This is a genomic window from Agrobacterium deltaense RV3, from assembly GCF_900013505.1.
GTDB classification, from domain to species: Bacteria; Pseudomonadota; Alphaproteobacteria; order Rhizobiales; family Rhizobiaceae; genus Agrobacterium; species Agrobacterium leguminum.
Genome location: NZ_LT009746.1, coordinates 1,032,637 through 1,075,726 on the forward strand (window position 1 = coordinate 1,032,637; position 43,090 = coordinate 1,075,726).

Annotated in this window: 35 protein-coding genes, 1 tRNA gene, 2 rRNA genes and 7 pseudogenes; 28 read left to right on the forward strand and 17 right to left on the reverse strand. The window is 57.8% G+C overall.

Annotated features, from left to right (window positions below; translation table 11 throughout):
* The first annotated feature begins 22 nt into the window (after window positions 1-22).
* The 5 genes from AGR7B_RS19080 (at window position 23) to AGR7B_RS19095 (ending at window position 4,270) form a co-directional block, all read left to right on the forward strand.
* Window positions 23-2,956 (forward strand): 23S ribosomal RNA (locus AGR7B_RS19080).
* A 396-nt stretch (window positions 2,957-3,352) separates the two neighbouring features.
* A 5S ribosomal RNA gene (rrf, locus tag AGR7B_RS19085) occupies window positions 3,353-3,467 on the forward strand.
* 101 nt (window positions 3,468-3,568) lie between these two features.
* Window positions 3,569-3,645: transfer RNA gene (locus AGR7B_RS19090), tRNA-Met, on the forward strand.
* A gap of 133 nt (window positions 3,646-3,778) precedes the next feature.
* Entirely contained in the window at window positions 3,779-3,919 is a 141-nt protein-coding gene (locus AGR7B_RS26000) for a hypothetical protein (RefSeq protein WP_162934201.1), read from the forward strand.
* A 66-nt stretch (window positions 3,920-3,985) separates the two neighbouring features.
* Entirely contained in the window at window positions 3,986-4,270 is a 285-nt protein-coding gene (locus AGR7B_RS19095) for a hypothetical protein (protein ID WP_078053820.1), read from the forward strand.
* A gap of 676 nt (window positions 4,271-4,946) precedes the next feature.
* Here AGR7B_RS19095 and AGR7B_RS19100 read toward each other — a convergent pair.
* The 7 genes and pseudogenes from AGR7B_RS19100 to AGR7B_RS19130 all read right to left on the reverse strand — a co-directional run bounded on the left by AGR7B_RS19100 (window position 4,947) and on the right by AGR7B_RS19130 (window position 11,293).
* On the reverse strand, window positions 4,947-5,714 hold the full coding sequence (locus AGR7B_RS19100; protein WP_080857595.1) for an SDR family NAD(P)-dependent oxidoreductase: 768 nt from the start codon (window positions 5,712-5,714) through the stop codon (window positions 4,947-4,949).
* Window positions 5,715-5,776: 62 nt separating this feature from the next.
* Window positions 5,777-6,475 (reverse strand): NADPH-dependent F420 reductase, encoded by a 699-nt coding sequence (locus AGR7B_RS19105; RefSeq protein ID WP_078053818.1) that lies wholly within the window; start codon window positions 6,473-6,475, stop codon window positions 5,777-5,779.
* Between the two features lie 186 nt (window positions 6,476-6,661).
* Entirely contained in the window at window positions 6,662-7,573 is a 912-nt protein-coding gene (locus AGR7B_RS19110) for a LysR family transcriptional regulator (protein WP_162934202.1), read from the reverse strand.
* A 144-nt stretch (window positions 7,574-7,717) separates the two neighbouring features.
* Window positions 7,718-8,089, reverse strand: a pseudogene (locus AGR7B_RS19115) (DUF427 domain-containing protein).
* Between the two features lie 95 nt (window positions 8,090-8,184).
* Window positions 8,185-8,982, reverse strand: coding sequence for an NADPH-dependent F420 reductase (locus AGR7B_RS19120; protein WP_078053817.1), 798 nt, complete (start codon window positions 8,980-8,982; stop codon window positions 8,185-8,187).
* A gap of 325 nt (window positions 8,983-9,307) precedes the next feature.
* A complete protein-coding gene (locus tag AGR7B_RS19125; RefSeq protein WP_080857596.1) occupies window positions 9,308-10,216 on the reverse strand; it encodes a LysR family transcriptional regulator in 909 nt (302 codons plus the stop codon).
* Between the two features lie 337 nt (window positions 10,217-10,553).
* A pseudogene (locus AGR7B_RS19130) lies at window positions 10,554-11,293 on the reverse strand (SDR family NAD(P)-dependent oxidoreductase).
* 303 nt (window positions 11,294-11,596) lie between these two features.
* Here AGR7B_RS19130 and AGR7B_RS19135 point away from each other — a divergent pair.
* From AGR7B_RS19135 to AGR7B_RS26540, 3 genes are all read left to right on the forward strand, one after another.
* Window positions 11,597-12,514 carry a quinone oxidoreductase family protein gene (locus tag AGR7B_RS19135; RefSeq protein WP_078053815.1) on the forward strand — a complete coding sequence of 306 codons (918 nt, stop codon included), beginning with the start codon at window positions 11,597-11,599 and terminating at the stop codon, window positions 12,512-12,514.
* A gap of 22 nt (window positions 12,515-12,536) precedes the next feature.
* The gene (locus tag AGR7B_RS26535) at window positions 12,537-12,716 is read left to right on the forward strand and encodes a hypothetical protein (protein ID WP_245317722.1); all 180 of its coding nucleotides are present in this window, start codon (window positions 12,537-12,539) and stop codon (window positions 12,714-12,716) included.
* A gap of 63 nt (window positions 12,717-12,779) precedes the next feature.
* The gene (locus tag AGR7B_RS26540) at window positions 12,780-13,019 is read left to right on the forward strand and encodes an alpha/beta hydrolase family protein (protein WP_236775061.1); all 240 of its coding nucleotides are present in this window, start codon (window positions 12,780-12,782) and stop codon (window positions 13,017-13,019) included.
* Window positions 13,020-13,033: 14 nt separating this feature from the next.
* Here AGR7B_RS26540 and AGR7B_RS19145 read toward each other — a convergent pair.
* Window positions 13,034-13,910, reverse strand: a pseudogene (locus AGR7B_RS19145) (LysR family transcriptional regulator).
* A 136-nt stretch (window positions 13,911-14,046) separates the two neighbouring features.
* On the opposite strand from AGR7B_RS19145, the gene AGR7B_RS19150 reads away from it, so the two are divergent.
* Both AGR7B_RS19150 and AGR7B_RS19155 read left to right on the forward strand, forming a co-directional pair.
* A complete protein-coding gene (locus AGR7B_RS19150) occupies window positions 14,047-14,706 on the forward strand; it encodes a hydrolase (protein ID WP_078053814.1) in 660 nt (219 codons plus the stop codon).
* A 103-nt stretch (window positions 14,707-14,809) separates the two neighbouring features.
* Window positions 14,810-15,042 (forward strand): annotated as a pseudogene (locus AGR7B_RS19155) (pirin family protein); the annotation flags it as partial.
* Window positions 15,043-15,173: 131 nt separating this feature from the next.
* On the opposite strand, the gene AGR7B_RS19160 reads toward AGR7B_RS19155, so the two are convergent.
* Window positions 15,174-16,070, reverse strand: a complete 897-nt coding sequence (locus AGR7B_RS19160; protein ID WP_078053813.1) for a LysR family transcriptional regulator — start codon at window positions 16,068-16,070, stop codon at window positions 15,174-15,176.
* Window positions 16,071-16,193: 123 nt separating this feature from the next.
* Between AGR7B_RS19160 and AGR7B_RS19165 the strand changes: the two genes are divergently transcribed.
* Together AGR7B_RS19165 and AGR7B_RS19170 are read left to right on the forward strand one after the other, a co-directional pair.
* Complete coding sequence (locus AGR7B_RS19165) at window positions 16,194-17,114, forward strand: arginase family protein (RefSeq protein WP_078053812.1); 921 nt, start codon at window positions 16,194-16,196, stop codon at window positions 17,112-17,114.
* Window positions 17,115-17,131: 17 nt separating this feature from the next.
* Window positions 17,132-17,863: pseudogene (locus tag AGR7B_RS19170) on the forward strand (L,D-transpeptidase).
* A gap of 85 nt (window positions 17,864-17,948) precedes the next feature.
* On the opposite strand, the gene AGR7B_RS26235 reads toward AGR7B_RS19170, so the two are convergent.
* Window positions 17,949-18,602 carry a TetR family transcriptional regulator gene (locus tag AGR7B_RS26235; RefSeq protein ID WP_158080276.1) on the reverse strand — a complete coding sequence of 218 codons (654 nt, stop codon included), beginning with the start codon at window positions 18,600-18,602 and terminating at the stop codon, window positions 17,949-17,951.
* 178 nt (window positions 18,603-18,780) lie between these two features.
* Here AGR7B_RS26235 and AGR7B_RS19185 point away from each other — a divergent pair, with 178 nt between their 5' ends.
* Together AGR7B_RS19185 and AGR7B_RS19190 are read left to right on the forward strand one after the other, a co-directional pair.
* Window positions 18,781-20,946, forward strand: coding sequence for a prolyl oligopeptidase family serine peptidase (locus AGR7B_RS19185; protein WP_245317723.1), 2,166 nt, complete (start codon window positions 18,781-18,783; stop codon window positions 20,944-20,946).
* Between the two features lie 5 nt (window positions 20,947-20,951).
* Window positions 20,952-21,233 (forward strand): hypothetical protein, encoded by a 282-nt coding sequence (locus AGR7B_RS19190; protein ID WP_162934203.1) that lies wholly within the window; start codon window positions 20,952-20,954, stop codon window positions 21,231-21,233.
* 81 nt (window positions 21,234-21,314) lie between these two features.
* On the opposite strand, the gene AGR7B_RS19195 is transcribed toward AGR7B_RS19190, so the two are convergent.
* Complete coding sequence (locus AGR7B_RS19195; RefSeq protein WP_078053809.1) at window positions 21,315-21,668, reverse strand: cupin domain-containing protein; 354 nt, start codon at window positions 21,666-21,668, stop codon at window positions 21,315-21,317.
* A 74-nt stretch (window positions 21,669-21,742) separates the two neighbouring features.
* On the opposite strand from AGR7B_RS19195, the gene AGR7B_RS19200 reads away from it, so the two are divergent.
* Both AGR7B_RS19200 and AGR7B_RS19210 read left to right on the forward strand, forming a co-directional pair.
* Window positions 21,743-22,078 carry a hypothetical protein gene (locus AGR7B_RS19200; protein WP_078053808.1) on the forward strand — a complete coding sequence of 112 codons (336 nt, stop codon included), beginning with the start codon at window positions 21,743-21,745 and terminating at the stop codon, window positions 22,076-22,078.
* A 176-nt stretch (window positions 22,079-22,254) separates the two neighbouring features.
* Window positions 22,255-22,865: pseudogene (locus tag AGR7B_RS19210) on the forward strand (MOFRL family protein); the annotation flags it as partial.
* Between the two features lie 498 nt (window positions 22,866-23,363).
* Here the strand turns inward: AGR7B_RS19210 and AGR7B_RS19220 are convergent.
* Window positions 23,364-24,359, reverse strand: a complete 996-nt coding sequence (locus AGR7B_RS19220; RefSeq protein ID WP_078053754.1) for a LacI family DNA-binding transcriptional regulator — start codon at window positions 24,357-24,359, stop codon at window positions 23,364-23,366.
* Between the two features lie 176 nt (window positions 24,360-24,535).
* Here AGR7B_RS19220 and AGR7B_RS19225 point away from each other — a divergent pair, with 176 nt between their 5' ends.
* The 6 genes from AGR7B_RS19225 (at window position 24,536) to AGR7B_RS19250 (ending at window position 29,826) form a co-directional block, all read left to right on the forward strand.
* Window positions 24,536-25,489 (forward strand): sugar ABC transporter substrate-binding protein, encoded by a 954-nt coding sequence (locus AGR7B_RS19225; RefSeq protein ID WP_080857599.1) that lies wholly within the window; start codon window positions 24,536-24,538, stop codon window positions 25,487-25,489.
* A 127-nt stretch (window positions 25,490-25,616) separates the two neighbouring features.
* Complete coding sequence (locus AGR7B_RS19230) at window positions 25,617-26,738, forward strand: ABC transporter permease (RefSeq protein ID WP_065656731.1); 1,122 nt, start codon at window positions 25,617-25,619, stop codon at window positions 26,736-26,738.
* Window positions 26,738-27,526 (forward strand): ATP-binding cassette domain-containing protein, encoded by a 789-nt coding sequence (locus AGR7B_RS19235; protein ID WP_078053751.1) that lies wholly within the window; start codon window positions 26,738-26,740, stop codon window positions 27,524-27,526. The genes AGR7B_RS19230 and AGR7B_RS19235 overlap by 1 nt, the downstream gene beginning before the upstream one ends.
* A gap of 83 nt (window positions 27,527-27,609) precedes the next feature.
* Window positions 27,610-28,404 (forward strand): TIM barrel protein, encoded by a 795-nt coding sequence (locus AGR7B_RS19240; RefSeq protein WP_080857600.1) that lies wholly within the window; start codon window positions 27,610-27,612, stop codon window positions 28,402-28,404.
* A gap of 23 nt (window positions 28,405-28,427) precedes the next feature.
* Window positions 28,428-29,447: a Gfo/Idh/MocA family oxidoreductase gene (locus AGR7B_RS19245; protein WP_078053749.1), complete on the forward strand. Its 1,020-nt coding sequence runs from the start codon at window positions 28,428-28,430 to the stop codon at window positions 29,445-29,447.
* Between the two features lie 97 nt (window positions 29,448-29,544).
* Window positions 29,545-29,826 (forward strand): MurR/RpiR family transcriptional regulator, encoded by a 282-nt coding sequence (locus AGR7B_RS19250; RefSeq protein ID WP_078053748.1) that lies wholly within the window; start codon window positions 29,545-29,547, stop codon window positions 29,824-29,826.
* Window positions 29,827-30,421: 595 nt separating this feature from the next.
* Here the strand turns inward: AGR7B_RS19250 and AGR7B_RS19255 are convergent.
* Window positions 30,422-31,837, reverse strand: a complete 1,416-nt coding sequence (locus tag AGR7B_RS19255) for an MATE family efflux transporter (RefSeq protein WP_078053747.1) — start codon at window positions 31,835-31,837, stop codon at window positions 30,422-30,424.
* A 165-nt stretch (window positions 31,838-32,002) separates the two neighbouring features.
* Here AGR7B_RS19255 and AGR7B_RS19260 point away from each other — a divergent pair, with 165 nt between their 5' ends.
* The gene (locus tag AGR7B_RS19260; protein WP_142844999.1) at window positions 32,003-32,479 is read left to right on the forward strand and encodes a MarR family winged helix-turn-helix transcriptional regulator; all 477 of its coding nucleotides are present in this window, start codon (window positions 32,003-32,005) and stop codon (window positions 32,477-32,479) included.
* Between the two features lie 46 nt (window positions 32,480-32,525).
* Here AGR7B_RS19260 and AGR7B_RS19265 read toward each other — a convergent pair whose 3' ends face one another.
* The 4 genes from AGR7B_RS19265 to AGR7B_RS19280 form a co-directional block, all read right to left on the reverse strand.
* Window positions 32,526-32,714, reverse strand: a complete 189-nt coding sequence (locus AGR7B_RS19265) for a hypothetical protein (RefSeq protein WP_078053745.1) — start codon at window positions 32,712-32,714, stop codon at window positions 32,526-32,528.
* A gap of 65 nt (window positions 32,715-32,779) precedes the next feature.
* Window positions 32,780-33,787: a cell division protein FtsZ gene (gene ftsZ, locus AGR7B_RS19270; RefSeq protein ID WP_080857601.1), complete on the reverse strand. Its 1,008-nt coding sequence runs from the start codon at window positions 33,785-33,787 to the stop codon at window positions 32,780-32,782.
* A gap of 59 nt (window positions 33,788-33,846) precedes the next feature.
* Window positions 33,847-35,127 carry a beta-ketoacyl-ACP synthase II gene (fabF, locus tag AGR7B_RS19275; RefSeq protein ID WP_080857602.1) on the reverse strand — a complete coding sequence of 427 codons (1,281 nt, stop codon included), beginning with the start codon at window positions 35,125-35,127 and terminating at the stop codon, window positions 33,847-33,849.
* Window positions 35,128-35,293: 166 nt separating this feature from the next.
* The gene (locus AGR7B_RS19280) at window positions 35,294-35,881 is read right to left on the reverse strand and encodes a TetR/AcrR family transcriptional regulator (protein ID WP_044460126.1); all 588 of its coding nucleotides are present in this window, start codon (window positions 35,879-35,881) and stop codon (window positions 35,294-35,296) included.
* Window positions 35,882-35,979: 98 nt separating this feature from the next.
* On the opposite strand from AGR7B_RS19280, the gene AGR7B_RS19285 reads away from it, so the two are divergent.
* From AGR7B_RS19285 to AGR7B_RS25615, 5 genes and pseudogenes are all read left to right on the forward strand, one after another.
* Window positions 35,980-37,089 (forward strand): efflux RND transporter periplasmic adaptor subunit, encoded by a 1,110-nt coding sequence (locus AGR7B_RS19285; protein ID WP_078053742.1) that lies wholly within the window; start codon window positions 35,980-35,982, stop codon window positions 37,087-37,089.
* Complete coding sequence (locus AGR7B_RS19290; RefSeq protein WP_078053741.1) at window positions 37,089-40,202, forward strand: efflux RND transporter permease subunit; 3,114 nt, start codon at window positions 37,089-37,091, stop codon at window positions 40,200-40,202. Before AGR7B_RS19285 ends, AGR7B_RS19290 begins: the two co-directional genes overlap by 1 nt.
* A 138-nt stretch (window positions 40,203-40,340) precedes the next feature.
* The gene (locus tag AGR7B_RS19295; protein ID WP_078053740.1) at window positions 40,341-40,928 is read left to right on the forward strand and encodes a glutathione S-transferase family protein; all 588 of its coding nucleotides are present in this window, start codon (window positions 40,341-40,343) and stop codon (window positions 40,926-40,928) included.
* A gap of 237 nt (window positions 40,929-41,165) precedes the next feature.
* Window positions 41,166-41,981 carry an SDR family NAD(P)-dependent oxidoreductase gene (locus AGR7B_RS19300; protein WP_078053739.1) on the forward strand — a complete coding sequence of 272 codons (816 nt, stop codon included), beginning with the start codon at window positions 41,166-41,168 and terminating at the stop codon, window positions 41,979-41,981.
* 434 nt (window positions 41,982-42,415) lie between these two features.
* A pseudogene (locus tag AGR7B_RS25615) lies at window positions 42,416-43,090 on the forward strand (IS3 family transposase); the annotation flags it as partial.

Here is a 43,090-nt window from a genome sequence, read left to right on the forward strand (position 1 = left end):
GATGAGCATAGACAATGAGAACGAAGAAGTGAATTAAGGGCATTTGGTGGATGCCTTGGCATGCACAGGCGAAGAAGGACGTGATACGCTGCGAAAAGCCGTGGGGAGCTGCGAATAAGCTTTGATCCATGGATCTCCGAATGGGGCAACCCACCTCAGATATCTAGAAAATCTGTTTTGCTAAACACCTTGATTGTTTTGAACGGTCTGATGGGCTTCCCATACAGACCGCTAGGTCGTCGCCGATCGTTCGGCGCGCCGTCCGCAGGCCTTCGGCCGTGAGGACAGAACAAAACCCGGTATGTCCGGGTTCGAGGGTTCAGCGAAAGAGGTTTCTAGATATCGCAATGAGGTATCTGCACCTGAATACATAGGGTGTAAGAAGCGAACGCAGGGAACTGAAACATCTAAGTACCTGCAGGAAAGGACATCAACCGAGACTCCGCAAGTAGTGGCGAGCGAACGCGGACCAGGCCAGTGGCAATGATGAATAAAGCGGAACGATCTGGAAAGGTCGGCCATAGAGGGTGATAGCCCCTTACGCGTAGAACAGTCATTGTCCTTGAGTAGGGCGGGACACGTGAAATCCTGTCTGAACATGGGGAGACCACTCTCCAAGCCTAAGTACTCGTGCATGACCGATAGCGAACAAGTACCGTGAGGGAAAGGTGAAAAGCACCCCGACGAGGGGAGTGAAATAGAACCTGAAACCGGATGCCTACAAACAGTCGGAGCCCGCAAGGGTGACGGCGTACCTTTTGTATAATGGGTCAACGACTTAGTGTAACTAGCAAGCTTAAGCCGGTAGGTGTAGGCGCAGCGAAAGCGAGTCTGAATAGGGCGATTGAGTTAGTTGCATTAGACCCGAAACCGAGTGATCTAGCCATGAGCAGGCTGAAGGTTGGGTAACACCAACTGGAGGGCCGAACCCATAACTGTTGCAATAGTTCGGGATGACTTGTGGCTAGGGGTGAAAGGCCAATCAAACTCGGAAATAGCTGGTTCTCCGCGAAATCTATTTAGGTAGAGCGTCGACCGAATACCCTCGGGGGTAGAGCACTGGATGGGCTATGGGGACTCACCGTCTTACTGATCCTAACCAAACTCCGAATACCGAGGAGTACTAGTCGGCAGACACACGGCGGGTGCTAACGTCCGTCGTGAAAAGGGCAACAACCCTGACCTCCAGCTAAGGTCCCCAAGTCATGGCTAAGTGGGAAAGGATGTGAGGATCCCAAAACAACCAGGATGTTGGCTTAGAAGCAGCCATCATTTAAAGAAAGCGTAACAGCTCACTGGTCTAAATAAGGGTCTTTGCGCCGAAAATGTAACGGGGCTAAAGCCATGCACCGAAGCTGAGGATTTGCGAGTAATCGCAAGTGGTAGCGGAGCGTTCCGTAAGTCTGTGAAGGCGGACCCGTGAGGGCTGCTGGAGATATCGGAAGTGCGAATGTTGACATGAGTAACGATAAAGGGAGTGAGAGACTCCCTCGCCGAAAGACCAAGGGTTCCTGCTTAAAGTTAATCTGAGCAGGGTTAGCCGGCCCCTAAGACGAGGCGGACACGCGTAGTCGATGGGAACCACGTTAATATTCGTGGGCCTGGTGGTAGTGACGGATCTCGTGTGTTGTTCAACCTTACTGGATTGGTTGGGCGGCGAAGAGGTTCCAGGAAATAGCTCCACCGTATAGACCGTACCCGAAACCGACACAGGTGGTCAGGTAGAGTATACCAAGGCGCTTGAGAGAACTATGTTGAAGGAACTCGGCAAATTGCACGCGTAACTTCGGAAGAAGCGTGACCCTTTTGTACGCAAGTATGATGGGGTGGCACAGACCAGGGGGTAGCGACTGTTTATCAAAAACACAGGGCTCTGCGAAGTAGCAATACGACGTATAGGGTCTGACGCCTGCCCGGTGCTGGAAGGTTAAAGGGAGGGGTGCAAGCTCTGAACTGAAGCCCCAGTAAACGGCGGCCGTAACTATAACGGTCCTAAGGTAGCGAAATTCCTTGTCGGGTAAGTTCCGACCTGCACGAATGGCGTAACGACTTCCCCGCTGTCTCCAACATAGACTCAGTGAAATTGAATTCCCCGTGAAGATGCGGGGTTCCTGCGGTCAGACGGAAAGACCCCGTGCACCTTTACTATAGCTTTACACTGGCATTCGCCAAGGCATGTGTAGGATAGGTGGTAGGCTTTGAAGCAGGGACGCCAGTTTCTGTGGAGCCATCCTTGAAATACCACCCTTATCTTCGTGGATGTCTAACCGCGGTCCGTTATCCGGATCCGGGACAGTGTATGGTGGGTAGTTTGACTGGGGCGGTCGCCTCCGAAAGAGTAACGGAGGCGCGCGATGGTTAGCTCAGACCGGTCGGAAATCGGTCGTCGAGTGCAATGGCATAAGCTAGCCTGACTGCGAGACTGACAAGTCGAGCAGAGACGAAAGTCGGTCATAGTGATCCGGTGGTCCCGTGTGGAAGGGCCATCGCTCAACGGATAAAAGGTACGCCGGGGATAACAGGCTGATGACCCCCAAGAGTCCATATCGACGGGGTTGTTTGGCACCTCGATGTCGACTCATCGCATCCTGGGGCTGGAGCAGGTCCCAAGGGTATGGCTGTTCGCCATTTAAAGCGGTACGTGAGTTGGGTTCAGAACGTCGTGAGACAGTTCGGTCCCTATCTGCCGTGGGTGTAGGAATATTGACAGGATCTGTCCCTAGTACGAGAGGACCGGGATGGACGTATCTCTGGTGGATCTGTTGTCCTGCCAAGGGCATAGCAGAGTAGCTATATACGGAATGGATAACCGCTGAAGGCATCTAAGCGGGAAACCAACCTGAAAACGAGTGTTCCCTATCAGAGCCGTGGAAGACGACCACGTTGATAGGACGGGTGTGGAAGCACAGCAATGTGTGAAGCTTACCGTTACTAATAGCTCGATCGACTTCTTCGTTCCCATTGAATATGTTCATCGAACAAAGTTCGATGACATCATCTTCTGTCCTCACGGGCCAAAGGCCCTGCGGACGGCGCGCGCCATAAGGCGCGACGGACTAGCGTCCTGTATGGCTGCCTCGCTCGGTCTCGAGCAAAGGTGGAATGCGGATCGGTCACAGAAAGACGTGTAAATTAAAACGAAGCGCAAGCTTCCCAGCTTCTCGAAAACAACAGTTTCCATGTGAAAACATGGTCTGTGATCGCTTGGATCAGACGTTGCCTCATATGCGAGGTGACCGTATGGCCAATTGGTGTCCCCTGTGAGCGAAAGCGAACAGGATAAGGTACACCAATCAACAAGCAATCATATGATCCATGCGAAACGCATGGATCATATGTTGCGTTTTGCCGACCTGGTGGTTATCGCGGGGCGGCTGCACCCGTTCCCATTCCGAACACGGCCGTGAAACGCCCCAGCGCCAATGGTACTTCGTCTCAAGACGCGGGAGAGTAGGTCGCTGCCAGGTCTGCAAAACGCAACTCAAAATCTTCTCAATCACTAAAGGGCAAAAATGCCCAAATCAAAAGGCCGCAAATGCGGCCTTTATGCTATAATAAAACAAGTCAACGCGGGGTGGAGCAGCCCGGTAGCTCGTCAGGCTCATAACCTGAAGGCCGCAGGTTCAAATCCTGCCCCCGCAACCACTGAAACTTGTAAATTCTCCCACTCGGGGTATTTGCGACGAAGCTCGTCCTCATATGAGTCGAGGAGCTTTTTTGTTTCTGCTCCGTCTCGATCTCCCCAGCTTCCAGCTTCCAGCTTCTCGATGAAGTCCGCATGCACTTCGGCGACGAAGCGTCGTTCCATCAAGTCGAGAACGTCCATCTGCGCGAGGATGGAAGCGATCAGACCATGCACCTGCAGAGTTGCCGGCTGGTGGCCTGGAGTCTTGCCGATCACCACTTTCTGCACCAGTGAGCGCACAATCGGCATCACCTGACGTTTGGCATCCTCGTTCTTACCGCGGCGCGCCTGCAGGAAGAAGTGGCGCATGCGCAGTTCCGTCTGGGCGGGATTGTGACGCTGCTTCAATTCCTCGATCTTCGCCCGCATGTTCGGCTCGGACGTGGTGAAGGCGTCGATCTCCCTTGCCAGGGCGACACGCTGGAGCTCGATCTGATCGAGCGTATCGTCGAGCGCAGCGAGAGGAGGGCGGCCTTGCATGGCGCGGTCCGAGATCTGCTGGATGATGCTCTTCTGCTTGCGCTCCAACTCGTTCAGTTCGCGCGTCATCTGCTCGCGCTCGACTTTCGGGCGGCGAAGCTTTGATGTTTCCTGTTCGATCACCTTTGCCGACATGGTGTCGAACATCCCCAGGGAGAAGAAAGCGGCCGGCAGGCAATCGAGAACGCGGCTCTCCAGCTCCTGGCGGGTAATGGTCTTGCTGTTACCGCAGCAGGCTCCGCCGAGCTCGTCGATCGGCAGGCGCTTCTTGCGGTTGGTGCAGCTATAGCGATCTTTGCCGCTAATGGCGTAAGGGCCGCCACATTCCGTGCATTCGAGGAGGTGACTGAGCAGGTATCCAGGGCGGTGCGTTGCATTTAGCCGGTTGCTCTGCCCGAAATCGAACAGCTCGCCGATCTCTTTCTGACGCTCCTTCACCCCGCTGCCAGAGGTCGTCGGAAACGATGCGCATTTCTGGCACTGCCGTCAGCACCCATTCGCTTGCGTCGTTGACGCGCGCCGTACGGCGCTCGGTCGGCCATTGCCACAATGCCCATTGCGGTCGCCGGTTCGATTCCATCCAACTGCGTTGATAGCGGAACAACCGGTCGATGGTTTGTATTCCATCAAATGATTGCTCTGCGGCCCGTCAGGGCAGATTCTTTCACCGGTCGATCAGGCACACTTCTGGGATATGCTTCATAGATTTCGAGGGTGAGATCAGCACCGGCATTGTCGTGGGATATCCTCGTAATTCTGCAGGACTGATCTCACCCTTGAATTAGAGCCGGTAGCCGCCACTCGCTTCGATAACCTGGCCGGTCACCCACCGGCCTTCATCCGAGGCCAGGAAGGCCACCACCGCGGCGATGTCCGACGGTTCGCCGAAGCGGCCAAGGGCGGTATCTGTTTCGATGGCGGTCACCATTTCGGCGCTTTCGCGGACAGCCGCGTTCATATCGGTTCGCGTCCAGCCCGGCGCAACGGCATTCGCCGTGATGCCACGGGGACCCAGTTCAATGGCGAGCGAATGCGTGAAGACGTTGAGGCTTCCCTTGGCCATCGAATATATAGCCGCCATCGGCGAGGGTCGTGTGGCGAAACCGGAAGACACGTTTACCACCCGTCCGCCATCACTCAGGCGGCTGAGTGCGGCCTGCACGACGAAAAACGGCGCACGGACGAAGACGTTGAACATGGCGTCAAAGCTCTCAGTGGTCGCATTGTTCAGCCCGCCAAAACCGCTGCCGCCGGCATTGTTCACGACGATGTCCAGCGTTTTGCTGCCGTTGCGGCTCTCAAGTTCAGCATCAAGCGCCTCAAACAAGGGCGCTATGGAACCCGCGTCCACCAATTCTGCCTTCAGAGCGAAGGCGCTGCCACCGGCTTGCTGAATCGCGGCGATGGCCTCGTCGGCGCCAGCCTTGCTGGAGTTGTAAGTCAGTGCGACGGTCGCGCCGTCTGCGGCGAGACGCTCTGCGATAGCGCGACCGATGCCCCGTGACCCTCCCGTCACGAGAGCCGTTTTTCCATTGAGAGACTGCGACATAGAATTTTCCTTCGTTAGCCAAATGCGATTTCAGTTATTTGCGGACGAGCTCGCGCGCCGGTTCACGCGATCCGTTCGCGCGCGATCGGGCCGGGATTTGCCTCGACGACCGTGAGGGCCAAGCGCACGAGATCGGCGTCGCCGCCAAATTCGTGATCTGCGATGTGATGCAAAAGCACGCCGACCTGTTCGAGCTGCCTCGCACCGGCGAGTGGACCGGCGTTGACGGGCTTGAACCCGGCGTCGGCGACCAGACCCCTGGTGACCCTCCCGGCTGCGTCGTCGTCGCTTACGTAGAAGATGCTGGGCTGCGCCGGCGATGCTGACCACGCATCCGCCTCAAGCACCGGAGCCGCCATGAGATTGAACGCCTTGACGATGCGTGCCTTCGGCAGCCGTCGTTGCAGGTCTTCCGAAGTCGAGCTGTCGCGCATGAACTCCAGATCATGGAAGTGCACGAAATCGGCGGTAACGCCGAGCGGGTTCATGGTCTCGATAACGACCTTGCCGTCGAGCGCGCCGCCGACCTCGGCAACGATTGCTTCGACCCGCGGCCAATAGATGGAGAAAAGAACGGCGTCGCCGAACTCCGCAGCCTCGCGGATCGTGCCGAGCCGAGCCTTATCGCCCAGTTCCGCAAGTAATGGCGCGATTTTCCGATCCTCACCGTCCTTCGCAATAACGAGTTCGTGACCTGCCGCGGCCCAGGCTCTTGCCAGTCGACTGCCGAGATTGCCGGCGTTTAAGATTCCGATCTTCATTAGATATCCTATTCACTTCAACGTTCACGCTTCCTCGCGGAGCGGTTCGGTTGGAAGTTAGGATATCGCTCAGGAATAGATTAGATGCCCGACGAACCCCAGTCTGTTGTTCGTGCGAGCAACAATGGTGAACCTGCGCTCGGTCGGCGGGCGGTCTGGCGCGCAATTCCGAGCTTCAGCGAGGCCTCAGCTTCGGCTGGAATCACTACCATCCCCGAATGCATCGCGGCAAAGATCAACGAAGCCACGTACCTTAGGATCCATGTAGCGCGTGGAGGCAAAAACGGCGTGAACCGGCATCGGTATGCTTGCCCAGCCAGGCAAAATCCGAACCAAACGTCCCTCCGCCACATGTGGCTCAGCCATGAACTGCGGAAGTTGCGCCACTCCCAAACCCGATACGGTTAGGTTCTTGGCCGCAACGATGTTATCGAGCGCGCAGCGTGGCGCCTGCGAAACCTTCTCTGTTGCTGGGCCATTGACAAGGGTCCAGCTTGCACGGCCGCTGGACGTTTTCATGATGAGGTCGTGGCGCTTCAAATCGTCGACGGTACGGAGCGCCGGAGCGTCCTTCAGATATCCGGGCGCGGCATAGAGACCGTAAGTTATCTCTCCGAGCTTCCGAGCCGACAAATCCGAATCTTGCAGGGTGCCAATACGAATCGCGACATCGATTCCCTCGTGAATGACATCGACGAAGCGAATTGAATATACCGCTTCCACCGTAACCTTCGGCCACTTGGACAAATATGCGGCGATCCAATTGTCGACCCGCGTTGTGCCGAACTCCGGTGTCGCTGTGATCTTAAGCCGGCCCTTGGGCTCCTGGCTGTGCTGGGCGACCGCGGCTTGGGCCGCCTCCGCGGCCGCAAGGATCGAGGACGCGCGTTCGAAATAGTCCCTTCCGACTTCTGTCACGCTGAGCCGGCGCGTCGACCTGTTCAGCAGCCTCGCGCCTAGCTTTTCCTCGATCCGCTGCACGATGCGGCTCACCCGAGCCTTGTCAGTCTCGAGGCGATCGGCCGCAGCGGTAAAGGACTCCTCCATTACCACTGCGACGAAGACCTGCATTTCGGAAAAGCCGATTGTTGATGTCATGGGCAACATTCTGTCACGCGCCGCTTGAACCATCAATCAGCGGGAGCCCCATATCTCCGACATTAAAGAGCTAAACTCGGATGCGCTGTTGCCGTCGAAACAACAATAGAATCGGCCGATTTTGCTCGGCGCATATTCCAGCATTTAATCGCGAACCGTCGTTTCGATAGCATCGACGCGGTCAGGGTAAAACGCGAGGTATCCCTTAATCATCAGCATGTGGTCGAAAGGATCCTCGTAAGACCAGGCGACATCTCTGGCGGCGCCACCTCGCGCGCTGAAATAGCTGGCATCACCCTTGTAGGGGCAGTGGGTGCTGGTGTCGCTCCGGCTGAGTTCATGCATCGCCACGTCAGTGCGCGGGATGTAGTAGACTGGATTGAGGCTCGCCTCTTTTAGGATGAGGGCGTCACGGCTGTCGGCGAGGACGGACTCATCCAGGTTGACGATAACCCTCTAGCCCGCAGGAGCGACCGTGATCGGATGGTCAGGACCTGGCTTTCTTCCACCTTCCATGTCGTATCCCTTTCTTTTGCTCGCGGCGGTCCGCAGCGCTCGAGGCCTCTCTCAACCGACAGCCGGACGCCCTTGGAGGGGCGTCCGGCAGGAGGTCAATTCGCGACGGTCGCGGCGCTTGCCTGGGCCATGAAGAGGTCGACGTGGACCTGCGGCATGCCCTCGAACGTGCCGCCGATCGGCGACGGGCGCTTTGCCTCGTCGATCAGGCGCCGAGCATGTTCACGCGACACTGGCGTGCCTGGCTGCGTGTAGGCGCGCTCGGCTTCCGGACCCGTCGCCTGCAGGTCAACCGTCGGAGCGTAGGCCCAGAAGTAGATCGGCGTGCTCGGTTCGATGCGCCAGCTGTCCGCGAGCGGGCCCGCGTCGATTGCATCAAAGCCGATCTTATCGAAGAACTCGGTCACCGCCTGCTTCGCTCCGGCGTCGTCACCCGCGATCGGCAGCGTCGTGCGGTTCGCCGAACCCTGCGGCGTCGCGTTGGCCTTCATGTGGAGCCAGCTGAGGTTGTGCATGCCCTTGACGACCTTCGCCCCCGGCAGACGCCGCTGGATCAGCTCGCTGGAAGTCAGCTCGGCCTTGTCGAGGACGTCATTGTTGCCGAATGCGGGATAGTAGTTCGTCTGGTCGAGTACGACCTTGCCCGCGAACTTGTCGGCGGGCAACTGCTCGGTAGCGGCGATCGGGATCGAGAGCGTGACGATGTCACCCGCCGCGATGGCCTCCTCGGTGGTGCCGGCGCGCGCCAGCGGACCAAGCTCCTCTATCAGGTCCTTGATGCTGTCCGCGCCGCGGGAGTTGCTGACCACCACCTTGTAGCCAGCCGCGGTCGCGAGGCGCGCGACTGCCTTACCTACGAGGCCGGAGCCGATGATTCCGATTGTTTGTGTCATGTACGATGTCTTTCTTCATAGGGGCGGTAGCCGCCGACGGGATTCATGCGGCCGCACTGTCCCGCGCGCCCTTCGACGGCGAGCGCTCCAGCAAGCGACAGGAGCGAAGTTATGAATTTGATGGAGGAGTTAACAGTCGGGCCGCAGGCAACACATTGTTGTCCCTCGAACCGACAATAAATCGCCAGCCGTGCAGGCGCACTCAACCCGCGAACGACAAGGTCGCTCGAAACGCAAGCGTGATGATCGGATCGCTACGATACCCGGTGACACCGAATGGCTTCACGCCGTTTAGAATCGAACGCCTAGGGCGCAGCAGATCGTCTCAACTGAAGCCTTCGACATTACTCCTGAAGCCATCGCGGCAGACGTCGACAAACCCCCGCACCTTCGGATCCATGTATCGCGTCGAAGCAAAGACGGCATGGACCGGTACAGGGATACGCGCCCAACCCGGCAGGACTCTAGCAAGGCCGCCTTCCTCTACATGCGGCTCGGCCATGTATCTTGGGAGCTGAACGATCCCCAGACCCGACAGCGCCAGGTTCCTGGCGGCCATGGTGTTATCGAGGGCGCACCGTGGTGCGTGCCACACCTTCTCCGTCTTTTCACCATTCACCAAGGTCCAGCTCGGACGGTCGCGCGGCGCATGCATGATGAGGTCGTGCCGCTTCAGATCATCAACCTTGCGGATAGACGCTGCGCCCCTCAGATAATCGGGGGAAGCATACAAGCCGTAGGTCAACTCTCCCAGCCTGCGGGCCGAAAGCTCCGAGTCATCCAACGGACCTATGCGAATCGCCACATCGACACCTTCATGAATGATATCGACGAGACGGTTCGTGTACTCCGTTTCGACGGTGACCTTCGGCCACTTGCGCAAGAATTCAGCGATCCAGCCATCGACCCGCGTCGTTCCAAATTCAGCCCCCGCCGTAACTCTCAGGCGGCCCTTCGGTTCTTGCGTCCGTTGTGCCACTGCGGCTTCTGCGGCTTCAGCAGCCGCTACGATGGAAGAGGCGCGTTCGAAATAATCGCGCCCGACCTCCGTCACGCTGAGGTGCCGGGTCGATCGGTTCAAAAGCCGCGCGCCGAGCTTTGCTTCCATTCGGCTGATGATGCGGCTCACCCGCGCCTTGTCCGTTTCGAGGCGTTCCGCCGCTGCAGTGAAGGATCCTTCCGTCACCACAGCGATAAACGCCTGCATCTCTAAAAAATCTATTGTTGCTGTCATAGCAACAGTCTGGAACGATTGGACGGAATTATCAATCTTTGAACAACGGAAATCGCCCTTTGGACACGACCGGATTAAGACTCGCGTGTCTTTGAAATGTGAGTGTCTTCAAACGACAGATGGGCTAGTTCGCAGTTTCCCCCAGTTTAGCATGTTGGGGGGAGAGGCCGAAGGTTTGCTTCCTTTCATGAGCGTAGTGCGAGTTTAAAGGTGGGGCATCCTGGATTACAGCCGGGCGGTGATCGAAAGCCAATATCAGTCGCCTGTTATTGTCGACAGAGCCGTCATGTACCGGAGGGAGAGGCGCCGCCTTCCGATGGCGCCTGGCGGATACCGGTCAGGCGATCGCGCCGCCGTCTGCGGTGATCGTCGCGCCCGTGATGACGCTCGCGGCGGAGCTTGCCAGGAATACAACGGCGTTTGCGATCTCCTTTGGCTCGCCGAAGCGCCCGAGCGATGTCAGGCTTCGCTGGAAGTCTGCTGCCGCGCCGTTTGCGGGGTTGGCATCTGTATCCGTCGCCCCAGGCTGGACCAGGTTCACAGTGATGCCCGACGGCCCCAGCTCACGCGAGAGGCCGCGCGTGAAGGACGTCAGTGCCGCCTTCTACATGGCGTAAGGAGTTATGCCAGGAAAAGGTACCCGCTCGCCGAGGGCGGAACCGATCGTGATGATACGGCTGCCGTCTCGCAGATGCGGGATGACCGCCTTTGCAAAAAGCACCGGCGCCCGAACGTTGACGTCCATGAGGGTTTGATATTCGTCAAGGTTCAGATCGGCGATGTTTCCCGAATGGCCGATCGCCGCGCTGTTCACGAGGATGTCCAGCCTGCCGAGCGCGGTCACGGCGTCTTCGACAGCCCGCGCGATCGCCTGCGGATCGGCGCTGTCGGCTCGGATGGCCACGGCACGGCGGCCGTGGCTTTCGACGGACCGGGCAACCGCCGCAGCTTTTTCGCTCGAATTTTGATAGGTGAACGCCACATCGGCGCCATTCTCCGCAAGTGCTTCGACAATAGCCGCGCCGATGCCGCGAGAGCCGCCCTAACCAAGGCGCGCTTTCCACTCAAATCAATCATAGGATTCGATTCCTTTTTCGAATTCGTGAAGTCGGGAGAGCCTCAGCCTTTGCTCCCGACGGATGACCGCCTATTTTGTGGCCCCGGCGCAGCGATTTAAGTGGCGATGAATGCGACAGCTTGTTGCGCGGTGGGGAACAGCGACCGTTTTCCATCCCGTCCGTTGCAAGTCGCGCAACATCGCGTTCCCGACAGGGGGCCCTTTCTCACGACCGTGGACCACCTACATGTCTACACACGTTTCCTCTGAAAATGGAGTGAAGATGAAAGGCCGCCATATATGACAATCCGGGACCACCGTCTGTGCTTAAATATGTCGATGTGCCTGATCCGGTCTGCGGGCCGGACGAAGTCCTCATCAGGGTGGAAGCAATTTCCATCGAAGGCGGAGATCTGATCAATCGCAGATCGACGTCCCAGGCACCTCGGTACGTGGTAGGCTACGCAGCGGCTGGAACGGTCGTGCGTGTGGGCAAAGACGTGACCACTCGTGCCGTCGGCGACAAGGTCGCTGCTTTTAGTCTGCAGGGATCGCACGCTGAACTTTGGGCTGTCGCTGCTTCGCGAACGTGGCTAGTGCCCACGGGCCTGGACATCGCAAAGGCGGCCGCGCTGCCGATCTCCTTTGGCTCCGCCTATCACAGCTTGATCACCCGAGGCGGCCTACGGGAGGATGAAACGGTCCTCATACAAGGCGCGGCTGGAGGCGTTGGGCTTGCGGCGGTACAGCTTGCCAGACAGGCAGGAGCAACCGTCATTGCCGTCGCGAGTGGAAGTGAAAGGCAAGCTCGTCTGACCGAACTTGGAGCCGCCTTCGTCGTCGACCGCCTTGAGCACGACATCGTGGAAGAAGCGCGCCGGCTGACCACCGGGAAGGGCGTCGATCTGGTCATCGACCCGGTCGGTTCCACTTTGCAAGCTTCGCTTTGCGCACTCGCGCCGGAAGGGCGTCTCGTCTTTCTCGGCAATGCCGGCGGCGGAAAGCTCGATGTCGATCTATGGCAGCCGATGCAGAGCAATCAGACGCTCCACGGGGTATTCATGGGATCCGTCCTCGAACGGCCTTCGGTGCACGGCACGGTCGACGAGCTTCTTGCCGCCGCCGCAGCCGGCAAGATCGACGCCGTGATCGACCGATCCTTCGCGCTTCAAGATGCTGCGAAGGCGCATCACTACGCAGAGACGGCCAAGCCCCTCGGGCGTGTCGTGATGACGCCGTGACTAGGAAAAGGAGGACCGCCGTATGATCAAGCGGGTTTCGTTCAAGAACAAAGATATCGAGGTCGTCGGCAATATCCACCTGCCGCTGGATTTTGACCAAACCAGTTCATATCCTGCGATTGTCCTTGCGACGCCGGGCAGCAGCGTGAGGAGCAGATCGGAGCGATCTACGCCGAACGGCTCTCCGCATACGGGTTCATAGCGCTGACCTTCGACCCGTCATACCAGGGCGAGAGCGCGGGCGAGCCGCGCGATCTCGAAGACGATGCCGCCTTATGTCGACGAGGCGCGGATAGGGCTTCTCGGGATTTGCGCAGGCGGGCGTCGGGGACCGACCGGTCAGTATGAGGCGGGTAGGCGTCTGTTCGACCATTCTCCGTCGAACGCAAAGCACTTCTTCGAAGTCGAAGGCGCGGGTCACTATGACATGTACTACAAGCCGGAATATGTCGGCCCGGCGGTCGCAAAGCTGGCCGAGTTCTTTTCAGAGCATCTTGCACCATAGGACTCGGCAGGCTCCTAGGACGAGCCGGAGTCGTAGCACTCGATCAGCATCTCGGTCAGCACGCGAACCTTCTTGGCAGGATGCTGTCCAGGTGGCCTGACCACGAAGATGCCGGCGGTTGGAGGCGGATACTTCGGCATCACTTCGACGAGGGCGCCGGAAGCGATATGCTGGTCCGTGAGGCCATTCGGAAGTCTGGCGATGCCAAGCCCTTCCAGAGCGGCGGCAAGCAATGCTACCCCGTTGTCGGCCTTAAAACCGGCCTTGCGGCCGGATGTTGAACACCTGGTCGCCGTCGGTGACCTGCCAGCTCTCCGTTCCCTGCATAAGCGCCTCATGCTTGAGAAGTTCATCCGGCGTTTCTGGCAGACCATTCCGGGCGACGTAGTCGGGACTCGCAACGAACCTTCCGTAGAGAGGTCCGACGCGCCTGGCTATGAGGTTGGAATCCGGCAGATAGCCGATCCGGATGGCGCAGTCGAAACCTTCGGTGATAAGATCGACGAAGCGGTCGGTGTAGCACGAAGTGACCTGGAGGTGCGGGTGTCGGCGCGCCATCTGAGACAGGACAGGGGCGAGGTGGGTCGGCCCAAACGACAGAGGGGCGGCGATCCTGATCCGCCCGCGCAGCTCGCCCGCTGGCAGGATCGTTTCGCGGGCCACGTCGATCTCCGCCGAGATTCTCGCCGCGTAATCGCGAAACGTCGCGCCTTCCTCTGTCAAAGCGATTCCGCGTGTCGTGCGTGCGAGGAGCTGGACGCCCAGTTCCGCCTCCAGGCGCGCGATGCGTCGGCTCACCATGGACTTTGAGACGCCGAGCCGTTGCGCGGCGGGCGTGACACCTCCTGTGTCGGCGACTTCCACGAAGGTCCTGAGATCGTCGATTTCCATTTCGCGTTCCCCTTTCTGCAACACAGCTCGCGTTTCCGAGGGCTACCGCATCAGGGCTGGCGCTGACAAGGTTTTCGTGGATCGACGTCCTACGGACGCGTTCACACTGTCGACGAACCATCAAAAAGGATATTTCATGACCTTTCGTAACGGCCTTGCCTCGCTTCTACGCCCCGAAGACTCCGTGCTCGTCCTTATCGATCATCAGCCGTATCAGCTCGCGAACGTGAACAGCCACGAGCCGACGATGGTGGTCAACAACACGGTTGGCCTTGCCAAGGCGGCCAAGGCCTTCGACGTTCCGACCATCCTCACAACCGTGATCGCGGAGCGCGGCGGCAACCTGTTCCCGCAGATCGCGGACGTCTTTCCCGGCCAGGACATCATCGACAGAACGCTTATCAATACCTGGCAGGATCCGAAGGTTGTCGACGTGGTGAAGGCGACAGGCCGCAAGCAACTGATTATCGCCGGACTCTGGACGGAGGTATGCGTCGCCATGCCGGCGATACAGGCCGCGGGTGAGGGCTGGGATGTAACTGTCATCACGGACGCCTCCGGAGCAGTTTCCGCTGAGGCGCATCAAGTCGCAATCCAGCGCATGATTGCGGCCGGCGTCAACATGATGACCTGGCTCGCGCTCGCGGCCGAATGGCAGCGTGACTGGGCCCGGGCCGAACAGGCTGTAAAGGTCACCGACGTCATCGTCCAGCATTCTGGCGGGAGTGGCATCGCATATCTGTGGGAGCAGCAGTTGCTCAACACTACCGCGCCCAAGGCTGGCGCTGGAGCGTAAGCACGCTTAAAAAGAGGAGCAGGTGCGTCACGCGTCACCGCTCCTCGCTGTGAATGGATGATCATCGGCAAGAAGTGGACAAGGCATGAGCTGAAATCCTGCGATCGAACCAGGATGCCCTGACGAGGTCGGCGTGGCCGCGATCGAAACGTTGATCGTTCCGCGCGCCCGCGATCTTGGCGGTTTTGAAGTCCGACGTGCGTTGCCCGCGCCGAACCGACAGTTGGTCGGCGCGTTCATATTCTTCAACCAGGCCGGTCCCGCCGAGCTTCTGACGGGGCACGGCGTCGACGTCCGGCCACATCCGCAATCGGTCTCGGCACCGTCACCTACCTGAGTTGAACTGAACGGCTGCAGAGAAAGGCGTATGTACTCGGAGCAGATGAGTGCGGCGGCAGGGGTCGTCCCAACAGCCCGTTCGGAATTCAGACGTTGTTTGCTCTGGCACGATCGAAGCAGCCATATGATCAAAGCCGCAGGCCCACGGCCATTAGGTCGATGAACTGTCGAACCCTTGCATCGAGAAGCCTGCGGTCGGGATAGATGGCGCTGATCTCGACAGTCTCCGTTGGTATTTCCGGCAGAATGTGAACGAAACGGCCGGACTGGATATCTTCGCCAACCAGAAAGTTCGGCATCAGGGCAATGCCGAGGTCGCGCCCGACAGCGCTATGCAAGGCTTCCCCGCTATCCAGCCGCAGTCGGCTTCTAATCTGCGCGGAAATCCAATTCCCATCGGCATTCTTGAAGCGCCATTGTTGCCTTGTCCCTCGGCTGCTGAAGGAGAGGCACGGGTGACAGGTCAGTTCATCAAGGCTCCGTGGCTCGCCGTGCAATTCGATATAACGTGCGGATGCAACGATGTGATATCGGTCTCGGGCCAGGACGCGTGATACTAGACGGCTATCGACAGTGGTGCCGCCGAAGCGAATAACTAGATCGAAACCTTCTTCGACGATATCGACCAATCGATCGGTAAAGCTTGCCTCGATTTGCGCCTCTGGCCACCGGGCCAGGAAGCTTTCGATAAACGGCATGATGACGCGCTGACCAAAAGCATGCGGTGCGGACAGACGAAGTACGCCGCGCGGCACGCCAGTCGGACCGGCGACGCTGCCTTCCGCCTGATCCACGGCATTGATGATACGCAGACCATGTGCATGAAACGCGCGACCCTCATCTGTAAGGCTTAAAGCCCTGGTGGTCCGGTTCAGCAACCGCACACCCAGTCTCTCTTCAAGGCGGGATACTGCCTTACCCGCTGCGGACCGGGTCAAACCAGAGATCCTAGCCCCGGCAGCAAAACTCCCAGCCTCCGCCACGGCCATAAACACGGCAATATCGTTGAGGTTCGCCCGTATCATTACAGCTCCATCGACGCGAATTTAGTTGGCGTCAGTGTATCCCACTATTCCCCAATGAGCGATGGAACGCGCTTGTTGGGATCGCTACATTACTCTTACGAAAACTTTGAAAGGAGCCAACCGATGGAAAACGAAAAAACGCTTCGTCTGCTCTTTCCCCAATGGCAGGGTGGAGGTGACCCCTCTTACATGTTCGGTGCGAGACTGCTGGCTTGGCTCGCGCCGGAAACGGATGGCCCCTTCGAAGAAGTGAACGTGGCAGAACCAGACGGAAAACCTTTGCCCGTCGTTGAGGGGATCCTGGCGCGCGACGTTGTCCTTGATCAGATCCGCGACGCACGTAGCCGCATCGATCGTCATCAGCCGGATCGCATTGTTGTACTCGGCGGAGATTGTGGTGTCGATCTTGCGCCCTTCGCCTATTTGAATGAGAGATATGGCGGCGACCTCGCCGTACTCTGGATCGACGCCCATAGTGATCTGTTTTCCAGCAAGGTATTTCCAAATTCCCATGCACATGTGCTCGGGAGCCTGCTCGGCCAGGGTGATCCGGAGTTTTTAAATGCCGTGAAAACACCGATCAAGCCTGGCAAAGCGCTGATCGCGGGATGGCGTAAACTGCCAGACAAGTATTCCGAACTGCAGCAATTCGAGGATGATCTTGCCGAACGCATGCAGGTTCAGCGGGTGGGGCCGGAGGAACTCGCTGCCGACAGCGAGCCCGTCCTGAAATGGCTGCGGGCGACGGGCGCCAGGCACGTCGCAGTGCATTTTGACCTCGACGTCCTCGACGCGACTTTATTCCGTTCTCTGACCTTTTCCAGACCGGGCGCTGTCGCCCCAACGGACGACGACATCCAGGCCGGTCGGATGACGCTGTCGCAAGTCGTGAGACTGCTGACCGACGTGTCACGCGAAGTCGATGTCGTTGGCCTCGGTATCACAGAGCACATGCCGTGGGATGCGATGGCCTTACGAGATGCACTTGCAAAACTACCTTTGATAGGTCGCACCGTCTCGCAGACGGTTTCTTCTCAACTCTGAAGACCAGAGATCATGGTATGCAGCTCATGACAGATACGCTCTCCCGCCGGGGCTTTTTGATAGGCTCACTGGCCGCAACGTCCACACTTGCCAGCTGCGCGACCTCCACGCAGGCCGATGCACGACGTGACGAGTTCGCAGCGCCGGCAGCACTTCCGGCCCAAAGCGGAGCCGATGCCGAGCTTGACGCTCCTTATGCGACATTTGAGGACGGCGGCCATCTGGTAGCTGCCGTCCCATATCGGCAAATCGATCCAAAGTTCTATCGCCAGCGTATTCCAAACCCAACAGGAGAAGCAGCAGGGACGGTCGTCGTCGATACGCCGAGCCGTTTCCTCTATCTGGTCGAGCAAGACGGCACGGCCATACGTTACGGCGTCGGCATTGGGCGGGACGGATTTGCCTGGCAGGGCAGGGGCACGATCCACTGGCGCCAGCATTGGCCAAGATGGAAGCCGCCGGCGGAAATGATAGCCCGTCAGCCGGAACTGGAAAAATATTCGGTTGCCAATTGAGGCATGGACCCCGGCGTGCAGAACCCGCTCGGCGCGAGGGCACTGTATATATTTCAGGACGGGCAGGACACGCTCTATCGTCTTCACGGCAATCCCGAATGGCAGTCCATCGGGAAAGCCGTTTCGTCGGGCTGCGTGCGCCTCTTGAACCACGACATCGTCGATCTTTACGAGCGTGTGCCTTATCATGCACCGATCGTCGTCCATCAAGCGCCGCTGCTAGGTTCCGCTTGATGTTCTGCGATCAACGTCTTGCCTTGTCTTGCCGAAATAGGCGCTGTCGCGCTGTCGGCCGCCATGATGTATCTGACCTTTTGCGCTATGCGGGGAAAATTTCGGAATCGTCTCGCCGTGGCCGAGGCGTAATCGGATCGCAGAATGGTAAAGTACTTGCACGCCGGATCGCCTGCGCGAGCCGGTCATTGGTTTCCTCGACGGTCGGGATCTGTCCATATTTTACCGCTGCCCTGCTAACGGTCTCGTCTATGACGCGCATGGCCGCGGCAACAGCGGCTGCGCACAGGCGAATCTCGAATTCTGTCGGTGACATATCCAGCCTGAAAGCAATCACGCGCGCCATGGCGATCTCCGTCATGCGTGTCGCCATGAAGAATGGCTCCAGCAATGCGGGCTCTTCATCCAGTCGGGCGATGAGGTGAACGACGAGCTTGCCATCCTCGATTTCCTTTGCGTCAATTTTGCTGAAGTCGTACGCGATCTCAAGAAAGCGTTCGACGGACGTATCGAGCGGCCATTTTGCAAGTTTTTCGGCAAAGCGCTGCGACGTCAGTGCAAACAAGGGCTCGATGCAGCTCTCCTTGGTGCGGAAATAACGCCACAGCGTCCGCCTTGAGATGCCGGCCGCCTCGGCGATCTCATCGCCGCTGGTCTCAGCAACGCCTTTCTCGAGGAACAAACGCGCGGCGCACCGCGCCACGTTGATATGCGCGTCCTCCGCAACCGTCCTGCTCATCGCTTCCTCCCAGTCGTCAGATCTCATCCTTATATGGCAACGCGTGCCACAAGAGAAGCAGCTCCGCGGACGTGGTCAGAAGGTTTCGAGCTTTTGTCAGTCTTGATAATGACACTAAGTGTCATTATACGGTTTACTACCGGTGAGGCTTATGCAATTTATCGAGAGGGGACGACCGTTGAGGAAATATATCGCCATCGCGGTTTCGCTGTTCATGCACATCAACAGCGTACCCGCTCAGACCTTGGAGAGCGACTTGTCAGAGATCCAATATCCAAAAACCGAACGTGTCGACGTAGCGGAGGAGCATTTCGGCGTGACCGTTGCCGATCCCTTTCGCTGGTTGGAAGACACACAGGGCAAGGCGGCGACCGTCGGCGCATGGGTCGAAGCCCAGAACAAGGTCGCGCGGCGGTATCTTGACGCGCTTCCAGGCCGCGATATTCTGGAACAGCGGATGAAGGCCCTGTTCGAATACGAGCGCTACACGGATCCCCGTAAGCGTGGCGACAAGTGCTTCTTCACGGTCAACAAGGGTCTTGAGAACCAGCCCGCCTTGCATGTGCGTGACGGTGCTTTTGGACAGGCTCGTCTGCTGATCGACCCCAATGCCTGGTCTGACGACAATGGCGATGCGATAGGCGAGTGGAGCGTCTCCGACGACGGTCGTCATGTTGCTTTCAGCGTGCAGAAGGGCGGCACGGACTGGCGGACAATCCGGGTGCTCGACGTCGAGAGTGGTAACGAGCTTCAGGATGTAGTCGAATGGGCGCGCTTCTCGAATATCAGCTGGGCTCCGGACAGCTCAGGCTTCTTTTATTCGCGCATGCCGGAACCAGCTCGAAGTGCATCCGGCGCGGCTATTTTTAATCACGCAGTCTATTTTCATAGGCTGGGCACACCTCAGGCTGAGGATCGGCTGATCTATTCCACACCCGATCAACCGGGCCTGTTACATGTCGCCAACCGCACTGAAGGCGGCCGCTACCTTGCCATTTCATCGACGCCGGGCACGAACGAAAACGCCCTCACGATTATCGATCTAGCCGCCGGAGATTGGAGACCCAGGACGATCGTGCCGCACATGGAGGCCGAATGGTCCGTCATCGGCAATGACGGCAGCAGGCTGATCCTTCTCACCACCGATGGCGCCGAACGCCGGCGCGTGGTGACGCTCGATACGGCCCAAGCCGATCCTCGTCCCAAGGAAATCGTCGGCGAGGATCCAGATAGAGCCGTTGTCAACGATGCGGCGGTGATGGGCAACAGGCTCTTCATTGTCTATCTCGTCGATGCCAAGACCGAAATCCGCCGCTTTGGTTTGAGTGGTACGTCCGAGGGGATCGTTCCGTTGCCTGGTATCGGAACGGCTGGCGGGTTTCAGGGCCGTCCGGGCGATACGGAAGCTTTCTTCGGCTTTACGGCGTTCGATGCGCCGACCACGGTCTATCAGTACGACACGGAGACCAACGCGGTGAAGCCTTGGGTGGAGCCGAAGGCTTCCGTCAAACCGGACGACATCACTGTCGAGCAACGCTTCTACCGCTCGAAGGACTGGACGGAGGTGCCGATCTTTATCGTGCGCCGCAAGGACGTCACGGTCGCTGCTCCGACATTGCTGTATGGCTACGGCGGCTTCGGAATCCCTCAGGTTCCATATTACAACCCGATCCACCTCGCTTGGGTGGAGCAGGGCGGGGTGTTGGCAATCGCCGGCATCCGCGGTGGTGGAGAGTACGGGCGAGCCTGGCATCGCGCCGGACAGCTCGCGAATAAGCAGAATTCCTTCGACGACTTCATTGCGGCCGGGGAGTTCCTTAAAAAGAGCGGCATCACCTCATCGGATGGTCTCGCGATCCAGGGCGAATCCAACGGAGGCCTTCTCGTCGGAGCGGTGACAAACCAGCGGCCCGATCTGTTCGACGTAGCTTTGCCTAGCGTCGGTGTCATGGACATGCTCCGCTTCGATAAGTTCACGGCGGGCGGTTTCTGGATCAGCGAATTCGGCGACCCCTCACAAGAGCAGCCTTTCCGCAATCTTCTGAGCTACTCGCCCTACCATACGATCAAGCAGGGCGAAGACTATCCGGCAATCCTTGCGACCACGGCTGACGCCGACGATCGCGTCGTGCCGGCCCACACTTACAAGTACGTGGCTGCGCTGCAGGCCGCCGAGCTCGGATGGAAACCGCGACTGGTCCGGATCGAAACGCGCGCCGGACATGGCGCAGGCATGCCGCTCGACAAGGTCATCGCCCAGCATGCCGACATGTGGGCTTTCGCCGCCCGCTGGACGGGCCTGAAAATCAGCCCGGTGAAACAAACACCTTCAATTGGAGAATGATGAAAATGACCATGCTTAATTCGACAACCAGATCTTTGACATCCGTCTACGTCGGTGGCCTGATGTTGCTGGTAATGACAGGCTGCTCAGTGGCCGACGACGATCGCTACAGCGACAGCCGTCGCTGCGCCAATTATCGCGATTACAGCGACTGCATGTCGACGCAGCGGCACTATCGCGACCGCGAGCAGCTCATCAATCAAGAAAAGGCGCTGATCAACGCGGCGCAAGCCAGGGAGAACCTGCGCATGCTCCGGGAAATCAGACGTCGGCGCGGCGAGCAGTGACGTGCACGATCGTCGAACAGGGTAGGGCGGTCCGGCTGCAAGACCGGGCGGGTCCTCTCAGTGAGGGAGGTCGTCTTTTTTTCATCTGTCGCGAGCCTCGGCCCAGTGCGGATAGGTCACAAAGGCCGTCGTTGCACCCTCGCCCTCTGTCGTGATGGTGACGGATTGGCCCTTAGGCATGTAAACGATGTCGCCGGGTCCCGCGGTGACCGTTCCGTCGTTGGTGGATACGGACAATCGGCCCTCAAGGATGATCATGGTGTCGTCGACGGCCATCGTTTCGGTCAGCGACTGGCCGGGTGCGTACCGCCCATAGCCGATCGAGACCGGGCCACCGTTTCTCTCGTCCACCAGGTTTCCGACATAAATGTCGGCATCCTGCCCCGGCGATTTGACGAGTTCCGCGTCCGAAATGCTGAACTTTTGGACCTTCATCTACTTCCTCCCGTGTTTCCACCTGAGATAGTGCAATATCCAGTGACGCCAACCATGTTGCCAAGGAGAAAGATATGACTGAGAAGACCTGCTCCGCGCCCACGCCTGAACAGCGGAGGTACCTTGAGATCCGCAGTGCGGCGGAACGTTCGATGTTAGACAAAGTCTTCAAGGCGATCGACGTCGCGGCTGCCGAGGTAGCAGACGGTTTCAAGGAGGCCGGTCTGGAATTCGAGCCGACCAGCAGGGAGTACTTCATGTTCACGGTTCAGCAGGTGACGTTCGTTCGCCTATGCGGCGGCGACCCGGATACGCTGAAGGGTGGCAATCCAGAACTCGGTCAGCGGATTGTCAACAATGGCCAGCATATCATCGACAGTTATTGGCGAGACACTGCAGGTTCTAAGTAAACCGACGCGCGATGTCGTTACATCGCTCTCCCCTTGAGCAGGACCGGACGGTCGCTGGCTCGGTATTTTAGAAACGCGACAAGCGCTCACAGCGCCGCCGATTGATGACGGAGGCTTGGGAAATAGATGTACAGCGCTTCCATCGGGGAGGACCATGAAGGCAGAACGCGCGAAAGGACGATCCTGTTCTGGTTGCCAGCGGCCCGACCGTCTTGTCGCGTTCAACGCCTAAGGACGCACTATCCGTCATCGAGCGGTATGGCATGGAACTGCCAGGAAACGTCATCCGAAATCTTCAGGAGGATGCCGGCGTCGATCCCGACCACCCATGTTTCCGCGTTAACGAGATCAAGGTTGTCGCTTCCGCACAGGCCTCGATGGAGGCCGCGGCGGCACTCGCGCGGCATCGTGGCGTCCCGGCTGTCGTCTTGAGCGATGCAATCGAGGGTGAAGCGCGCGAGATCGCAAAAGTTCATGCACGCTTCGCGGCAAAGGAAAATGCGGACGAAACACTGAGTTCCTTCTTTCGCTCGCGATCGAGATTGCCGCACATGCAGACATCGAGGCGCTTGCGGCGGACACGGATGGAATCGACGGCTCCGAAGACAATGCCGGGGCTTTTGTGGCCGGGTTCACGGTGAGTAGGCTTCTAGCCGCAGGGCTCGATCCCCAGCACCTGCTCGCCTCGAACGACGCCTGGACCGGGTTCGATGCCACGAACGATCTGTTCGTAACCGGCCCGACCGGAGCCAACGTAAACGATTTCCGCGCGATCCTCATCGGGTAAAAGATGCAAGCAAGCACACGCGACCTCGATGAATATACTTGCCTTAACGACTTCGAGAAAGCGGCCAAGCGTCACCTGCCAGGACCGCTGTTCGGGTAGTAGCAGGAGCCAGCGAGACGAGGGCATCGCTGCGTCACAACAGCGAAGATCTCGCCAAGTATGCCTTACTCAGATTTCTCATGGCGCCTGAACTGGCACCGAAGCCTGAGGTCCGTTGCTAGGTAATTCCGCAGGTTTCGCTTTTCTTCCAATTAAATGGTCGCAGGTTCACATCGGTTCAAGAGCATTAACATTGGGCGAGTCGAGGCGTATCAGGCTTGGCAGATTGTCGACGAGAATTGCGCTGGCGAGTGCATTCCGCACCAAATTTCAGGGCAAAGTCCTCCATGCTCACATAGCCCTCGGACGAGGTGCCCTCAAGATGGCCAAGACTGATCCACTCAGAGCCACCACGGTCGCGACGCGAGTTTTTTAAAGGAGGCTGGCGAGGCGCAGCGTTTATGTTGAACTTCTAACGACCAGCCTTCCCCGGAGAGTTACGGTCTTCAAATCCGAGCTCCCTCTGATCATGCTGAGAATGGCATCAATCATTTCGTCGCGCGGTTGCTCATAGGTGGTGATGCCATATCCGAACAAGCCGGACAGCTCGTAATTGTCGAAGCCCACTACCGCAATGTCTTCAGGCACTTGGAGGCGAAAATTTGCCCGCATCTCATCCATTGCGCCCATCGCTAGAATGTCGTTTTCGCACATCAGGACATCGACGCGATCTTGCGGTAACGTCTCGCTTAGGTACTTTCTGACCGAGGCTGCGCCAGCGTCCCGACTGTATTTTTCCGCGCTCATGTGGACGATGGTCTGGACACCTTTTTCTGCCCAAAATTCCGTGAAATAGTGGCTTCTTTTTAAAGCTGTAGACAAAGCGGCAGCACCACTCATGAAGCCTGGGCGCTTATATCCCTTCGCATGAAGGTGGTCTACGATTTCCTTGAGGGCCACTTCCGCGTCGCAGACAACAGCGGGAACGCCGTCGATCTGACTGTCGCGTGCAAGCACGAACATAGGCGGCATGCCTTGCCCCTGCTGCAGGTCTGTCAGAGTTTCGTCACGAAACGCTGTGCCAAACAGAATGATGGCATCGACCTGACGCTGGTCCGCGTGGAGAAGGGCGTTTACATGGTCAAAGTGACTGTTGATATTGATCAGCATCACCACCAAGCCGGACGCCTGGAGCTTCTCGGTGAGCGCCTCAAGGAAGGGGAGTTTTTGCGGGTTGGAAAAGTCATCCACGAAGACGGCGATCTGTCCCGTCGAGTTGGTTGCAAGGCTTCGTGCAAGCAGGTTCGGCGTGTAGTTCAAAGCTGCAGCAGTCTCAAGAACCTTCCGCTTGCTTTCCTCGGTGATTGAAGCCCCGGGCGTAAAAGCTCTGATGACGGTCCACTTGGAGACGCCAGCAGCCTCCGCTACCTGTTTTGCCGTTGATCTCTTGCGCATGACTTCTCCCACAAATGGAATATTCGTTCCAATCTGCGATTACAGTGAAATGAATCCTTGCTTTTATCGCATTCTGACATAACATGCACCTGCTTGCACCCGGTAGCAATCACATTTGCACCCGGTAGCATTCGAATTTGTCATCCAGAGGAGTGGGCGACATTGAGGAGGAAAAAATGAAATCCATTTGGAAGAATGTCGCTTCTGCGGCGCTTGCTGTGTCACTGGCTGCAGCGGGCTCGGTGGGCGTCAAAGCCGACGAACAGCCCAGCATCATTGCTGTCACTCATGGGCAAGCGTCTGACCCCTTCTGGTCGATCGTGAAAAACGGCATGATGCAGGCCGGCAAGGACATCAATGCCAAGGTTGACTATCGTGCACCGGAAACCTTTGACATGGTCGCAATGGCGCAGCTCATTGAAGCCGCAGTCAATCAGAACCCGGCGGGTATTGTAATTTCCAATCCCGATCCGGATGCGCTGGGCCCGGCGATTGCCAAGGCCGTCGCGGCCGGTATCCCCGTTATCTCCATGAACTCCGGCATTGCCGCAACGGAAAAGCTGGGCATCAGGCTCCATGTTGGCCAAGACGAACTTACCGCAGGCGTGAAGGTCGGCGAAAAACTCAAGTCGCTCGGCAAGACGCACGTGCTTTGCGTAAACCAGGAGGTCGGAAATGCCGCCCTTGACCAGCGCTGCGCGGGTACCGAGAAGGGTTTCGAAGGTGGAAAGGTGACGATCCTGCCGACGACCGCCGACCCTGCGGAAATTGAATCGAAGATTCAGGCTGCTTTAACCTCAGATCCTTCCGTCGATGTCGTACTTGGCCTGTCGGCACCCCTCGTTGGTGAGCGGGCGGTTGCTGTTGTCGAGAAGATGGGCAATGGCGACAAGGTCAAGGTCGCTTCTTTCGATCTTTCGGCGAATTTCCTGAAGGCTGTTTCGGAAGGCAAGGCATTGTTTGCCGTGGACCAGCAACCCTACCTTCAGGGGTATCTTCCGGTCACATTCCTCGCGCTGAATGCCAAGTATGGCACTATTCCTGCTGGAAACGTCGCCTCGGGTCCGAGCTTCGTCGAGAAGGATGCGGCAGCCTCGGTGATTGAGAAATCCTCCCAGGGAATCCGCTGAGCGGTACCCATCCAGCAGCTTCCGCACCTCCAGCGGGGGCTGCCCTCATCGCCAGACATCCGATCCGCAGGGCGCGTGAACGGCAGCCGATGGCGCACGTAAAACAACTTACATCTGAGGTACGACCATGACGCTGGCAAACGAACAGAACGGGTCTCCGACTCGATCCGACGAGCGCCTGAAAAAGGTTTCGACTTTGACCGCGCTCGCGCGACGTCCGGAACTCGGCGCCGTCGCAGGATTGGTGCTCGTTACGATATTCTTCATGCTCACCGCAAACCCATCCATGTTCACACTTGCCGGTATTGTAAACTTCATGGCGCCAGCAGCCCAGCTCGGAATTCTTGCGGTTGGCGCGGCACTTCTAATGATTGGCGGCGAGTTCGATCTATCCATCGGCTCGATGGTCGCATTCGCGGGGCTGGTTTTCGGCACGGCCCTTGTCGTCCTTAATCTCCCGCTCAGTGTCGCGATCCTGATCGCGCTTGCTTTCGCCGTGGTCATCGGTGTCACCAATGCCCAGCTCACCATGCGCACCGGGCTTCCATCGTTCATAGTGACGCTTGCGTTTCTCTTCATTCTTCGCGGCTTAACGCTCGTCGGCCTGAAGTGGGCGAGCGGCGGTTCAACCCAGCTTCGCGGGATGAGAGAGGCTGTTGCGGACAGTCCCCTTGCGCCGCTCTTTTCAGGCGACGCCTTCCCGGGTCTCTTCACATGGCTTGGCAATGCAGGCATTATCGAGACCTTCCCGAACGGAACGCCGAAAGTCCCGGGTATCCCCGTAGAAATCCTCTGGTTTGTGCTCATTGCACTCGTCGCCACATGGGTTCTGCTTCGCACACGATTTGGAAACTGGATCTTTGCATCGGGCGGTGACCCGAAGGCTGCCCGCAAGTCGGGTGTTCCTGTCGCCCGTGTAAAGACCACTCTATTTATCGTCACCGCGATGTGCGCCACTCTTGTCGCCATTCTAACGGTCCTCGACGCCGGTTCGACTGATGCCCGACGCGGTTTTCAGAAAGAATTCGAAGCCATCATTGCGGCCGTTATCGGCGGATGTCTTCTGACTGGCGGATATGGTTCGGCGATCGGTGCGTTCTTCGGTTCTATCGTCTTTGGCATGGTTTTGATCGGCCTCACCTACACGTCGATCGACCAAGATTGGTACCTCGTCTTCCTCGGCGGGATGCTGCTGACTGCAGTTATTTTCAACAACATCATTCGTAAACGTGTGACGGGAGAACGCTGATGAGCACGACCCAGACACCACTGGTCGAGGTCAAGAACCTCGTCAAGCACTTCGGCTCGATTATCGCACTCAACGGCGTTTCGCTGAGTGTCCACGCAGGAGAGGTTCTGTGCCTTCTTGGAGATAACGGAGCCGGCAAATCGACTCTGATCAATACTCTGTCCGGCGTTCACAGGCCGACATCCGGCGACTTCCTCGTCGAGGGAAAACAACATCTCTTTACCGGGCCAAGAGATGCGCTCGATGCGGGGATCGCGACCGTCTACCAGGATCTGGCAATGATCCCGCTGATGTCTGTCACAAGAAACTTCTTCATGGGTCGCGAGCCGTTGAAGGGCTTCGTTCCGTTCAAATACATGGACATGGAATTCGCGGATCGCGTTACCAGCGAAGAAATGAAGAGAATCGGCATCGATGTGCGTGAACCCGGACAGGCCGTCGGCACGCTCTCCGGTGGCGAACGTCAATGCGTGGCGATCGCACGCGCCGTATATTTCGGGGCAAAAGTCCTCATTCTTGATGAACCGACATCTGCACTCGGTGTCGCGCAAACCTCGATGGTCCTGAAGTACATCGATCAGGTTCGCAGCAAAGGTCTGGGCGTCATTTTCATTACCCACAACGTCAGACACGCTTTTGCCGTCGGCAACCGTTTCACAGCTCTGAACAGGGGAAAGACGCTTGGCACATTTGCCAAACATGAAATCGACCTCGATGGCCTGCAGAATCTGATGGCGGGGGGCAAGGAGCTCCAGTCGATCTCAGCGGAGCTGGGCGGCACCATCTGAAGACACTTGGAAATATGAATTTTGGCCCGGCGCATTCGCCGGTCCTTGGGCAGCCATATCCAAAATCCAGGAAACCACTCGAAATGAGCAATGAGAATAATACCCAGTTTCCCTTAGCCGCCTGCGCTGAGATGCTATGGCGGGACAAACCAATCGAATGGCGCGCCTCCCGATTGAAGGAGCAGGGATTTGGCGTCGGCCTCTGGAATTGGCCAGAGCACGACATAAACAAGCTCGAAGCCACCGGTGCAACCTTCACAATTATGAACGGTTACCTGACCGGCCGCCTCACCGATGATGAGGGCGCAGCCGAACTTTTGAGAACCGCGCGCGAAACGGCTCAGATCGGCAAACGTCTTGGCGTTCAGCGCCTCAATCTTCACGGCACAGGCCTCGGGGATCGTGGACTGCCGGTTCAACCTGTCGAGGTCGTCACGGGAGTGATGTGGCTGAAGGCTCAGGAGACGCTACGCCGTATCGTTGACCTCGCGGAAGAAGAAAACGTGGTTTTCACACTGGAGAACCTGAACCTTCCCGTCGATCACCTCGGCGTGCCGTTCGGGCGCGCCGAAGACACGTTGGCGCTCGTGTCGAGCATCGACCACCCGCGTCTGCGTTTGAACCTGGACCTCTACCACGCGCAGATCGGTGAGGGGAACCTGATCGAACTTTGCCGCAGGAGCCTGCCGTGGATCGGTGAGATTCAGGTGGCTGACGTACCTGGCCGATTTGAGCCGGGCACCGGCGAGGTGAATTGGAAGCAGATCGCAAAAGCCCTTAGCGATATGGGCTACTGCGGCCCGATCGGGATGGAAGCATGGGCATCCGGAGATGCCGACGCGGCGCTCGCTGCCTTCCGTGAAGCCTTCACTCTCTGATTTCAGAAACAGGACTAAAAATCATGACCAAAGTAAAAAAAGTCAACGTCGGACTTATCGGGGCAGGGCGCATCGGTTCGTTCCATGGGGAGAGTGTAGCAAGAAGGCTCGTAGACGCAGAGCTTGTGGCCGTCGCTGATCCTGCTCCCGGGGCCGCCGCAAAACTTGCAGAGGCGCTGGGCGCCGCCGCTTCTTATACCGACGTCGCAGAAATGCTTTCTCACCCCGGTCTGGATGCGGTCATCATTGCCACACCCGCACGTTTTCACACCAATATCCTGGTGCAGGCCGCAGAGGCCGGTAAAGCGATCTTCTGCGAAAAACCGATGGCGCTCACGCTTGAAGATGCGGACCGCGGCATTGCAGCCGCCAAGGCCGCAGGCGTCCCCCTGCAGGTCGGTTTTAATCGCCGCTGGGACCAGGCATTTTTTGAAAGCCGCGCAGCGATCGATGCTGGAAAGGTCGGTGCGGTTCAACTCATCCGGTCATTGACACGCGATCCCGGTCCGTTCGGCTCTGATCCAGAGAGGATTCCTTTGTGGACCATCTTCTACGAAACGTTGATACACGACTTCGACACCTTGCTTTGGTTAAACCCCGGCGCAAAGCCTGTCGAAGTGTTTGCCATGGCAGATGCATTAGTTCGCTCGGATGCACGCGACAAAGGCTTCCTGGACACGGCGGTCGTCAATATCCGCTTTGACAATGGATCTATTGCGGTTGCGGAAGCAAACTTCTCTGCAATGTACGGCTACGATATTCGCGGCGAAGTATTCGGCTCCGGCGGAATGGTCACGATGGGGGACGTACGACGTTCGAGCATGACGCTGTTCGACGCAACTGGCGTCTCCAACGACACATGGCGGCGCGACACAGACCATTTCATTCAAGCCTACACGGCGCAGCTTGCTTCTTTTGTCGAGGCGGCGCGTAGCGGTACCGTCCAGAACGCACCCACGGGAGCTGATGCTCGCAACGCTCTGGCGATCGCACTTGCTGCCATTGAATCCGTGTCGAGAAAACAGCCGGTTCCTGTGAGTTGAAGGCCTGGTTGACAGGGGCGCTGTCGGCCTCTGTCAGCACATATATGTTGGAAAAGTTCGTGACCAGAAGCCTGTTGGTGAGGCTAAGAGGATCATCATGGAAGCGAAAGCTGACTTTCAGAAGCCAACAGTTCTTGATCTGGAAAGCGTGCTTGCGGTCCAAGGTGTGCCGCTATCTTTCCGTCAAGAGCGAGTAGCGCGATTTGCGGTTGCCTATCCGGAAATCGTCGCCTTCGGTACAGCAAACTCCCTTGCTGCTCATTGTTCCGTGACCCAGTCGACGGTGGTTCGGCTGGCAATCTCTCTTGGGTTTGAAAATTATCGCGAATTCAGGCACGTTTTTCGGCAGCACGTGAAAGTCAACGCAATCTACAGATAGGTTATTGATTTTCTCGCTGCACGGTCACCGTCAGAGAAAGCTGCTTTTGCGCGATTTTGGATCGTGTCGCGCCGCTCGGATAAGAGCACATCAATCTGAACGGACACTATTCTCGGCCAAAGTCTAAGCGTAGGGCCTTCGGGGCATCTTTGGCATTCACGGCAGCCAAAGCCTGTTCGATCGACGTGTGAATCTTAGTGTCGATGCCTTTTGCGAGCCACGAGACGACGTTGAGAACATCCCCACGCCTGTTTTTCTTGCGAAGAGGACCGTTCCAGGCGGTAGGTCGTTTTGGTGGATCATTGAGAGCACCTCCGTTCGGACGTATGGCCAGAATTCCTTGGGTATCCCCATGGCCAAAAGCGCCTGCAACTCGTTCCAGAACAGTGTCGAACCTATCGTGCGTTCGTCTTTCTGAACCACAACTACATAGCGGTTTGCCTGTCGCAGACGGAGCAGGACAGGCAAGCTCGTTGACTGGGGTGGCAAGTGTTGTCGGCAGTTCATCAGCGGTGAAACTCCGTTTGTATCGATACGATTTTCGACATCCGGGTTGATGCCGGTGCAATGGCAATATTCGGGGCACTTGACGTCTCTACCCTGCAGTTTGAGCGTTCTCTTGCCTGCCAAGATGGAACATCCGGCGCGGCAGCACGGCGAGGGTCGTTAGTCCCCCGTATGCGATGGCTGCCGCCGCCACGATCTGGAAAAGGGAATTGACACTTGCCTGAAACCAGATCACCGAAGCCCACCCGACGAAAGCTGCCAGGATCATCCTGACTGTTCCGGCAAGAACCGGGAGTAAAACACGCTTCAGTCCCTGGCTTGCAAAATAAAGCGCCAGCCCCAATCCAACTGCACCATAAGCCGGTGCGACAATTTGCAGATACTGGGAGCCTAGCTGCTGCACATCCGGATCCGCCGTGAATAATCTCATCCAGGTCATGGGGAACAGAGTGGCGAGAATGCCGATTGTCTGCGTGAGGCCGAATGCGATACCTGCGCCAACCCAGGCGACCCGGCGGGCGCGTTCGATCTGACCCGCTCCGATATTAATCCCAACCATGGTGACGATAGCGGTTCCAAGACCGAAGATGATGGGGATTTGCAGATAATCTAGCCGCGATGCGATGCCGAACCCCGCAATTGCGTCTGCGCCGAAGTGGCCGACGGCTGACGTTACGAACGTAACCGTCAGATTGACCTGGATCGTGCCGACTGCGGAAGGCAGGCCGACACCCAGAATGTCCTTGAACAGTCGACCTTGCAGCGGAACGATTTTGAACTTTAGCGGGCTGCTTGATGAGCACACGTATAGGACAAGCACCAGTGCCGCGATGAGATAATAAATGAAGACCGCAGCGCCTCCGCCCGCCACGCCGAGCTGCGGGATGGGGCCCCAGCCGAAAATCAACGGCGGCGACAAGACGAGAAGAAGGAACGCGCCGGCGATGATGACGAAGGCAGGCACGTTCACGTTGCCAGCGCCCCGCAGGGCTGCCGAAAGCAAAGCCGTGATCCAGATGGGAATAGAGCCTGCGAACACAATTCCTGAATAGAGGAGGGCGGCACTAAGAGTTTCTCCAGTCCCTCCCATTGAGCGGTAGAGCACAGGTCCAAGAAAGATTGCAGCGACTGAGAAAATAGCTCCGAATACTGTGGCCAGAACAATCGAATGCCAGACAAGCCCATCGGCATCAGCGTGTCGGTTGGCTCCCAGCGCTCGGGCCACAGCCGAGGAAACTCCCCCTCCAATCCCGCCATTCGACATCATTTGCATCAGCATGAGGACCGGAAAGACGAGGGTCACGCCCGCTAAAGCCTCGGTCCCAAGGAAACTGACGAAGTATGTTTCCGCGACCCCAACAAAGGTCTGGACCACGAGAACGACGACCGTGGGCAATGCCAGCCGGAACAGTGTGGGCGTGATTGGTCCATGAAGAATTCCACGTGGTGTCTTCTGTGAAATTGTTGAGACATGAGAATTTTTGCTGTCAGGCATATCGGCCATGGCTGATCCTAAAACGTTCTCCAAGGCTCTGCTCCGCTCCCAAGGCCATGGGCTCGCAACCGGTTCTCAGAATTTGAAAATAGATTGTTTTTGAAATCTAAATTATATAGAGTGCATTCGCAATCTAAAATAGCGCTTCCGAGCGTGAAACCGGAGCCCGTGCAGGTGTTCAAAACCCATGTTTCAGATCAAGGATCGATAAAAGCTGAAATGGTGGAAAACCCGCTTGTCGGGAATCTATGCTTTGCCGTGCAGCGGACAAACCGCATCATTTCCCGCCAGATCAACGATGCATTGCGCTCGACAGGACTAACGGCAGAGCAGATATTTCTTCTTGCAGCGATTGGTGAAGCAGGTTCCCCTCGAATATCGGAGGTTTCGCTACTTCTTGGCCTTGACCACTCAACCGTCGTTTCAAATCTAAAACCCTTGGTGAGGAAGAATTGGGTGACGATGTCCGTGGATGTCGATGATCGCAGGGCACGAAGGCTTCTGCTCACCGACAACGGGAGCGCTCGGCTTGCAATGGCATTTGAGCGTCTTCAGGAACTTGGAGACGCGCTGATGAAAAAGGTTGGCGGCACGCAGAATACTCTTGGCCTGTGCCGGATGCTTAGCGAGCTATCAACAGCGTGCGCTTGACATAGGCCGCGCGGGCGACCGGCAGATGAGTGCAAGGATACGGCCATCACCCCTTATTTTCCGCGCCGTCTTCCTGCACTACCTCCTCGTGGGGCTGTGCCTTTAATCCAGCCACTTCGGTCTCCAGGCGGGCCAGCCGTTTTTCCAGCGCGATGAGGTAGTCTCCCTGCGGATCGTCGATACCCAGGACGGCATCTTCCCACGATCGCCATTTTTCTCGAAAACGCTTCAACATTTCAAATCTCCATGGCCATCAATTTTACAAATCGGCGCTTGCAGGCCCCAAAGTATGAGCGAGCATCACGCCATTCGCTCCGAAAGGCGGATCACCTCCGCCGGTTGCCTCAAACCTGTGGCGACGACTGAAACTCTCAGCCGCCCTTCAAGCGCGTCATTGAATGTCGCGCCGACCACGATATTGGCGTCGTCATCGACTTCCTCGCGAACACGTGTTGCCGCTTCGTCGACATCAAAAAGGGTCATGTCCGGTCCGCCGGAGATCGAGACGAGAAGGCCTTTCGCTCCCCTGACAGACGCTTCATCGAACAGCGGATTGGCAATCGCTGCCTCGGCGGCATGTCGGGCGCGGGCGTCTCCCGTTGCCTCGCCCGTGCCCATGACCGCTCGGCCCATGTCACGCATGACGGACCTTACATCGGCGAAATCGAGATTGATCAATCCTTCCTTGACGATCAGATCGATGACAGAACTGACCCCGGCATGCAGCACATGATCTGCCATTTCGAATGCATCTGCGAAGGTCGTCTTCGCATCGGCAATCCGGAACAGGTTCTGATTGGGGATGATGATCACCGTGTCTGCACATTCACTGAGACGCTCGATTCCCTGCCGCGCTGTTCGCATTCGCTGCGTACCTTCGAATGTGAAGGGCATGGTGACGACGCCGACGGTCAGTATGCCTGCCTTGCGCGCAGCATGGGCGATAACGGGTGCGGCACCTGTTCCCGTTCCGCCCCCCATGCCCGCCGTCACGAAACACATATGGGTTCCGTGGAGGTGATCCATAATCTCGTCAATTGACTCTTCGGCGGCCGCCTGTCCAATATCGGCCAATGATCCGGCGCCAAGTCCCTCCGTGACGGTCGGGCCAAGCTGGATAAGCCGTGGCGCTTTTGACATGGACAAAGCCTGTGCATCGGTGTTCGCAACGATAAACTCCGCGCCCTTGAGATCGTGAATGATCATGTTGTTGACAGCATTGCCGCCGCCACCGCCGACGCCGATGACGGCAATCCTTGGCTTGAGGAGCGTTATGCCGGGCGGTGAAACGATAGTCGTTGGTTGCATGGTGGGAGCGTCCTGGTGGAGACTTTGTTCAAAGGGGATCACGCGCGGGGGTTAATCAGCTAACGATTGCCTCTCCTCGGCCAGCGTCGAAACACTGCGCTGGCATTGACGCCACCGAAGCCGAAGCCATTGGATATCGCATATTCAACATCGAGGGGTCGGGCATCGTTTGCGACAAAGTCGATGCCATTGGCTTCAAGGTCCGGTGAACTGAGATTCAAGGTAGGGGGCGCGATCTGGTGCTGGAGCGCCAGGATCGTAAAAATAGCCTCAAGGCCGCCGGCTGCCCCCAGCAGGTGCCCCGTCGCCGACTTCGTGCCGCTGACAGCGATCGACTTCCTTTGGCCGAACAGGCTCTTGATTGCTCTGAGCTCTCCGAGATCTCCAACCGGGGTCGAAGTCGCATGCGCGTTAAGATGGCCGATTTCGTGCGGCGCGATACCAGCCTGAGCGATGGCGATTTGCATTGCCCTGCGGGCGCCGCTTCCATCTTCCGGCCCGGAGGTAATATGATGGGCGTCGGCGGTCGTTCCATATCCAACGAGTTCTGCTATCGGCGTCGCACCACGAGCAAGGGCGTGGCTTAGGGCTTCAATGACGAGGATGCCTGCGCCTTCACCCATCACGAAGCCGTCGCGCGCGGTGTCGAAAGGACGTGACGCCTTGGCCGGGGTCTCGTTAAAGCCTGTCGATAGTGATCTTGCTGCTGCGAAACCACCAAGGCTGACAATGTTCATACAGGCCTCGGTGCCACCGCAAAGCGCAATGTCGGCTTCATTGGATCTGATCAGCCGTGCTGCATCGCCAATCGCCTGAACGCCGGCGGCACATGCCGTCACCGGGGCTCCCAGCGGGCCTCTAAAGCCATGCCGGATAGAGACTTGTCCGGCAGCGAGATTCACGAGAAAGGATGGAATGGTGAAGGGCGAGAGGCGGCGCACGCCGCGTTGGTCGACGGTACGCACCGCCTCCGTTATCGCGGGAAAGCCGCCGATGCCCGATGCGATGATTGTCGCCGTTCTCAGTTTTTCTTCTTCGGAAGCTGGCTTCCAGTTCGCCTGCGCGAGAGCCTCTTCCGCCGCTGCCAGCGCAAAGATGATGAAACGGTCGACCTTGCGTTGATCCTTCGAGGACAGGGTCCTGTCAGGATCAAATCCTCCTTCAGGATCGTCTGCCAGAGAAGGGACCACGCCTCCGATTTTTGACGGCAAATCCCCGACGATGTCATCACCCAGCCGACGGATCCCGCTTTTGCCAGCAAGGAGCCGGGACCAGGAGATATCGACATTCGCACCAAGGGGGCTGACGGCTCCCATTCCCGTGACAACGACACGACGCATTTGCATTCCACCTGTCTATGATCAAAAATTTGGCATGCCTTCGGCGTCCGACCGAATGACCGGTCGTGAACTTGGGACATGCGGTTTGCGCTATACTCGCCTGATACGCGTGCGGATTCGGCTGAGCCGTGACAGCTATCGGCGACGAATATCCAAAAACGGTCTGTTAGTCGCTGCGATCGCGGCCAGCAATGCGCCGGACCTCGCTCGCTGCCGCGTCGAGTACGCTCGTCGACAGCAGTTCATCCTCGATGATCCGCGACAGCGTCACCGCACCGACCATCATGGACAATATTGCCATGGCTTTTCCGCTTCGAGCTCTATCGTCGCCCTCTCCGATGAGTTCTTCGAGCACCTCGAAATGCGCCCGGATACCATCTTCAAACGGGCGCCGAACTTCGGCGGTTTGACGCGCCGCGTCGGAGCCGAGAGCAACAAGCGGGCATCCTTCTGCCTTCTCGCCGCTATGGTCTTTGGAGAGGTAGAAGCTGATGATCGATTCCAGGGGATCTGACGTGTCTGCTGCGGCATCAGACCACCTTCTCGTGGCGCTCTCGAGAGCACGCCGTGATGCGAGCGCCGCAAGATCGTCTTTCGATGCGAACTGTTTGTAGAATCCACCCTGGGTGAGACCTGCACCCTTCATCAGGTCTTTCAGGCCGATCCCGTCGAAACCATGCTCTCGAAACAACCGGCTGGCGACGTTTATCACCCTCTCGCGGTTTTCCTCTGCCTGTACGCGGCTCACTCTCATGTGGACCTCCAATTAGATTTCATTTGACATCTATATGTCTTTTAGAGTTAGAGTGCAATCTAATATTTTTGAACGGGCCGTCAAGAAGGGACGATGAAATGAAACGGAAACTTGTTGTCACTGCAGCAGCAGTGCTGGCGCTGGCCGCAGGCGGAGCCGCAGCACTGCTGCTTCCGGCGCAGGCACCAGAGGCAAAGGCTGCCGATCCCCGGACCTTGGCGCCACTGGTCAACCTCGCGACGGCCAGGCTCCCTGGCAATTCGAGCAGCAGCTTTACCGGAACCGTTGGTGCCCGGGTCCAGAGCAATCTCGGCTTTCGCGTTCCCGGAAAGATCGTTGAACGTTTCGTCGACGTCGGGGAGCAGGTGAGCGCTGGCCAGCCATTGATGAGGCTTGACGAGACCGATCTTCGCCTTGCTTTGACGGCCAAGCGAAACGCTGTCATCGCAGCACAGGCGACGTTTGTTCAAGCGAAAGCCGATGAGAAACGCTTTGCCGTGCTGGTGAAGACTTCTGCTGCCTCGACGCAGCAATATGAACGATCAAAGGCCCTGCTGGATACGGCGACGGCACAGTTGGCCGCCGCTCAGGCTGAGGCGAATGTTGCCGAAAACGAGGCCCAATATACGGTTCTTGTTGCCGATGCAGATGGAACCATTGTCGAGACGCTCGGTGAACCGGGCCAGGTGGTAACCGCCGGGCAGCCGGTTGTCCGGCTCGCGAAGTCAGGTCCGCGCGAAGCCATTGTCTGGCTTCCCGAAACCATGCGCCCTGAAATCGGGGTTCAGGCTTCCGCATCGGTGTACGGCAGAAACAATGTGGAGAAGGCCAAGCTGCGCCAGATCTCCGATTCTGCCGATCAGCAGACCCGCACTTATGAAACGCGCTGGGTGCTTGAAGGGGGGGCTGCAAATGCGCCTCTGGGAGCGACCGTCACCATCGAAATCGAGAACAGGGATGTGCAGAATCATGCCGAACTGCCGATAGGCGCTCTGTTGGATGACGGGACGCGAACGGGCGTCTGGGTGATTGATCAGCAATCGTCCGTCGTGAAGTTTCGTGATGTGAACGTGGAGCGGGTGAGCGAAGAGAATGTGGTCGTCACTAATGTCAAGCCGGGAGAGGAGGTCGTTGCGCTTGGCGCACATCTTCTGAAGGATGGAGCGCAAGTTCGCACCAGCGTTGGTACAAAAGAGGCGGCAAACTGATGAATCTCAATCTGTCCGCCCTTGCGGTTCGCGAACGCGCCGTGACGCTGTTCTTCATCGTCCTTCTGTCGCTTGCCGGCGTCTATGCCTTCGTCAAGCTGGGACGCGCCGAAGACCCCTCCTTTACCATCAAGACGTTGACGGTCACGACAGTCTGGCCGGGCGCAACCGCGCGCGAGATGCAGGATCTCGTTGCCGAGCCGCTGGAGAAGCGCATTCAGGAATTGGCCTGGTACGACCGGGTCGAGACAACGACGCGCCCCGGCTTTGCCTATCTTACCGTCACGCTCAAGGACAATACGCCGCCAAGCGCCGTCGCTGAAGAATTTTATCAGGCGCGCAAGAAGCTTGGCGATGAAGCCAGAAACCTGCCGCAGGGTGTTCTGGGACCGTTCGTGAACGACGAATATTCCGACGTCAGCTTCGGCCTTTACGCTCTCAAGGCGCAGGGCATGCCGATGCGCGATCTCGTCCGGGAGGCCGAAAAGATCAGGCAGGACATGCTGCATGTTCCCGGCGTCAAGAAAATCAATATTCTCGGCGAACAGCCCGAGCAGATATTCGTAGAGTTCTCCTATGAGAAGCTCGCCACGCTCGGCATATCTTCTCAGGACATTGCCGCAGCCCTTCAACGGCGCAATACCGTTACGCCCGCTGGCTCAATAGATACGCAGGGTCCGCAGGTCTTCATTCGTCTCGATGGTGCCTATGACAGTGTTCAGTCTATCGCTGATACGCCCATCGTCGCTTCCGGCCGCGCGTTGAAGCTTTCCGACATTGCTGAGGTACGCCGGGGTTATCAGGAGCCGGCAAGCTATGTCATCCGTCATGACGGCGAGCCGGCCATCATGCTCGGTGTTGTCATGCAACAGGGCTGGAATGGTCTGGAGCTTGGCAAGGCTCTCGAGGAGCGCTCCAGCCGGATCGCAGAGTCGTTACCCCTTGGCATAACGCTGACGAAGGTCAGCGATCAGGCTGTCAACATTGATGCGGCGGTGGGTGAATTCATGGTGAAGTTCGCCATGGCCCTCGGCGTGGTGCTCTTCGTCAGCCTCATTGCGCTCGGCTGGCGGGTGGGCATCGTTGTGGCTCTGGCCGTTCCGCTGACGCTGGCTGTCGTCTTCATCATCATGCTCGAGACGGGGCGCTTCTTCGACCGCATCACGCTCGGTGCATTGATCCTGGCGCTTGGCCTGCTTGTCGATGACGCCATCATCGCCATCGAGGTGATGGTCGTGAAAATGGAAGAGGGCATGGACCGCATCAAGGCAGCTGCCTATGCCTGGAGCCACACTGCCGCACCGATGCTGTCGGGCACGCTTGTGACCATTATCGGCCTGATGCCGGTCGGTTTTGCCGCCTCTGCAGCCGGTGAATATGCGGGCAATATCTTCTGGATCGTCGGTTTCGCGCTGATCGTTTCCTGGTTCGTGGCGGTGATTTTTACGCCCTATCTCGGCGTAAAGCTGTTGCCCGATATCAAGCCGGTAGCAGGTGGCCATCATGCGATTTACGATACGCCGAATTACAGACGCCTGCGCGGCGCGATCGAATTCACCGTCAAGCACAAGTTCCTGACCTGCGCCATTGTCGGCGTCGTCATGGCGCTCTCGGTCGTGGGGATGGGTGCAGTGAAGCAGCAGTTCTTCCCCACATCGGACCGCCCTGAGGTTCTTGTCGAAGTCCGCATGCCAGAAGGCACGAGCATCGAAACGACGACCGCCACGGTCAAGAAGCTCGAGGCCTGGTTGAAGCAGCAGCCCGAAGCGAAGATCGCGACCAGTTACATCGGCCAGGGTGCGCCCCGCTTCTTCTTCGCCATGGCGCCCGAACTGCCCGATCCTGCCTTTGCGAAGATCGTTGTGCTGACATCCGACGCCCATGAGCGTGAGGTGCTGAAACTTCGTCTGCGGGAAGCCGTTGCGCAAGGGCTGGCGCCCGAGGCATTCGTCCGCGTGACGCAACTCGTCTTTGGCCCCTACACGCCATTCCCCGTCGAGTTTCGGATCAAAGGACCGGACGCGGAAGAGCTGTACAAAATCTCCGAGCAGGCACTTGCTCTCATGAGCTCTGTACCTGACGTCAGAAATGCCAACCGCGATTGGGGTAACCGCACACCCGTCGTCCGTTTCGTTCCTGATCAGGATCGCCTGAACCTCATCGGCATGTCGTCCGCCGAGGCTGCCCAGCAGATACAGCTCCTGCTGAGTGGTGTTCCCGTGACGCAAGTTCGTGAGAACATCCGAAACGTTCCTGTCGTGGCGAGAAGTGCCGGTGAAATCCGCCTCGATCCTGCAAGGCTAGCCGACTTCTCGCTCGTGACAAGAGACGGTCGTGCGATCCCGCTCGATCAGATCGGCCACACGGAGGTGCGCTTCGAAGAGCCGATCCTCAAGCGTCGTGACAGAACGCCTGTGGTGACGGTCCGATCCGACATTAACGAGGCGACCCAACCGCCGGAGGTTTCGCAACAGGTGATGACCGCTCTTCAGCCGCTCATTGCATCTATGCCTGCTGGCTACACTATCGAGATGGGTGGCAATATCGAGGAATCACTCAAGGCGAATACGGCTCTGGTGAAGGTGTTCCCACTGATGATCGCAGCGACCCTGATCGTCATCATCTTTCAGGTACGCAGTCTGTCGACGATGACGATGGTGATGCTGACAGCACCGCTCGGTCTTGCAGGCGTCGTGCCGACCCTGATCCTGTTCAACCAGCCTTTCGGGTTTAACGCGATCCTGGGTCTTATCGGCCTGGCGGGCATCCTCATGCGCAACACGTTGATCCTCACCGAGCAGATCAAGGAGAATAAGGCCGCGGGTCTGGACGACTATCATGCCGTGATTGAGGCTACGGTGCAGCGAACGAGGCCCGTCATCCTGACAGCGCTTGCCGCGGTCCTCGCCTTCATTCCCCTGACGCATTCGGTTTTCTGGGGTTCGATGGCCTACACGCTTATCGGCGGAACGGCGGTGGGCACGCTCATCATCCTGCTCTTCCTGCCGGCACTCTATGCTGCATGGTTCCGCATCAAGCCGCCCAAGGCAGAAGTGCATCCGACGGTAAACGCGAACACGCAAAAGGCTCACGATGCGCTTGCCGCGGAATAGTCACCCGCTCCGCAGCAGATGATGCTGCGGAGAGTCCATTTCGCTCGGCAGGACGGGGCTGTGATTTGCTTGGTTAGAGCACCCCTTAAGAAGCCATGACTTCATTCCGCTTGAACCCTGCCCATAAGGAGACTTGACATGAACCCTATCGTCTCAATTTTTAAAAATCCTCCGGATGGGGGCCGAGGATACCACCGCGATATGCGTGTAAGATGGGCTCTCGAGGAAGTCGGACAGCCTTACACTCTACGGTACCTGACTTTTTCCGAGATGCGCCGACCCGAATATCTGGAAATGCAGCCGTTCGGCCAGATGCCGATCTACCAGGAGGGCGATCTCGTTCTTTTTGAATCCGGCGCGATCGTGCTCCACATTGCACAGCGTTTCGCTGGGCTCCTTCCGGATGAAGCGAATGCGCGCTCGCGCTCCATCATGTGGATGTTTGCAGCGGTCAACACGATCGAGCCCTGTATCGCGTCTGGCAGCGTCGGATATCTCAGTCAACGGCTCCAGCAACTGAGCGATGCTCTCGGAAAGAATGAGTGGCTTGAGGGCGCGCAGTTTGGCGTCGGGGATCTTATGATGGTGAGCGTGCTGCGGCCGCTCAAACACTCTGATATCCTGCTGGAAAGCCCAGGCTTGCAGGATTACGTCCAAAGAGGTGAGGAACGTTACGCTTTTCAGCGCGCGCTAGGTAATCCTCCGGCGGCTAAGCGGACGGCGTAACCTCAAGGCGTTTCGATCCGCCATACCCTTAGGCGAGTATTGCCGCTTCAGCTCGGTCGTTCCCGTGTTTGGAAGACCTTTGCCGAGCACGCGTGGTCGCTTGGGAACGCAGGTGAAGTTGTTATCGAAACAACGGCAGCGTTCCAATCTTGACCTTGTTCCACAGCAGATCCGGACGGATCGCGCAAAAAGTTGGTGCGATGTCCGTGCAATATCCATGAAACAGAAGGAAAGCACATGCAGAATACTGGACACACATTTGGAACTAACGGGCCTTCCTCAGGGAAAACGGCATTGATTACCGGCGCATCAAGTGGCTTGGGGCTCGAATTTGCCGAATTGCTGGCGGCGCAGGGAGTGCACCTAGTCCTCGCAGCCCGTCGACAGGAGCCGATGGAGAAACTCGCCGCTAACCTCCGCCAGAAATACGGTGTCGATATACACGTTGAACCGATTGACCTTGCTGTGCCCGGCGCGGCTGCCGATTTGAAAGGGAAGCTGGATCAGAAAGTGTTGACCATCGATGTTCTTGTGAACAACGCCGGATACGGTTTGCAGGGCGAGTTCCTCGAAACGCCAATTGAGCGCACGACTGACATGATTCAGCTCAACATCACGGCGCTTACTGAATTGAGCTATGTGTTCGGACGAGACATGGCGGTCAGAGGTACAGGAGAAATCCTGCTCATCGCCAGTCTCTTATCTTTCCAGGCTGTTCCGACCTATGCGGCTTATGCTGCAACCAAGGCATATGTTTTGTCCTTCGGAGAAGCTCTCCACGATGAACTGCGTCCACGGGGTGTCGTCGTCACAAGCCTCTGCCCGGGCCATACGGAAACAGGCTTCGATGCGGCCGCCGGCGCTTACATTTCTCCCATGTTGCGCCGGATGACGATGAAACCACGCCCTGTGGCCGAAGCTGGGCTTAAAGCACTTTCGAAAGGAAAAGCGAGTGTCATTGCGGGATTCATGAACAACATGGTAGCGTTTTCAAATCGCTTTACTTCACGATCAATGCAGCGTGCTTCTATGAAGAAGGTCATGGCGCCGTGATGCCTGTTCAGCGTCAGTAAGGCTTGCTCTCGTGCTCTGCGCGAGGATGGCTCGGAGCCTAGGAATCCTTGCCTTAAAAGGGCTATCGACGCACTTGCATGACGAGAGATTGCGATGACTAAGGCCAATATTGCAGAAAGACGGCTCAGGTTTTGGGGGGCTCGATTATGCGGATCAATGAGTTTGCCGACAGTCACACCACCCCCTCAAGCGTAAGTCAACAATCAACGCGTCGCTGATTCATATCCTTTCAAGGCCGGTAAATTACAAGTCTCCATGCAGTCAGGCCCCCGCAACCGATATTTACAAATGATATCAAATAGCTCCGGGGCCCCCCGGAGCTATTTTTTTGCCCAAAATCCTCTAGCACAACTCTACCACAAAACCGGCCCCTGATTTGACGCGTCCTTGTCGGCGTGATTCCCTGTTCCCATATCGAAGTGGCGTGCTGCCGGTTTCATGGACATCGAGTTAAGGTGGTCCGGGAACATGGGGTCACTGTTGCGCAGGCTGCTCGTGATCTTGATGTCCCCGAGGATGTGCGCAAATGGGTTCGGGAAGGCGGCGACGATCCCAGCCACTCGTTTCCGGGAAAAGGCTAGATGAAGCCTGAGCAGCTTGAGATCGAACGGTTACGTCGTGAAGTCGCCAAGCTGAAAGCGGAACGCGATATCCTAAAAAAGGCCGCAGCTTACTTTGCCAGGGACGCGATATGAAGTTCGCATTCATTGCAAAGCACCGTTCGATCTGGCCCCTATCGTCGCTGCTTTGCAACGACTGCGGGCTAGAGGGTGGCATGGCTCTGCGAAGCGCTGGGAGTTTCTCGTTCAGGTTTCCATGCCTGGCTCAATTGTTCTTCGAGCGAACACACCCGTTATGATGAGGTCCTGCTGGACAAGATCACGCAGAGCTTCAAATCCAGCGATCGCACATACGGTGCTCGCCGCGTGTGGCACGACGTGTTGGAAGCAGGATTGTGGTATGGTCTCCATCGTATCGAGCGACTGATGCGCTCAGGGCTAGGCCACGACGGCGTGGTTTGCCAAAGGATGCCGGTGATCGTGCAGTCATCATGCCGAACGTCCTCGACCGCCAGTTCATGGCAAACC

Bases quoted from the DNA above. Each gene is read 5' to 3' on its own strand.
- AGR7B_RS26535 (WP_245317722.1), top strand. From the start codon at position 12,537: ATGATCAAGCGGGTTTCGTTCAAGAACAAAGATATCGAGGTCGTCGGC.
- AGR7B_RS19295 (WP_078053740.1), top strand. From the start codon at position 40,341: ATGAACCCTATCGTCTCAATTTTTAAAAATCCTCCGGATGGGGGCCGA.
- AGR7B_RS19220 (WP_078053754.1), bottom strand. From the start codon at position 24,359: ATGCGCAAGAGATCAACGGCAAAACAGGTAGCGGAGGCTGCTGGCGTC.
- AGR7B_RS19290 (WP_078053741.1), top strand. From the start codon at position 37,089: ATGAATCTCAATCTGTCCGCCCTTGCGGTTCGCGAACGCGCCGTGACG.
- AGR7B_RS19195 (WP_078053809.1), bottom strand. From the start codon at position 21,668: ATGAAGGTCCAAAAGTTCAGCATTTCGGACGCGGAACTCGTCAAATCG.
- AGR7B_RS19245 (WP_078053749.1), top strand. From the start codon at position 28,428: ATGACCAAAGTAAAAAAAGTCAACGTCGGACTTATCGGGGCAGGGCGC.
- AGR7B_RS19110 (WP_162934202.1), bottom strand. From the start codon at position 7,573: ATGACATCAACAATCGGCTTTTCCGAAATGCAGGTCTTCGTCGCAGTG.
- AGR7B_RS19100 (WP_080857595.1), bottom strand. From the start codon at position 5,714: ATGTCGCAGTCTCTCAATGGAAAAACGGCTCTCGTGACGGGAGGGTCA.
- AGR7B_RS19240 (WP_080857600.1), top strand. From the start codon at position 27,610: ATGAGCAATGAGAATAATACCCAGTTTCCCTTAGCCGCCTGCGCTGAG.
- AGR7B_RS19265 (WP_078053745.1), bottom strand. From the start codon at position 32,714: ATGTTGAAGCGTTTTCGAGAAAAATGGCGATCGTGGGAAGATGCCGTC.
- AGR7B_RS19190 (WP_162934203.1), top strand. From the start codon at position 20,952: ATGACCATGCTTAATTCGACAACCAGATCTTTGACATCCGTCTACGTC.
- AGR7B_RS19200 (WP_078053808.1), top strand. From the start codon at position 21,743: ATGACTGAGAAGACCTGCTCCGCGCCCACGCCTGAACAGCGGAGGTAC.
- AGR7B_RS19160 (WP_078053813.1), bottom strand. From the start codon at position 16,070: ATGATACGGGCGAACCTCAACGATATTGCCGTGTTTATGGCCGTGGCG.
- AGR7B_RS19125 (WP_080857596.1), bottom strand. From the start codon at position 10,216: ATGACAGCAACAATAGATTTTTTAGAGATGCAGGCGTTTATCGCTGTG.
- AGR7B_RS26000 (WP_162934201.1), top strand. From the start codon at position 3,779: ATGCACTTCGGCGACGAAGCGTCGTTCCATCAAGTCGAGAACGTCCAT.
- AGR7B_RS19230 (WP_065656731.1), top strand. From the start codon at position 25,617: ATGACGCTGGCAAACGAACAGAACGGGTCTCCGACTCGATCCGACGAG.
- AGR7B_RS26540 (WP_236775061.1), top strand. From the start codon at position 12,780: ATGCCGCCTTATGTCGACGAGGCGCGGATAGGGCTTCTCGGGATTTGC.
- AGR7B_RS19285 (WP_078053742.1), top strand. From the start codon at position 35,980: ATGAAACGGAAACTTGTTGTCACTGCAGCAGCAGTGCTGGCGCTGGCC.
- AGR7B_RS19235 (WP_078053751.1), top strand. From the start codon at position 26,738: ATGAGCACGACCCAGACACCACTGGTCGAGGTCAAGAACCTCGTCAAG.
- ftsZ (WP_080857601.1), bottom strand. From the start codon at position 33,787: ATGCAACCAACGACTATCGTTTCACCGCCCGGCATAACGCTCCTCAAG.
- AGR7B_RS19120 (WP_078053817.1), bottom strand. From the start codon at position 8,982: ATGACACAAACAATCGGAATCATCGGCTCCGGCCTCGTAGGTAAGGCA.
- AGR7B_RS26235 (WP_158080276.1), bottom strand. From the start codon at position 18,602: ATGAGCAGGACGGTTGCGGAGGACGCGCATATCAACGTGGCGCGGTGC.
- AGR7B_RS19280 (WP_044460126.1), bottom strand. From the start codon at position 35,881: ATGAGAGTGAGCCGCGTACAGGCAGAGGAAAACCGCGAGAGGGTGATA.
- AGR7B_RS19300 (WP_078053739.1), top strand. From the start codon at position 41,166: ATGCAGAATACTGGACACACATTTGGAACTAACGGGCCTTCCTCAGGG.
- AGR7B_RS19255 (WP_078053747.1), bottom strand. From the start codon at position 31,837: ATGGCCGATATGCCTGACAGCAAAAATTCTCATGTCTCAACAATTTCA.
- AGR7B_RS19150 (WP_078053814.1), top strand. From the start codon at position 14,047: ATGACCTTTCGTAACGGCCTTGCCTCGCTTCTACGCCCCGAAGACTCC.
- AGR7B_RS19225 (WP_080857599.1), top strand. From the start codon at position 24,536: ATGAAATCCATTTGGAAGAATGTCGCTTCTGCGGCGCTTGCTGTGTCA.
- AGR7B_RS19105 (WP_078053818.1), bottom strand. From the start codon at position 6,475: ATGAAGATCGGAATCTTAAACGCCGGCAATCTCGGCAGTCGACTGGCA.
- fabF (WP_080857602.1), bottom strand. From the start codon at position 35,127: ATGCGTCGTGTCGTTGTCACGGGAATGGGAGCCGTCAGCCCCCTTGGT.
- AGR7B_RS19250 (WP_078053748.1), top strand. From the start codon at position 29,545: ATGGAAGCGAAAGCTGACTTTCAGAAGCCAACAGTTCTTGATCTGGAA.
- AGR7B_RS19165 (WP_078053812.1), top strand. From the start codon at position 16,194: ATGGAAAACGAAAAAACGCTTCGTCTGCTCTTTCCCCAATGGCAGGGT.